46 protein-coding genes and 1 pseudogene (1 of these 47 running past the window's edge) are annotated in these 57,671 nt (G+C 59.5%); 25 read left to right on the top strand and 22 right to left on the bottom strand.

Features of this window, described 5'->3' with window-relative positions:
• Nucleotides 1-240: the 3' portion of a hypothetical protein gene (locus tag GHO25_RS02265; RefSeq protein ID WP_153327959.1), read on the top strand. Its footprint begins 117 nt before the window's first position; only the last 240 of its 357 coding nucleotides appear in the window; its start codon lies off the left edge, out of view; the stop codon is at nucleotides 238-240.
• Between the two features lie 42 nt (nucleotides 241-282).
• Entirely contained in the window at nucleotides 283-1,032 is a 750-nt protein-coding gene (locus tag GHO25_RS02260) for an amidohydrolase family protein (protein WP_153389784.1), read from the top strand.
• Here GHO25_RS02260 and GHO25_RS02255 read toward each other — a convergent pair.
• Complete coding sequence (locus GHO25_RS02255) at nucleotides 1,017-1,865, bottom strand: DMT family transporter (protein WP_153389866.1); 849 nt, start codon at nucleotides 1,863-1,865, stop codon at nucleotides 1,017-1,019. The two genes, GHO25_RS02260 and GHO25_RS02255, sit on opposite strands and share 16 nt — an antisense overlap.
• A gap of 126 nt (nucleotides 1,866-1,991) precedes the next feature.
• On the opposite strand from GHO25_RS02255, the gene GHO25_RS02250 reads away from it, so the two are divergent.
• The 10 genes from GHO25_RS02250 to GHO25_RS02205 all read left to right on the top strand — a co-directional run bounded on the left by GHO25_RS02250 (nucleotide 1,992) and on the right by GHO25_RS02205 (nucleotide 15,537).
• A complete protein-coding gene (locus tag GHO25_RS02250) occupies nucleotides 1,992-2,894 on the top strand; it encodes a LysR family transcriptional regulator (protein WP_153389783.1) in 903 nt (300 codons plus the stop codon).
• 301 nt (nucleotides 2,895-3,195) lie between these two features.
• Nucleotides 3,196-4,155: a MoxR family ATPase gene (locus tag GHO25_RS02245; RefSeq protein WP_016780594.1), complete on the top strand. Its 960-nt coding sequence runs from the start codon at nucleotides 3,196-3,198 to the stop codon at nucleotides 4,153-4,155.
• 2 nt (nucleotides 4,156-4,157) lie between these two features.
• Nucleotides 4,158-5,102 (top strand): DUF58 domain-containing protein, encoded by a 945-nt coding sequence (locus GHO25_RS02240; protein ID WP_153389782.1) that lies wholly within the window; start codon nucleotides 4,158-4,160, stop codon nucleotides 5,100-5,102.
• Nucleotides 5,099-5,593: a DUF4381 domain-containing protein gene (locus GHO25_RS02235; RefSeq protein WP_048370275.1), complete on the top strand. Its 495-nt coding sequence runs from the start codon at nucleotides 5,099-5,101 to the stop codon at nucleotides 5,591-5,593. The genes GHO25_RS02240 and GHO25_RS02235 overlap by 4 nt, the downstream gene beginning before the upstream one ends.
• Complete coding sequence (locus GHO25_RS02230) at nucleotides 5,586-6,662, top strand: VWA domain-containing protein (protein ID WP_153389781.1); 1,077 nt, start codon at nucleotides 5,586-5,588, stop codon at nucleotides 6,660-6,662. The genes GHO25_RS02235 and GHO25_RS02230 overlap by 8 nt, the downstream gene beginning before the upstream one ends.
• Nucleotides 6,659-8,398, top strand: coding sequence for a tetratricopeptide repeat protein (locus GHO25_RS02225; RefSeq protein ID WP_153389780.1), 1,740 nt, complete (start codon nucleotides 6,659-6,661; stop codon nucleotides 8,396-8,398). Before GHO25_RS02230 ends, GHO25_RS02225 begins: the two co-directional genes overlap by 4 nt.
• Nucleotides 8,395-10,029, top strand: coding sequence for a BatD family protein (locus GHO25_RS02220; protein WP_153327971.1), 1,635 nt, complete (start codon nucleotides 8,395-8,397; stop codon nucleotides 10,027-10,029). The genes GHO25_RS02225 and GHO25_RS02220 overlap by 4 nt, the downstream gene beginning before the upstream one ends.
• Before the next feature lie 38 nt (nucleotides 10,030-10,067).
• Nucleotides 10,068-11,312, top strand: a complete 1,245-nt coding sequence (locus GHO25_RS02215; RefSeq protein WP_153389779.1) for an exonuclease SbcCD subunit D C-terminal domain-containing protein — start codon at nucleotides 10,068-10,070, stop codon at nucleotides 11,310-11,312.
• Nucleotides 11,309-14,950 carry an AAA family ATPase gene (locus GHO25_RS02210; RefSeq protein WP_153389778.1) on the top strand — a complete coding sequence of 1,214 codons (3,642 nt, stop codon included), beginning with the start codon at nucleotides 11,309-11,311 and terminating at the stop codon, nucleotides 14,948-14,950. Before GHO25_RS02215 ends, GHO25_RS02210 begins: the two co-directional genes overlap by 4 nt.
• A complete protein-coding gene (locus tag GHO25_RS02205) occupies nucleotides 14,947-15,537 on the top strand; it encodes a glutathione S-transferase (protein WP_153389777.1) in 591 nt (196 codons plus the stop codon). Before GHO25_RS02210 ends, GHO25_RS02205 begins: the two co-directional genes overlap by 4 nt.
• 232 nt (nucleotides 15,538-15,769) lie before the next feature.
• On the opposite strand, the gene GHO25_RS02200 is transcribed toward GHO25_RS02205, so the two are convergent.
• Nucleotides 15,770-16,309: a cytochrome b gene (locus GHO25_RS02200; RefSeq protein WP_153389776.1), complete on the bottom strand. Its 540-nt coding sequence runs from the start codon at nucleotides 16,307-16,309 to the stop codon at nucleotides 15,770-15,772.
• Entirely contained in the window at nucleotides 16,306-17,388 is a 1,083-nt protein-coding gene (locus tag GHO25_RS02195) for a catalase family peroxidase (RefSeq protein ID WP_153389775.1), read from the bottom strand. The genes GHO25_RS02200 and GHO25_RS02195 overlap by 4 nt, the downstream gene beginning before the upstream one ends.
• A gap of 183 nt (nucleotides 17,389-17,571) precedes the next feature.
• Between GHO25_RS02195 and GHO25_RS02190 the strand changes: the two genes are divergently transcribed.
• Nucleotides 17,572-18,078, top strand: coding sequence for a sigma-70 family RNA polymerase sigma factor (locus GHO25_RS02190; RefSeq protein WP_123748971.1), 507 nt, complete (start codon nucleotides 17,572-17,574; stop codon nucleotides 18,076-18,078).
• Nucleotides 18,075-18,824, top strand: coding sequence for an anti-sigma factor (locus GHO25_RS02185; protein ID WP_153389774.1), 750 nt, complete (start codon nucleotides 18,075-18,077; stop codon nucleotides 18,822-18,824). Before GHO25_RS02190 ends, GHO25_RS02185 begins: the two co-directional genes overlap by 4 nt.
• A 40-nt stretch (nucleotides 18,825-18,864) precedes the next feature.
• Here GHO25_RS02185 and GHO25_RS26065 read toward each other — a convergent pair whose 3' ends face one another.
• The 11 genes and pseudogenes from GHO25_RS26065 to GHO25_RS02135 all read right to left on the bottom strand — a co-directional run bounded on the left by GHO25_RS26065 (nucleotide 18,865) and on the right by GHO25_RS02135 (nucleotide 32,180).
• On the bottom strand, nucleotides 18,865-19,035 hold the full coding sequence (locus GHO25_RS26065) for a hypothetical protein (RefSeq protein ID WP_164488144.1): 171 nt from the start codon (nucleotides 19,033-19,035) through the stop codon (nucleotides 18,865-18,867).
• A 147-nt stretch (nucleotides 19,036-19,182) separates the two neighbouring features.
• Nucleotides 19,183-20,355: pseudogene (locus GHO25_RS02180) on the bottom strand (lactonase family protein).
• On the bottom strand, nucleotides 20,345-20,647 hold the full coding sequence (locus tag GHO25_RS02175) for a DUF5629 family protein (RefSeq protein ID WP_048370254.1): 303 nt from the start codon (nucleotides 20,645-20,647) through the stop codon (nucleotides 20,345-20,347). The pseudogene GHO25_RS02180 and the gene GHO25_RS02175 overlap by 11 nt, the downstream one beginning before the upstream one ends.
• Before the next feature lie 72 nt (nucleotides 20,648-20,719).
• The gene (locus GHO25_RS02170) at nucleotides 20,720-22,546 is read right to left on the bottom strand and encodes a hypothetical protein (RefSeq protein ID WP_153389773.1); all 1,827 of its coding nucleotides are present in this window, start codon (nucleotides 22,544-22,546) and stop codon (nucleotides 20,720-20,722) included.
• Between the two features lie 24 nt (nucleotides 22,547-22,570).
• Nucleotides 22,571-25,390 (bottom strand): dermonecrotic toxin domain-containing protein, encoded by a 2,820-nt coding sequence (locus GHO25_RS02165; protein WP_153389772.1) that lies wholly within the window; start codon nucleotides 25,388-25,390, stop codon nucleotides 22,571-22,573.
• 274 nt (nucleotides 25,391-25,664) lie between these two features.
• The gene (pepN, locus tag GHO25_RS02160; RefSeq protein ID WP_048370250.1) at nucleotides 25,665-28,322 is read right to left on the bottom strand and encodes an aminopeptidase N; all 2,658 of its coding nucleotides are present in this window, start codon (nucleotides 28,320-28,322) and stop codon (nucleotides 25,665-25,667) included.
• 13 nt (nucleotides 28,323-28,335) lie between these two features.
• Nucleotides 28,336-29,166 (bottom strand): DUF2797 domain-containing protein, encoded by an 831-nt coding sequence (locus GHO25_RS02155; RefSeq protein WP_048370248.1) that lies wholly within the window; start codon nucleotides 29,164-29,166, stop codon nucleotides 28,336-28,338.
• Nucleotides 29,163-29,423, bottom strand: coding sequence for a YeaC family protein (locus GHO25_RS02150; RefSeq protein WP_048370246.1), 261 nt, complete (start codon nucleotides 29,421-29,423; stop codon nucleotides 29,163-29,165). Before GHO25_RS02150 ends, GHO25_RS02155 begins: the two co-directional genes overlap by 4 nt.
• Nucleotides 29,424-29,452: 29 nt before the next feature.
• Nucleotides 29,453-30,322, bottom strand: a complete 870-nt coding sequence (locus GHO25_RS02145; protein ID WP_048370244.1) for a rhomboid family intramembrane serine protease — start codon at nucleotides 30,320-30,322, stop codon at nucleotides 29,453-29,455.
• Nucleotides 30,319-31,290, bottom strand: a complete 972-nt coding sequence (locus tag GHO25_RS02140) for a metallophosphoesterase (protein ID WP_153327988.1) — start codon at nucleotides 31,288-31,290, stop codon at nucleotides 30,319-30,321. The genes GHO25_RS02145 and GHO25_RS02140 overlap by 4 nt, the downstream gene beginning before the upstream one ends.
• Entirely contained in the window at nucleotides 31,290-32,180 is an 891-nt protein-coding gene (locus GHO25_RS02135; RefSeq protein WP_048370239.1) for an NAD(+) kinase, read from the bottom strand. The genes GHO25_RS02140 and GHO25_RS02135 overlap by 1 nt, the downstream gene beginning before the upstream one ends.
• A 99-nt stretch (nucleotides 32,181-32,279) precedes the next feature.
• On the opposite strand from GHO25_RS02135, the gene GHO25_RS02130 reads away from it, so the two are divergent.
• On the top strand, nucleotides 32,280-33,236 hold the full coding sequence (locus tag GHO25_RS02130; RefSeq protein WP_153389771.1) for a DUF1853 family protein: 957 nt from the start codon (nucleotides 32,280-32,282) through the stop codon (nucleotides 33,234-33,236).
• A 92-nt stretch (nucleotides 33,237-33,328) separates the two neighbouring features.
• Complete coding sequence (locus GHO25_RS02125; RefSeq protein WP_153389770.1) at nucleotides 33,329-33,874, top strand: cytochrome b; 546 nt, start codon at nucleotides 33,329-33,331, stop codon at nucleotides 33,872-33,874.
• A 74-nt stretch (nucleotides 33,875-33,948) separates the two neighbouring features.
• On the opposite strand, the gene GHO25_RS02120 is transcribed toward GHO25_RS02125, so the two are convergent.
• A complete protein-coding gene (locus tag GHO25_RS02120; protein WP_153389769.1) occupies nucleotides 33,949-34,872 on the bottom strand; it encodes a 1-aminocyclopropane-1-carboxylate deaminase/D-cysteine desulfhydrase in 924 nt (307 codons plus the stop codon).
• 194 nt (nucleotides 34,873-35,066) lie between these two features.
• Between GHO25_RS02120 and mrdA the strand changes: the two genes are divergently transcribed.
• Entirely contained in the window at nucleotides 35,067-36,962 is a 1,896-nt protein-coding gene (gene mrdA, locus GHO25_RS02115) for a penicillin-binding protein 2 (protein ID WP_048370234.1), read from the top strand.
• 110 nt (nucleotides 36,963-37,072) lie between these two features.
• Here mrdA and GHO25_RS02110 read toward each other — a convergent pair whose 3' ends face one another.
• Nucleotides 37,073-39,121 (bottom strand): c-type cytochrome, encoded by a 2,049-nt coding sequence (locus GHO25_RS02110; protein ID WP_153389768.1) that lies wholly within the window; start codon nucleotides 39,119-39,121, stop codon nucleotides 37,073-37,075.
• A 267-nt stretch (nucleotides 39,122-39,388) separates the two neighbouring features.
• Between GHO25_RS02110 and GHO25_RS02105 the strand changes: the two genes are divergently transcribed.
• Nucleotides 39,389-40,384: a GlxA family transcriptional regulator gene (locus GHO25_RS02105; protein WP_048370230.1), complete on the top strand. Its 996-nt coding sequence runs from the start codon at nucleotides 39,389-39,391 to the stop codon at nucleotides 40,382-40,384.
• 95 nt (nucleotides 40,385-40,479) lie between these two features.
• Here the strand turns inward: GHO25_RS02105 and GHO25_RS02100 are convergent, their stop codons facing one another.
• Nucleotides 40,480-41,820, bottom strand: coding sequence for an MFS transporter (locus GHO25_RS02100; RefSeq protein WP_153389767.1), 1,341 nt, complete (start codon nucleotides 41,818-41,820; stop codon nucleotides 40,480-40,482).
• A 148-nt stretch (nucleotides 41,821-41,968) separates the two neighbouring features.
• A complete protein-coding gene (locus GHO25_RS02095) occupies nucleotides 41,969-43,180 on the bottom strand; it encodes a M24 family metallopeptidase (RefSeq protein WP_153389766.1) in 1,212 nt (403 codons plus the stop codon).
• A gap of 244 nt (nucleotides 43,181-43,424) precedes the next feature.
• Here GHO25_RS02095 and GHO25_RS02090 point away from each other — a divergent pair, with 244 nt between their 5' ends.
• The 5 genes from GHO25_RS02090 to GHO25_RS02070 all read left to right on the top strand — a co-directional run bounded on the left by GHO25_RS02090 (nucleotide 43,425) and on the right by GHO25_RS02070 (nucleotide 50,123).
• Nucleotides 43,425-44,123 (top strand): response regulator transcription factor, encoded by a 699-nt coding sequence (locus GHO25_RS02090; protein ID WP_048370224.1) that lies wholly within the window; start codon nucleotides 43,425-43,427, stop codon nucleotides 44,121-44,123.
• A complete protein-coding gene (locus tag GHO25_RS02085) occupies nucleotides 44,123-45,472 on the top strand; it encodes a sensor histidine kinase (protein WP_153389765.1) in 1,350 nt (449 codons plus the stop codon). Before GHO25_RS02090 ends, GHO25_RS02085 begins: the two co-directional genes overlap by 1 nt.
• Nucleotides 45,473-45,545: 73 nt before the next feature.
• Entirely contained in the window at nucleotides 45,546-47,786 is a 2,241-nt protein-coding gene (locus GHO25_RS02080) for a TonB-dependent siderophore receptor (protein ID WP_153389764.1), read from the top strand.
• A 19-nt stretch (nucleotides 47,787-47,805) separates the two neighbouring features.
• A complete protein-coding gene (locus tag GHO25_RS02075) occupies nucleotides 47,806-48,687 on the top strand; it encodes an alpha/beta hydrolase (RefSeq protein ID WP_153389763.1) in 882 nt (293 codons plus the stop codon).
• Nucleotides 48,688-48,881: 194 nt separating this feature from the next.
• Nucleotides 48,882-50,123, top strand: a complete 1,242-nt coding sequence (locus tag GHO25_RS02070; RefSeq protein ID WP_153389762.1) for an MFS transporter — start codon at nucleotides 48,882-48,884, stop codon at nucleotides 50,121-50,123.
• Here GHO25_RS02070 and GHO25_RS02065 read toward each other — a convergent pair.
• Complete coding sequence (locus GHO25_RS02065) at nucleotides 50,120-51,310, bottom strand: sugar transporter (RefSeq protein WP_153389761.1); 1,191 nt, start codon at nucleotides 51,308-51,310, stop codon at nucleotides 50,120-50,122. The genes GHO25_RS02070 and GHO25_RS02065 overlap by 4 nt on opposite strands.
• 367 nt (nucleotides 51,311-51,677) lie before the next feature.
• Between GHO25_RS02065 and GHO25_RS02060 the strand changes: the two genes are divergently transcribed.
• Nucleotides 51,678-52,736 carry an aromatic ring-hydroxylating dioxygenase subunit alpha gene (locus tag GHO25_RS02060; protein ID WP_153389760.1) on the top strand — a complete coding sequence of 353 codons (1,059 nt, stop codon included), beginning with the start codon at nucleotides 51,678-51,680 and terminating at the stop codon, nucleotides 52,734-52,736.
• Nucleotides 52,733-53,683 carry a PDR/VanB family oxidoreductase gene (locus tag GHO25_RS02055; protein ID WP_153389759.1) on the top strand — a complete coding sequence of 317 codons (951 nt, stop codon included), beginning with the start codon at nucleotides 52,733-52,735 and terminating at the stop codon, nucleotides 53,681-53,683. The genes GHO25_RS02060 and GHO25_RS02055 overlap by 4 nt, the downstream gene beginning before the upstream one ends.
• Here the strand turns inward: GHO25_RS02055 and GHO25_RS02050 are convergent.
• The 3 genes from GHO25_RS02050 to GHO25_RS02040 form a co-directional block, all read right to left on the bottom strand.
• The gene (locus GHO25_RS02050) at nucleotides 53,680-54,393 is read right to left on the bottom strand and encodes a GntR family transcriptional regulator (RefSeq protein WP_048370210.1); all 714 of its coding nucleotides are present in this window, start codon (nucleotides 54,391-54,393) and stop codon (nucleotides 53,680-53,682) included. The two genes, GHO25_RS02055 and GHO25_RS02050, sit on opposite strands and share 4 nt — an antisense overlap.
• Nucleotides 54,394-54,541: 148 nt before the next feature.
• On the bottom strand, nucleotides 54,542-55,768 hold the full coding sequence (locus tag GHO25_RS02045) for an OprD family porin (protein ID WP_048370209.1): 1,227 nt from the start codon (nucleotides 55,766-55,768) through the stop codon (nucleotides 54,542-54,544).
• A gap of 124 nt (nucleotides 55,769-55,892) precedes the next feature.
• Nucleotides 55,893-57,224 carry an MFS transporter gene (locus tag GHO25_RS02040; protein ID WP_153389758.1) on the bottom strand — a complete coding sequence of 444 codons (1,332 nt, stop codon included), beginning with the start codon at nucleotides 57,222-57,224 and terminating at the stop codon, nucleotides 55,893-55,895.
• Nucleotides 57,225-57,671 lie beyond the last annotated feature (447 nt).

Raw genomic sequence — 57,671 nt, 5'->3', positions numbered from 1 at the left:
GACGAGGACGAGCTGGAAATCACCCTGGATGATGAGCCCTCCAGCCTCGACGGCGTAAAGGTCACACTCAGCCCGACTCGCCTGCTGATCGAAGTGGCGCCCGACGATGCCGACGTGCTGAACGGCAGCGACCATCTGGAGATCCTCCATAGCACCGATGCCGATGAACTGGCCGAGATCGAGCAAACCCTGAAAAACATTCTCGACGGCACCGGTACCTACATCAGCGAATTAAACTGACCCGCTACAGCCCGAACCCGCACACCGACAGGTATGACCGCCATGCGCCAACTCTTCGATGCCCACTGCCACATCATCGACAAGGCTTATCCGCTGATTCCCAATAACGGCTACTTGCCAGACTTTTTCAGCGTTGATGATTACCTCGCGCGTACCCGCGAGCTGGGCGTCGTCGGGGGCGCGGTGGTTTCAGGCTCGTTTCAGGGTTTTGATCAAACCTACCTGATTGCCGCACTCAAGCGGCTGGGTGAAGGCTTTGTCGGCGTCACCCAACTGCCCGCCAACGTCACTGACGCCGAGCTTGAAGCGTTGAACCAGCACGGCGTTCGTGCCCTGCGCTTCAACCTCAAGCGCGGCGGCTCAGAGCAACTCGACCAGCTCGAATCATTGGCCAAGCGCGTCTACGACTGCGTGGGCTGGCATTCAGAGCTGTACATCGACTCTCGGGAACTGGCGCCGTTGTACGAACGTTTGCTGCGATTGCCAGCGCTGAGCATCGACCATCTGGGGCTGAGCCACGAAGGTTTGCCGGCTTTGCTGCGCCTTGCCGAGCACGGGGTGCGCATCAAGGCCTGCGGTTTTGGCCGGGTTGACTTCGACGTACCGCAGGTACTTAAAGACATTCACGCGGCCAACCCGAGCGCCTTGATATTCGGCACTGACTTACCGTCAACCCGCGCACCAAGAACCTTTGAAAACAATGACATAGCGATTGTAGTTAATGCTTTGGGTGAAACCGGGGCGCAAAAGGCACTGTGGCAAAATGCCCGGAATTTTTATCGTCTGGACTGAGGTTCGCGGCTCATCGCAATCACGCTCCCCAGCACAATAGCCGCCCCGGCAATCACTCCGGCTGAAACCTCACTGCCCAACACCCCCGCCGCCAGCGCCATGGCGACGGGTGGGATGAGGTACATCACGCTGACCGAACGGCTGACTTGGGTGTGATTCAGTACAAAGCCCCATAACAGGTACGCCAACGCACTGGGAAACAACCCAAGGATCAACACCGCCACATTCACCCGGACCGGGGCCTTGAGCACCTCGTCCGTCAGCCCTGGCCAATACACGCAGAGCAGCAGCGTGCCGCCCCAGACCATGTAACACACAATGGTTAACGGGCTGTAGCGAGTAGAAATGTGTTTTTGCAGCACGAAATAGATGCTCCAGGACAACGCCGCCAGTAACAGCACCAGGCCCTGCGGGTGGAACTCACCCACGCCTTTATCGCCCCAGATCACCACCACGACCCCGAGCAAACCAACCGCGACCCACAACCAGCGCCACCCGCTGACGCGCTCCTTGAGGCACACCGCGGCGATAAATGTGCTGAACAACGGCGCGGTTTGCGCCAGCACACTGGATGCGCCGGGGCTGACCCAACGCTGGCCCATGTTCAACGCCATGTGGTGCAACGCCACGGCGAACAACCCCAACAGCATCAACCAGGGCACATCCCGCATCCGAGGCACGCCAATGCCGATAAACAGCGCAATCAACGCCATAAACAGCGATGCAATTAAAAATCGCAGCAAAGCCAGGTGCCCCGGCGAGTAGCTTTCCAGCCCGATATGGATCCCGATCGGTGAATAGGCCCAACACAACACGACAGCCGCCATGGCCATGGCCAGTTTGAAAGGTAACGACACGTTAGTGATCCTGAACCCATTGAAGTGGTGTTCAGTGTTTATCGCGCTCACGTGGGGCCACAAGTGAGATATAAAGAGCCCAGAATTCATCAGGAGTGAACAATGGAGCTCAGCCAGTTGCGCATGGTCAAGGCCGTGGCAGAGTGCGGCAGCATTGCGCTGGCCGCCGAACAGTTGCATTGCGTACCGTCGAACATCACCACTCGCATTAAGCAGCTGGAAAGCGAACTGGGCACCGCACTGTTCACCCGCGCCGGTCGCGGCTTGCGCATCAGCGCAGCCGGGCAGGTGTTTTTGGGCTATAGCGAGCAGATTCTGGCGCTGGTCGATCAGGCCAAACGCGCGGTTGCGCCCCAGGCCGTGCCCACCGGCAAGCTGCGCATTGGCGCAATTGAGTCCTGTGCAACCGGCAGACTGCCGCCCTTGCTCGCCGACTACCATCAGCGTTACCCGCAGGTCACCTTGGAGTTGGTCACCGGCAAATCAAAACAATTGCTCGATGATGTTAAACATCACCGACTTGACGGGGCCATGGTTGCTGGCTCAATCACTCAAACAAAACTATCTAAAACAATGCTTTACAACGAACACCTAGTGTTGATTGCGAGCCCTAAACTGGCGCCGCTTGCGCAACTGGCTGACGTGCACCGGCATACCGTGTTTATGTGGCCGCCCGGCTGCCCTTACCGTGCGGCGCTGGAAAACTGGGTGGCGGAACACGGGCTGGAAGTCAGCAAAATCGACTACGCCAATTGGGGCAGCATCATTGGTTGTGTCAGTGCTGGTGCAGGCTTGGCGCTAATACCCGAAGGCATGCTTCAGCAGTTTGGCGCCTGCGCACACCTTGTCACTTACCGCTTCCCCGAACTTGCACCCATGCCCAACCTGTTTTTCTGGCACAGCGAAACCGGCTCGCATGCCGCACGCGACGCTTTTGCCGCACTGCTGGCAGAGCATTTTCCCGTAGCAGTTGCCGAGCCTGCGAGGCTACGTCCGATTGCGTAGCGATCGTAAATACTGAGCACTGCGCCTATCTGACACACCGCGCTAGCTGACCTAGCGACACCTTAGTCGCCGGACGCAGCCTCGCAGGCTCGTCAGCGACTACAACAGCCAAATTGCGACTACTGACACACGGTAGACGCCACCCAAATGAACACTATTCTCAACAACCTGTCTGATTTGGTTTTTTTGCACAAAAAGCCCGCCTGCGATTAGTCCGAAACCCTCGCAATGGATTAAAGTAACGCCCCCGGCAACGGCGTAATTTATACGGCGTTGCAGTCCTTTTCAGGAACAGTCATCGATGGAACATCGTGAAGCGCTACTGGCGCTGCGAACCTTTCTTTCAACGCAGATTCTCGGTCAAGAAAAACTCATTGACCGCTTGTTGATCGCGCTGCTGGCTGACGGCCATATGCTGGTCGAAGGCGCGCCCGGCCTCGCCAAGACCAAAGCCATCAAAGAGCTGGCGGAAGGTATCGAAGCGCAGTTCCATCGCATTCAGTTCACCCCCGACCTGTTGCCTGCCGACATCACCGGCACTGAAATCTATCGCCCCGAAACCGGCAGCTTTGTCTTCCAGCAAGGCCCGATCTTCCACAATCTGGTGCTGGCCGACGAAATCAACCGGGCACCGGCCAAAGTGCAATCAGCCCTGCTTGAGGCGATGGCCGAGCGCCAGGTCAGCGTCGGGCGCAGCACCTACGAGCTGTCACCGCTGTTTCTGGTCATGGCCACGCAAAACCCCATCGAGCAGGAAGGCACCTACCCGCTGCCAGAAGCCCAGCTCGACCGTTTTCTAATGCACGTGAAAATTGGCTTCCCCGACGCGGCCGTAGAGCGCCGTATCCTGCAACAGGCCCGTGGCGAAGCCCTCAACGGTGAAACCAAGCCTGAACGCCGGGTCAGCCAACAGGCCATTTTTGCCGCCCGCAAGGAAATCCTCGGGCTGTACATGGCCGATGCGGTAGAGGAATACCTGGTGCAATTGGTCATGGCGACCCGTACGCCCGGCAAGTTCGACCCGGAAATGGCCGAGTGGATTGCCTACGGCGCCAGCCCCCGTGGCTCGATTGCCCTTGACCGCTGCGCCCGTGCACACGCCTGGCTTGCAGGTCGCGACTTCGTCAGCCCGGAAGACATCCAGGCCGTGCTGTTCGACGTGCTGCGCCACCGTATTATTTTGTCATTCGAAGCCGAGGCGGCTGGCATCGACCAGGACCGCGTGGTGCAACGCATCCTTGACGTTGTTGCCGTTGCCTGACGATGACCGCCCTCCTGCCCGCCGAGCCCGGCATTCGTGTGACCCTCACCGAACTGATCGAGATGCGCCATCGCGTGCGCGAGGTGCAGTTGTTCTCCACCCCCGGCCACCGCAGCCCGCTGGTGGGCTTGCACCACTCCAAGTTGCGCGGGCGCGGGGTCGACTTCGATCAGGTACGGATCTATCAGGCCGGGGACGATGTCCGCACCATTGACTGGCGCGTCACCGCACGCACCCAGGAACCGCACACCAAGATGTTCCATGAGGAACGCGAACGGCCGATCTTCATCCTCGCCGAGCAAAGCCGTCGGCTGTTCTTCGGCTCGGGCCAGATGTTCAAGTCGGTGCTTGCCGCTCAAGCCGCGAGCCTGATTGGCTGGGCCGCGCTAGGCCATAACGACCGGGTGGGCGGCCTGGTGTTTGGCGACCACGAGCATTACGAAATCAAGCCACGGCGCAGCAAGCAAAGCCTGCTGCAATTGCTCAACCGCTTGGTGCGTGTCAATCAATCGCTGCACACAGAAGTCCAGTCAGACCGTGATGCACTGGGCATGGCCTTGATCCGCGCCCGCGAGGTGCTGCGCCCCGGCAGTCTGGTGGTGGTGATTTGTGATGAGCGGGCACTGACCGACGCCGCCGAACAGCAATTGAGCCTGTTATCACGCCATTGCGACTTGATCCTGCTGCCGTTGTCCGACCCACTGGATCACGCCCTGCCCGCCGCCGGGCTGCTGCGCTTTGCCGAGCGCGGAGCCCAACTGGAACTGGACACGCTCAACTATGATTTGCGTCAGGCTTATCGCGCTCAGGCTGAAGCCCGTATCGCCCGCTGGGAGCTGCTCGCGCAAAAGCTGCGGGTATTGTTGATGCCCCTCAGCACACAAAGCGAAATGATCGAACAACTGCGTGAGTTCCTGAACGCCAAACGCCCCGGCAAATCGTCATGAACGAGCTCGAACACTTGCAACCGCTCATCACCCCGCCCGCGATTGGCTTGTGGCCACCAGCGCCGGGCTGGTGGTTGCTGCTGCTCCTGATTCCGGCTCTGGGCTGGGGTTTGTGGTGGTTGCGCCGTTATCTGCCTGCCAAGCGTCAATTGACCAACACCGAACAGCCCCTTGACCCGGTACGCGTAGCGGCCCTGGAAGAGCTGGCGCGGTTCAACAAACCTTACGATGGTGCGCCTGCCGGTGCCTGGCTGCAGCAACTCAACGGCCTGCTCAAACGCCTGTGCCGCAGCCACTACCCGTATAGCCAGAGCCATACCCTCAATGGTCGCAAGTGGCTGGCGTTTCTCGACAACCGCTGCCCGGCCGCCGGTTTGACCCGCTGGATGGTGCTGGTAGAAGGCGCCTACAAGCCCGAGTGCAAACTCGATGACAAGGCCATCGCCGGGCTCAATCAAGCGGTTGAAACCTGGATTCGCAAACATGTTTGAGTTCGCCTGGCCCTGGCTATTCGCCTTACTGCCACTGCCCTGGGTGATGCGCCTGGTGCTGCCGGCTGCCGACAGCGGTGAACCTGCACTTAAAGTCAGTTTTTTGGGCGATCTCGAAGAACTGGCCCGGCGCAAGGCGCGGCCCACCCTGCCTTCGCTGCGTCAGCAAATTCCGTATGTGTTGCTGTGGTTGTTGCTGCTGACCGCCGCAGCCCGCCCGCAATGGCTGGGCGAACCACTACCGATTGCCGCCAGCGGGCGCGATTTGTTGGTGGCCGTGGACGTCTCGGGCTCCATGGACTACCCGGACATGCACTGGCACAACGAGGACATCACCCGCCTCGATTCGGTGAAAAAGCTGCTGGGCGACTTTCTTGAACACCGTGAAGGCGACCGTGTCGGCCTGATCCTTTTCGGCAGCCAGGCGTATCTACAAGCGCCATTGACCTTTGATCGGCACACCGTGCGCACCTGGCTCGACGAAGCGCGCATCGGCATTGCCGGTAAAAACACGGCCATCGGCGACGCTATAGGTCTGGCCGTCAAGCGCCTGCGCCAACGTCCGGCGCAGAGCCGCGTGCTGATCCTGGTCACCGACGGCGCCAACAACGGCGGCCAGATCGATCCCTTGACCGCGGCCCGCCTGGCGGCTGAAGAAGGCGTCAGAATCTACCCGATCGGGGTCGGGTCCGACCCGCAAGAAAACACCGCCAAGGGTCTGTTCAGCATTAACCCGGGCGTGGACCTGGACGAGCCGGCCATGGAAGAAATCGCCCGCATTACCGGCGGCCGCTACTTCCGTGCCCGCGACGGCAACGAACTGTCCGTCATCAAAGACACCCTCGACCAACTTGAACCTGTCGCCCAGCAGCCCACTCAGGCACGCCCGGCGCAGGCGCTTTACAGCTGGCCTTTGGCTGGCGCACTGTTGCTCAGCGTGCTGCTGGTGATCCGCGAGCTATGGCCCAACCATCCGCTGCAACGTTTACTGAGCAAGGAACACTTTCTGCCTCAAAATCCTGACTGGCGCTCGCGGCTCAAACGCCTGCGCTTGCGGAGGCGCCGATGAGCGCGCTCTGGCCCCATTGGTTTCGCCCCGAATGGCTGCTGGCACTGCCGCTGCTGTGCTGGCTGCTATGGAAACTCTGGCACCGGCAAAAACGCGCCGGGCGCTGGCAGATGATCCTGCCCGAAGCCTTTCATCGCGTCTTGCTCAGCGGCGGTAATGGCCGCGACAGCAAACTGCCGTGGGTCGCCCTCGGCCTGGCCTGGTTGCTGGCGCTGTTTGCCTTGCTCGGACCAAGCTGCGAGCGCGTTGAACAGTCCGCGCAAAAACCGGCCGACCCGCTGGTGGTGATGCTTGAGCTGACCCCGCAAATGCTTGCGACCGACAGCCAGCCCAACCGCCTCGAACAGGCACGGCGCAAACTCTACGACCTGCTGCAAAGTCGCAACGATGCACAAACGGCAATTATCGTCTACGCCGGTAGCGCCCATACGCTGGTGCCGCTGTCCGATGACATGGCCACCAGCCGCAACCTGCTCGAAGCGGTCAAGCCATCGATCATGCCGCAACCGGGTAATCGCGCCGACCTCGCCGTCAACAAAGCCCTCAAGCTGCTGGATCAAGGCGCGCTGGGCGAAGGTCGTCTGCTGCTGGTGACCTCATCGCTTAGCGAACAAGAGCGCGCAGGTATCCGCAAGGAACTGGACGGCCACACGCCGCCGCTGTTGGTACTTGGTGTCGGCACCCGCGAAGGCTCGCCGGTGGTCGAAGAAAACGGCGAGTTTCTGAAAGACGCCCAGGGCGCCATCCTCCTGCCGCGCCTCGACAGCCCGAGCCTGCGCGCCTTTGCAGAAGACGTAGGGGGAAGTTACCGACAAGCAAAGCTGGATGACAACGACCTGCGCGGCCTGGGTTTGCTCGATGGCCCGCAACATTTACGCGACGACGGCCAGACGCTGCGCCTGGACACCTGGTCTGACCAAGGCTACTGGCTATTGCTGCCACTGCTACTGCTGGCCGCGTGTGCGGGTCGTCGTGGCTGGCTGTTCTGCCTGCCGCTGCTCTTCATGCTGCCTCAACCCAGCTATGCCTTCAGCCTGACCGATCTGTGGTTGCGCCCCGACCAACAAGGCCAGCGCCTGCTGGAGCAGAAAAAACCGTTACAAGCCGTCGAACACTTCAAAGACCCTTTGTGGCAAGGTCTGGCGCTGTATCAGGCGGGCGACTACAGCGCGGCGGCTCAGCGCTTTGGCGAGGTCAACAGTGCCAGCGCGCACTACAATCGCGGTAACGCATTGGCCATGAGTGGTGAACTCGAAGCGGCAGTTGACGCCTATGAGCAAGCTCTGGAGCTACAACCCGACCTGCAAGTCGCCGCGCAGAACAAAGCGCTGGTCGAGCAAGTGCTTGAGCAAAAACGCGAACAAGACACACCACCGCCAGACAAAGTGCCAGAAAAACCCGCCGAACCCGACGAAACCGATCCGTCCGTCAGCAGCAGTAATGCCACGACCACCGGCGAGAACGGCCAACATGATCAAAGCAGCGCGGCCACCGACCCGGCCGCCCATGCCAACCCGGACGACGCCGTCGAACCGCCACCGGCCGCCAACGAGCCCGGCAACGAACCGGAAGAACAGACCACAACCCGTCCACCCGCCCCGACCACGGATGTGCTGGATGACGAACACCACCAGGCGCTGGAGCAATGGCTCAGACAGATTCCAGACAACCCCAGTGAATTGCTACGACGAAAATTTTGGTACGAACAGCAGCAACATCAGGACTCGCCGCAATGAATCGCTTCTGCGTTTTACTCTTTTTGCTCTGTTGCTGGACAGTACCCGCCCATGCGCTGGGGCTGGTCGCCAGTGTTGACCGCGATCAGCTCAACTCCGGTGAAACCGTCGAGCTGACCCTGGAGACCAATGACGCCACGTTGTTCGGCAAACCCGATCTGGCGCCGCTGGACACCCTGTTTGAAGTGCGCGGCACGCGTCAGGTCAACCAACTGACCACGCTCAACGATGACAACAAAGCCACCACCCGCTGGATCATCACCCTGCAACCCAAACAAACCGGCACCGTGACCATTCCGTCCTTGCAAGTGGGCGATTACCACAGCCTGCCGATCAACCTCACGGTGACCCAGAGCAGCGCCAGTGACACCGAGCTGGCCCCTGTATTCATTGAGGCCAGCCTCGACCAGCCAAGCGTGTACGTACAAGCCCAGGCGATTTTGACCCTGCGCGTTTATCACTCGGTGGCGCTGTACGACGACAGCAACTTGACCCCGCTGCACCTGCAAGACGCCATCGTTGAGCAGTTGGGCGAGTCACGCACTTACGAGAAGCTGATCAATGGCGTGCGCCACGGCGTGATCGAGGTGCGCTACGGCATCTACCCGCAACACAGCGGCGAGCTGCAAATCCCTGCGTTGACCTTCAGCGCGACCCAGGTGGACAACCAGCCCGGCAACACCTCGACGCCCAGCGCGCCCAAACCCGGGAAAATGGTCCACGTGACCTCCACCGAGATCCCCTTGCAGGTCAAACCCAAGCCAGAAGACTACCCGGCCACTGCCGCCTGGTTACCGGCCCGCAGCCTGAGCCTGAGCGAAAGCTGGAACCCAGAGCCAGATCACTCCAAAGTGGGTGACTCGCTGACCCGCACCCTGACCCTCAAGGCCGAAGGCCTGTCCAGCGCCCAATTGCCGCCGCTGCCCGCCACCGACGTGAATGGCTTGCGGCGTTACCCCGACTTGCCGCAACTGAGCAATCAGGTCACTGACAACGGTCTGATCGGCAGCCGCGAAGAGCGTGAAGCCTTGGTGCCGACGCGAGTAGGCCAGGTGGAACTGCCCGCCGTTGAACTGGTGTGGTGGAACACCCACGAAGACCGTCTCGAACGCAGCTACCTGCCCGCCCGCACCTTGCAGGTGGCGGCCAACACCAGCCTGGCCGCCGACACACTGGCCGGTACTGGCCCGGTCGTCGACAGCGATGACTCAACGCTGTGGCTGTGGCAACTGAGCACCTTGCTGCTGGCCTGTACCACATTGATTGGCTTCGGCCTGTGGTGGCGCGCACGCTGGCAACCGGCCATTCTGCGAGCTGCGCAAACCGGTCCGAGCCCACGCACACTGCTCGACGACATCAAGCGCGCCAGCCTGGCAAACGACCCGCAGGCCACGCGTCAGGCGCTAGACGCCTGGGCGCGGCAACAACCAGAAACCCTGGCCGAAATGGCCGCACGTTTTGTACTGCTGTCCGATGCTCTGGATGGCCTTAACGGCGCGCTCTACAGCGAAACCGGCCAATACTGGCAAGGTGAAGAGCTGTGGAAAGCGATTCGCAGCATCCCGGCCGCCGAACGCGAGCAGGACACCGCCAGCGAATCCAGCAGCCTGCCGCCGCTCTACCCCAAATAATCGCGGGTACGCTTTACCCTTTTTAAACGGATTTTGTTATGCGCCTGTTTCACACTTCCGACTGGCACCTGGGGCAAAACCTCCATGGCCAGGAACGCGACTTCGAACACGCTTGCTTTCTGAGCTGGCTACTCACCCAACTGGCCACTGAACAACCCGATGTGTTGCTGATTGCCGGGGACATTTTTGACACCGTCAACCCGCCGGTCAAAGCTCAGGAACGCCTGTACGACTTCATCGTCAGCGCCCACGAGCAACAACCCAAGCTGACCATCGTGATGATCGCCGGTAACCACGATTCCGGCTCGCGCATCGAATTGCCCGCGCCATTGATGCGCCGTTTGCGTACCCATGCACTGGGCCGTGTGCTGTGGCTTGATGACGGCCAACTGGATGCCGAACGCCTGTTAATTGCGCTGCCTGACGCCTCTGGCGAAATCGCCGCATGGTGCCTGGCCCTGCCCTTCTTGCGCCCGGCCGAAGTCACCGGCGCGCACTTGGGGGATGATTACCTGCGCGGTATTGGCCAGGTCCACGAATGGCTGATTGAAGCCGCCAACGCCAAGCGCAAGCCCGGGCAAGCGCTGATTGCCATCAGCCACGCGCACATGGCCGGCGGTTCAGTGTCCGAAGACTCGGAGCGCAGCCTGATCATCGGCAATGCCGAAGCCCTGCCCGCCAGCCTGTTTGGCCCCAGCATCAGCTATGTGGCGCTGGGCCATCTGCACAAACCGCAACGGGTGAACAACGAAGAGCGTATTCGCTATTGCGGTTCACCGATCCCGCTGTCGTTCTCCGAGATCGGCTACCAGCACCAGATTCTCGACGTCAAACTCGATGGCGAAACCCTGGTCAGCGTCGAAACCCGCTTGATCCCGCGCGCCGTCAATCTGCAACGGGTCGGCCCGGCGCCACTGCTTGACGTTCTCGCCCAACTGGCCGAGTTGCCGGACATTGACCTGCTGGCCGACACCCAGCGCCAACCGTGGCTTGAAGTGCGGGTCAAGCTGGACGAGCCGCAGCCCGACTTGCGTCAGCAAATCGAAACCGCCCTGCTGGGCAAAGCCGTGCGTCTGGTACGCATCTCTGCTGAATACGCCGGTAATGGCAGCCGCGCCGGGGACAACGACGCCGCGCACTTGATCGAGCTGGACCAATTGACCCCGCAAGAGCTGTTCAGTCGCGCCTGGCAGGACAACTACGGCAGTGAAGCCGACGAGCAAACCCTCAAAGACTTTGCCGTGCTGCTGCAAGAAGTCCAGATGGAAGGTGAACAGCCATGAAAATCCTCGCGATTCGCCTGAAAAACCTGGCTTCACTGGCCGGCCCTTTTGAGCTGGACTTCACCGCCGAGCCACTGGCCAGTGCCGGGCTGTTTGCAATCACCGGCCCCACCGGCGCCGGTAAAAGCACCTTGCTCGACGCCTTGTGCCTGGCCTTGTTCGGTGCAGTGCCGCGGCTGAACAACACCGGCCGGGATGCCAAAGTCCCGGATGCCGACGGCGAGATCGCCACCGGTGACCCGCGCACCCTGCTGCGTCGCGGCACCGGCGAAGGCTATGCCGAAGTCGATTTCGTCGGCATTGATGGCCGCCGCTATCGTGCTCGCTGGGAAGCCAATCGCGCCCGCGAAAAGGCCAATGGCAAGCTGCAAGCCAGCCGCCAGAGCCTGCGCGATCTGGACAGCGATCAACTGCTGGCCAGCCAGAAAAGCGATTACAAAGTGCAGCTGGAGTCACGTCTGGGCCTGAACTTTGAACAGTTCACCCGTGCCGTAATGCTGGCGCAAAGCGAGTTCAGTGCGTTTCTCAAGGCCGATGACAACGAGCGCAGTGAACTGCTGGAAAAACTCACCGACACGGCGCTGTACACCCGTCTGGGCAAGCGTGCCTTCGACAAAGCCAAAGAAGCCCGCGATGCGCACAAGCAGCTGCTAGATCAAGCCGTCGGCGTAACCCCGCTGGAGCCCGAAGCCCGTGCGGAGCTGGACCAGCGTCATAGCGAGGCGCAAAAGCTGCTGAAAACCCGGCAAAGTCAGCTCAAGCAACTTGAACAGCAACACACGTGGCTCAAAACCCTGCGCGAGCTGCAAGAACAGCAACAGAGTGCCGCCGAACAGCTCCATCAGGCCCAAGCCGAGTGGGACGGCCAGGCCGAGCAACGACAAACCCTCGATTTACTGGAACAGCTGGCGCCCCAGCGTCATCAATTCACCCGCTTGGCCGAACTGGACGCGCAACTCAGCCCACTGGCCGAGCAGATCGCCGGGCACTTGCAACAGCAGACTGAGCTGGGTCAACGCCAGACTCAACTGCAACAAGCACTCCAGACTGCCCAACAGGCGGCCAATCAGGCCCAGGCCGAGCTACGGGATGCCGCACCGCATCTGCAAAAAGCCCATCTGGAACACGCCAATCTCACGCGTCTGACCCAGGCCCTGGACGCGCAACAGGCGCTTAAAAAGCAGGCTGAAGACGCTTGCGCCGAAGGGCAAAAGGCCTTGCACGGCTTGCTAGAGCGCCAGCAGCAAGGTACAGAACGCTTGGCGCAGATCGCTGCGCAGTTGGAACACAGCGCCGAACTGGCCCCCTTGGCCAATGCCTGGGACGGTTACCGTCGCGGCCTGCAGCAATTGGTGCGCCTGAGCACCACGCTGAACAAAGGCCGTGAGGAATTACCCGCGCTAGAACAACGCGCCAGCCAGGCAGCTCAGCAGCTCACTGAACTGCACAGCAGCCTGGAAATCTTGTTCCAGGAAGCCGCTGCCGAACCCCACGCCGTCAATGAGCAGATCCAGACCCTGGGCAGTCTGCTGGCAGACAACCGTCAGCAACAGCGCGCCTTTGAAGACTTACAGCGCCTGTGCAGCAGCCAGTTGGCCCTTGAGGCACGTTTACAGGCGGTGCAGGTCAAACTGCAAAACCTGCAAACCGAACGCGAAACGCTCATCGGCCAAGGCACCCAGACCAAAAAAGAATTTGAAGCTGCCGAGCAAGCCTTGCGCGTGACTCAGCAGTTGCTTGAACGCCAGCGCCTGGCCCGCAGCGCCAGCGTCGAAGAGCTGCGCGCACATCTTCAGGACGATCATCCCTGCCCGGTCTGCGGCAGCCATGAACACCCGTATCACCAGCCTGAAGCGCTGTTGCAGAGCCTGTCGCGCTTTGACGAGGAAGAAGAGACCAATGCGCGCAAGACGGTCGATACCCTCAAAGAAACGCTCAACCAGTTGCGTGAGCAACTCGCCGGGGTCAACGCGCAACAGCGCGAACTGATACAGCAGCATCAGCAACTTGGCGAAGAAATTCAGGCGCTGGCGCCCGGCCTGGAAGCCCATCCGCTGTATGCGCAATGGCAAGGGCAAGACCCGGCCAAGCGCGAAGCCTGGCTGACTCAACGCTTGAGCCAGTTGCAGCACAGCATCAGCCAAGACGAACAACGTCAAAACGCTCTGCTCGCCCTGCAAAAAGAAGCTGCTGCATTGCAGCAACAGCTGCAACGCAGCACAGAAGCCAGCCAGCAAGCCACGCAGCAACTCAGCGAGCAGCAACAACACCTCAAGGCCGACACGTTGCGCTATGAGGAAGAACTTGCCGAGTTTGCCAATCTGCTGCCGGAGACCACACTGGCGGCATTGCGTGAAAACGCCTCAGCCTGCTTTATGCAGCTTGATCAGCAGGTCACCCATCGCCTTGAACAACTGGATCAACAGCGCGATGAACAGACTGAGCAGACTGAACGCGCCGGCCGCATCGAGCGTGAGCAGTATCAGCAAGCCACCCACACTAAAGAGCTGGATGCCCTGCAACGCAGCGTAACTGAGTTGCTCGAACAACAGCAGGCAGGCCAGCAAAGCCTCAAGCAACTGCTGGGCGATCACCCGAGCGCCGAACAGTGGCAACAGCACCTTGAACAGGCGCTTGAGCAGGCTCGCAACGCCCAGACCCAGGCCAGCGAAGCGCTGCAAACCACCGCCCACCAATTGGTGCAACTGGCGGCCCAGCTCAAGGCTCAACAAGAGCACCTGCACGCCCTGCAAACTGAACATAGCAGCGTGAGCGAGCAGGTCGAGCAATGGCGCGGGCAGCACTTAGCGCTCGATACGGCCCGGTTGCAACAATTGTTGAGCTTCGACGACACGCACATTCGCGACCTGCGCCAGCAGTTGCAAGCCAGCGAAAAAGCCGTCGAGCAAGCCCGCGTCCTGCTCCAGGAACGTGAGCAACGCCTCAACCAGCATCAGGCGCAGGCCAATGGCAACCTTGATGCCCAAGCGCTTGAGGTTGCCCTCAATGAACTGAACGCGCTGATCGCCGCCAGCGAACAACACGTGGCAGAACTGCGGGCGCAACAGGCAGAAGACCAACGTCGCCAAGAGGCCAACCAGGCCTTGGCGCAACGTATCGCCCAAGCCTATGAAGAATGGCAGCGCTGGGCGCGGCTGAGTGAACTGATCGGTTCGGGTACCGGCGACAAATTCCGCAAGATCGCCCAGGCCTACAATCTCGACCTGCTGGTACACCACGCCAACGCCCAACTGCGCCAACTGGTTAAACGTTACCGCCTCAAGCGCGGCGGCAGCATGCTCGGTTTGCTGGTGATGGACACCGAAATGGGCGACGAATTGCGTTCGGTGCACTCGCTGTCAGGCGGTGAAACCTTCCTGGTGTCGTTGGCACTGGCGTTGGGGTTGGCGTCGATGGCGTCCAGCACGCTGAAAATCGAGTCGTTGTTTATCGACGAAGGGTTTGGCAGCCTGGACCCTGAGTCATTGCAATTGGCCATGGATGCCCTCGACGGCCTGCAAGCCCAGGGGCGCAAAGTTGGGGTGATATCCCACGTACAGGAAATGCATGAACGCATTCCGGTGCAAATACAGGTGCGGCGCCAAGGCAATGGCCTGAGCACCGTGGAGGTCAAATGACCGGCAACGTGCTGTATTCCTTCCGTCGCTGCCCGTATGCCATGCGGGCGCGCATGGCCCTGCGTTACAGCGGCGTGCCGTTATCGATTGTAGAAGTCAGCCTCAAGGCCAAGCCGGCTGAAATGCTCGCGCTGTCGCCCAAAGGCACCGTACCGGTATTGGTCTGTGCCGATGGCCGGGTGATTGAGCAAAGCCTGGAGATCATGCACTGGGCCTTGGCCCAGCATGATCCGGACAACTGGCTTGGCCCGGACAGTGCCGCGCTGATTGAAGAAAACGACCAGGTCTTCAAGGTCGACCTTGACCGTTACAAATACGCCATCCGCTACCCGGAACAGCCCATGGAACAGTATCGGGCCCAAGGAGCGGCATTTTTGCAGCGGCTGGAAGTGTTACTTGAACAGACGCCGTATTTGGCTGGCGACACCTTGAGCCTGGCGGACATTGCCCTGGCGCCGTTTGTGCGCCAGTTCGCCCACGTCGACCGTGACTGGTTCGAACAAGCGCCCTACCCCCGCCTGAATGCCTGGCTGGAACGATTTTTAGCGTCGGAACTATTTATCTCCGTCATGACTAAAACCGCCTGAGCGGATTTTCGCCAACTGTAGTCGCTGACGAGGCACGAGGCTGCGATGCGGGCCGCAGGACCGCCGCCTTGGGGTCGCTGCGCAACCCATCGCAGCCTCATCCTTCGGCAGCTCCTACAGGATTTTCGCCAACTTGTAGTCGCTGACGAGGCACGAGGCTGCGATGCGGGCCGTAGGACCGCCGCTTTGGGGCAATTCGCAGCCTCATGCTTGGGCAGCGACTACAGGGTCTTCAATCCTTGCCCCGCACCATGCTTTCCAACACCCCGTCACGGCGCACCCAGCCGTGCAGCAACGCTGCCGCCAGATGCGCCAACACGGTAAAGAACAACAAATACGCCAGGTACGTGTGGGCTTTGCGCAAGAACGCAAAGGTGCTTGGGTTGGCTGCCAGGATGGATGGCAGTTGCAAGGAACTGCTCAACATCACCGGATCACCCGCCGCCGAGATCATTGCCCAACCTATGAGCGGCAGGCTGAACATCAGCGCGTACAGCAACACGTGCGACAGTTTTGCAGCCAAAACCTGGACCGTCGGCAAATCAGCAGGCAACGCCGGTTGATGGGTGGTAAAGCGCACAAACAGCCGCACAATCACCAGCAGTAAAATGGCTATCCCCAGGGGTTTGTGCAGGTTGAGCAACCATTCATGCCGCTCGGAGACAGAGGCCGCCAGCCCGGCCCCAATAAACAGCATGGCAATGATCATCAACGCCATCAGCCAATGCAGCAGGCGCGCCAGAGGTGCGAAATGCTTGTTAGAGGTGCTCATGGACGTTTCTCCTGGGACAATTGATCAACTTCACTGGTACGCCGCAGATAAGAACTGGCATAGGCGGCCGAACGTGCAGCCAGCAAGGGGTCACCCGAGCCTTCAATGCCATTGGGCAAAATCAACGGGTCGTAGTTGATGTCACGGCACTCACCATCGTTTTGTGGCTGCGCACTTTGCAGCACCAAGGTTCCCGCATTGATCACCTTGCGGCTGGCTGGCCAGGTTTTACTCGCATCGTTGATCGGGTCGCCTGCGTCGGCCAAGGTCAGGTTGAACTGCCATCTCAAAGGCCCTGCAGACAATCGCTGCACCAGGTCTTTTTCCAGGTAGTCCGCATCATTGGGAGCAGTTGCCCCGGCGGCATCATGACCTTCCGGCACCACACCCCAGCGCACGGCCTGACGCTGCCCGGCGGCATTCACCAGATAGAACGCGTTAATCCCGTTGTAGCTTTCAGTCGCAAAGCTGGCCGAGGGTTTGGCGGTTTTCACCCATTGCAAAAAAGCTGCGGTTTCCGGGTGTGCGGCAAAAAACGCCGGCATGGCGTCGGGCTTCGGCTTGCCGGTAGCCGGGTCTGGCGTTCCCGCTTGCAACATCGCATAGAACGCTTCAGGCGTGCCCACCGGGAAGACCGGCATGCTGTTCATTCCGGTCCGCCATTGCTGACCATTGGCCTGGGTAAAGCGCAATGCCAGGCTGCGGATCGGCACACTGCTGTCCGGCGCATAGGGGTTGCCGCTCGGCAAGGCAAAGCGGCCCACGACCGGAGTACGACCGGTTTCAAAGACTTGTGCGCGGGACAAAGGCTGAGCATTGCCGTTGCTCTCGAAATACCCGATCACGCACATGCCTTTGGCATGATTACGCCGATACCCCGGATGCACGCCATTGTTGCGCTCCAAAGCATTGACCAGGGTTTTAGGCCGCAACCGTCCGGCATCCAGTGTGCCGTTGACGTAAAAGAAGGTTGTGGCGATGACCGCTACCACTGCGCCAATACCCGCCAGACGCAGCAACACACTGGTGGGGCTCAATGCAGCTTTCACGGGCCGTACGGGCGGTAATTGATCTACCATAAAGTATTCCTTGGCCACGGGCCATCAGGTGGATGGCCTATGAGACGCAGGCCGATCAGGCTTATTCCCGGCGCCAGGCAATTATTTTCAGTTTATTTATTTTCAAGCCAAGGGAATAAAGGCTAAGCCTGGTCGTCTTCATGACGCTGATCCGATTAACAGACCCACCCGGCGCCAGTCACCATGCACCCATTTGACGAGCAATTGCGCGAACTCATGCCGAGCCTCAGGCGCTTTGCCCTGTCGTTGACGCGCCACGCCAGCAATGCCGACGACCTGGTGCAAAATTGCCTTGAGCGCGCCCTTGGCAGTGTCGCCAGTAAACGCCCGGACGGCGATTTACGGGCCTGGCTGTTTACCATTCTGTATCGCCAGTTTGTCGATAACCATCGGCGTACCCGGCGTTATGCGCGGATGCTGGAGTTTTTTACTGGCCGCGACGACGCGCAACCCTCTACCGAACGCACCGTAATAGCCCAAACCACGCTGCAAGCATTCGACCAGTTGAGCACCGAGCAACGGGCGCTGCTGTTATGGATTTCTGTCGAGGGATTGAGTTACCAGCAAGTGGCCGACATCCTTGAAGTGCCGATCGGCACAGTGATGTCGCGTCTGTCACGCGCACGCCAGGCCCTGCGCGCACTCAGTGAAGGCGAAATTACCCGCCCTGCTTTGCGGAGACTTAAATGATCACCACCCCGCCCAGTGAGCACGACCTGCATGCTTATGTCGATCACGCGCTCAGTGAGTCTGACCGACAGCACGTCGAACGCTATCTAGACGCCAACCCCGAGGTCGCGGCCAAGGTTCATGCCTGGCAACGCGATGCGCAAAACCTGCGCACGGCGTTGCAGCAAACCCTGCTTCAACCGGATAACCCGGCACTCGACCCCGCGGCCATTCGCCAGCGACAACGCCGCCAGGCCACGCGTCATTGGGCTACGGCGGCCGTCTTGTTGATTGCAGTCAGCATGGGGGGAGTCGGCGGTTGGCAGGCCCGGCAAATGACCCAGAACCCGGCCATCCTGCCGATGACCGACGCACTGGCAGCACATCGCATGTTTGCCGAACAGGGATTTCTGCCTGCCGACTATAAGGTCGAGCAAAGCAGCGACATGCAAGCCTGGATGGACCGTTATTTCAGCCACGCCGAACGCTTGCCGGACTTGAGCCGCGCAGGCTTCAAACCGGTCAGTTGCCGCTTGCTCACCACCGATCAAGGCGGCGCGGCGATGGTGCTGTATGAAAACCCGCAGGGCCAGCAAATCAGCTTTTACATCCGCCCGCCAGGCCCGCAAAACAGTTTGCTGCCCCGGGGCAGCCGACGCGATGGTGACTTGCAGGCCGACTACTGGTCAGGCCCCGGCTATAACTACGCTATGGTCGGCCCCGCAGAAGGGCCGACTGCGACGCTGCTAAATACACTGAGTTTTTGACAGTGAACCTGGCTGCGATCAGCGTTTAAATGGGGGGAGATTATTGCGCCTTGTGGTCAAGGGCCGCATAGAAGTTGGCGCTTTGCTGCAGGTATTTCTGGGTATAGGCCGTGGACTTTTTGTCGCTGGCCACGGTGTTGGCGCTGGCTGGCAGGGCCACGGTGGCAGAGATGGCGGAAGCAGCGATGACGGAGAAAAGATTGAAGTTCATTGCGGTAACCCTCGACGATTCAGTTAGCTTGCTTGCCTGTTCAGGCCGTGGAGCCAACTTAACGCCAAGGGTCTTCACACTGAAATTCATTGCGCCACTAACCAGTATCAGCGCGATTGATAGAAGGCGTAGCCTTCAACTCAAGCCTTAAGGGCAGTGAATGAATTTCACATCGGAGGGCGCATCCATCGCCAGCTTTTGCAAGGTTTTACCCAGCTTGCCGGTCACGGGATCACGCTCAACTACCACGATTTCGTTGCTCATCTGGTTCGCAATCAGCACAAATTTACCATTGGGGCTCAAGGTAAATTCACGCGGATGATCACCGTCAACCGAACGCCGCTGGATCTCGCTCAACTCACCATTCGCCGGATTGATAGCGAACACCAAAAGCTCGTTGGCCTTGCCGCGGTTGCTCACGTACAGGTACTTGCCATCGGCCGAGGCGTGCACTGCGCCTGCTGCGCGGTTCTGCGCGGGCATGCCATGGGCCAAATCCAGTGCCTGACGCTGTTTGAGCTGACCGTTGTCATAGTCAAAGACAAACACTTGCGCGCTCATTTAAGTAGTCAGGTACGCATGTTTGCCGTCCCTGGAGAACAACAAGTGACGCGGCCCGCTGCCAGCAGGCAACTCAATGGCCGCAGGCGTGGCTGCAACCAGCGGGTGTTCCGGATTGGCCACAGGGTCGTAGCGGTAAACAAACACTTTGTCTGCGCCCAAATCACTGGCGTAGACAAATTTGCCGTCAGGTGATGACACCACCGAATGCACATGGGCCGACATCTGCCGTTCAGGGTTAACCCGGCTTGGCTGATGGCTGCTCATTTGCGTAACAGGCTGCAATTGGCCGTCGGCATTCACCGGCACCACGGCCAGGCTACCACCCGGGTCTTCATGCACCCCGTAGTTGGCGATAAACAGGTATTTTTCATCGGCACTCAAACCGGAGTGCGTCGGCTCTTCGCCCAAGGTTTTGACCTGATTGACCAGGCTCAGCGCGAGGGTTTTGGGATCAATCGCAATACTGCTGACACGCCCGACGACATCAGCCTGACCTTGCCCATTCTCATTCACCACAAACAGGCGGCTCTGATCTTTGGACAGGGTCAACCACGACGGGTTGGAGGCCTTGAAGACTTGCAACGGCTCAGGGGTAATGCGCCCGCTCTCACTGTCAAACTGCAAGCGGTAAATACCTTGGCTTTTGCCTTGGGTATAAGAACCCACCAGCAACTCTGCATCAGCGGTGCAGGCGGCGTGAGCCGACATCGCCCCCACGCTGGAGGCCATCAACAAGGGCAACCATTTAAGCTTCATCATGCGTCTCATCTTCATCGTCATCGTCGTTGCTGGCACACACGGCGCTAATGCAAACGAGGCGGTGTTCACTGGCGTCGCCGGTCAGCGTCCAGCTTTGCAAGTTGTCGTCAAACACTGCCGCTTCAACCTGCTCCGGGGTCAAGCTCCAGCGCTTCCTGGCCCGACCATCCATGGCTTCAATGAGCAGCCCTTGGTCGTCAAGGGAAAACTCAAAAGCATGCAGCCCGTCAATTTCCAGCATATCGCTGGTTTCAAGGGCTGCGCGCAAGGTCTGGTTTGCATCACTCATTAATCATTCACCTGTGGGAAAGGCGTAATGATAGGCCATTAAGGCCTTCAACCCTATGCTTGCCAGAAGCGTTTAGCCTTCCAGGGGCCAAAAACGATCATTGAGCATTTTTTCGCTGATTTTGCCGTAATGCACCGTAGCCGTTTTCCCTTTGGCAGCCAGGCTGGCCTGGCTGTCATAACGCTGATTCTTGAGCTTGAAATGCGCCGCCGACGGCGATTTAGCAGGTGTGGTGAGGTCGGGGTAATGCAGATGCGCGTACCACAGCACCTGGTTGTTTTTAGTACGCACCTCGTACTCTTGAACCACATCCCGACGCTCCCCCTTCAAAACCACACGTTGACCAATGCGCACCAGGCTGACCTCGCCTTTGCTCAACAGAAACTCCACCACCGGCGTGGTCGGCGGCACCGACTTAAGTACCCAGATGCCTTGCTCGCGCAACTTGGTTGCCCCCTCGCGCAAGCGCTTGAGCAATGAACGCGGAGTGCCCGGTTTGGGTTTGTCCACGACCGGTTCATTGGCAAAGGTGCGTTCAATTTCAGCGATCAGCACGTCCAGCTTTTGCGCCTCTCTCTCCAGGGTTTCTTCCATCTCCAGCGGGTATCTGGAGCGGCCCGAGTACAGTTTCACCAGCCTGATTTTTTCATCGAGTTTGCCCAGCAACGTATTGCACTGACTGCGAATAGCTCCCAATAGGCGGCCATCCTGTCGAGGCAACGGCTTTTGGATCTCGTCCCACGTGCTCTCGGGTGATCGGGTGAACACAAGCTTGGGATTATCGGGTTCAGGACTTTGCGTACGGCGGTCGACAGTAGACGTGGAAGTCATGACATCGACGACTTCCGGCTCCTGCTCAGATGCCCGAGCACGGGCGACGCCGATCAGAATGCCTTGATTGCGCGTGCGTATCATTCGCCGCGTAGAGCGCTGCGCGCTGGAGGTCCCGGGTTGCTGAGGCAGCCATTCATCACGCTCCTTGATTTCTTGGGCCAGATCCTGATCCACCGTCACATTGAGCCTTTCGAGCACTTCGTTCAGCCGATGGTAATCAGCCATATTCAACTGCTCGCCCACCTCCAGTTGCAAGAGCGCCAGGGCGTCATGAGCCTTGGCATACTGCTCACGCACGCTCTCCAGAATTTCGATGCGCTCGCCATACGTGAACAGGGTTCTGTCGGCCAGTTGCGAATGCGCCGCAACCGTATAGCCCAAGGGTCCGGTAATGGCGCTCAATCGTTCCCAGACCTCACCAAACAGGTCTTTGGGCATCAGGTCACACAACGTTCTTAACACCAGGTTTTGAAAGTCCATTTCCGTGCCCTCGCGGTCCATGCCGGTGGCGTCCGTGAAGAACTGTCCGATCACCTGTTCACGGGCCATTTTCTCGCCCACACGGGGCACATCCTTGAGCGCTTGATGATAGCGTTTGAGGGTCTGAAACTCTTCGACTTGTTGGATCTGGACTTTCAGCAAGTCACGTTTGAACCCGACATACTGCGCTGTTCCGGCGGCGTCCAGCGTAAGCGCCTCATGGGTATTGAAAACTGGATGCAACTGCCTCAACAGCCCGCCCTGAACATTATGGGCAAAGAGCATATTGGTCGACACCATGCACAGTGATCGGTAAAAACTACCAAGGATGTGGTGGTCCTGTGGGTCCGGCTTTAAAGCGTGACGGGCCTGTATATTCTCTAGCCCCATCACAAGATCGGCCTTGGCGTGGTCCAACACGGTGCGCAAATACTTGATCCGCAGGTTCTTTTCCATATGAGTAAACTGTTGGCTTCTCTCACCCTCCGTGGCTTCCAGGGCTCTGCCCAGCTCTTCAATGATTTTGTCATTGGTGGTTTTTTCCCCCTCCACAAAGACTTCAAGCCTTCGCGTTAGCTCACTCACCTGACGATTGCGTTGCGCCAGTCGCTAATCCAACGCCTTGCGACGGCCGGGTCCGCCACCGCGCAAGCGCATGCCGGTGTCAAAATCCCACGTGCCTGCCCCGTCACTGCGCAACCAAGGACCTGTATCCAGTGGGTTGCCCGGGTTAACGGTAACAACGCCCTCGTCCTCCAGGGACACCTGGTAACTGAAGCCCCGCACCACCGCACACCAGCCATTTTTCGTGACATACAGGCCTTTGCGTTGACCGTGTGCAATAGGCTTGGCCGTACCGATGTCCGGCCCCCGGTTGCGGTCCAGCCAAAACAGTTGTGCGGGTGTGAAGTCAACTCTCGGATTGTTGAACCACGTAAAATCCAGGGCACTGAGATTATTACCCACCGGGACATCCAAAAAATACACCTGCCCAGTCTTGACCTCGACAGGGGCCTGGGGCTTATCGATCAGAGGGGCTTCATCGACGGAGGCCAGCCACGGTTCAGGCTTTTCATTCGCCAGACTGACTACCGGCGAGCGTGGCACCCCATGCAGCAGCACCAGAGCAATATTGAACAGCAGGTCGATAATCGCAGGTGCCCGGGCACGTTCATCATCGCTTTGCAGCACTTGAACATCCTGACGAACTGCCGTGATGGTCAAATACACCCACCCCAGCAACGCCAGCGGACCTTTGACCCACGGCGACCCCAGCACACTGTTCAGCAACAACCAGCCTCCCGTTTTAAGGCTCGCCCAACGGCTTTCAGTATTCGAGACGGTTTGCCGTTCAGCCAGCATCGCCAGCGCCCGAGCGGTACCCAGAAACAGGTCATGCTTGAAGTGACTGTTCAGCGGCTGAGTAAAGAACTGTGCCTGTGCGGGTCGACGGGCAAGGCTCAAGGCACTGTCGGCATAGCTGGATCGTGCCGCATCCGGCAACCAGTCCAGCACGCTGTCGCGCAAAGAACCTGCATGCGTGAACGCATCCAGCATTTCTTGCACCGAGGCATACTCAATCAGCGCCTCCTTGAACAGTGGTCGGTACAGCACGCACCGCCCGTTTAACGGGTTGCCAGTACCGATCACATAGAAGTTGCTCACAAAATCAGGCACCGCGCGAGGGTGTTTCACCAGGCCCAACGGGCAGATGTTCACTGTCTGCCCTTCTAACACGCGGGTCTCGGCATGGGGCCGCATCAAGGCTGCTACACACCGGTAGCCCCAGTCGGTCAATCCCCCCTGCCCCTGCAGCTTCATTTCCAGCGCAAGCAAAGGCAAAGACACCCGCAACTGCTCAACATACAAGCCTTCGCGACGCAGGGCTTCGGGCGCATCGTCCAGCAGCAGCCGACGGATCAAGCCTGGATAGACCTCACCGATATTCATTCGCCAAATGAGCTGCTTGATGTAGGCAGGGGTGAGCCACCAGTCTTGAATCAGTTGGTTGTGTTTATGTCGCAGTGTCATGTGACCACCCGGCCAGGCCACCAGGTTTTGTAGGGCCAGCTCGGTCAACGTAAACGTGACAGTGTGCACCTGCCCGGCGGTGCCAAACGGCCCGGAAGGCACTGCAAAGTCGAGCATAAGGTCATCCGGGTCATACCCCGGTGCCAGCGGCTGGTCCTGACGCATCTTGTGCTGCAACTGTTGCCTGGCCCAGGTGTGAAGGTCGGCAATGCCTTCGTTGAAAACCCGGCCTCGGGCCTTGCGGGTGATGTCCGCAAGGTCGGTGAGGTGCGAACGGTAAGCAAATCGATCTTGCACAGGCGCGGTGCGTAACCACGCCGGTAAGGCGTTGTACACGCGAGCCAGCGGCTCGGATGCCGGCAGCTCATCGTCTTCGACGATGGCTGCGGGGTCGGTAATGTCCCTTAAGTGCTGTTCAAGTTGAACCAGCGTACGCACGCCGGAGGTTGCCCGGTCCACCAGCGAGGTTATGCGTTCGAGCTGGTTGTTGAGCACGATCATCGCTTGCACCTGCAAGCAGTGACCTGCGGGTTCGTAACGTTTGCAGGTCAGGGTCTTGGCCGGGTAACGGTGCGGGAGTGTCCGACCCAGCACGCGCTCATACGCTCCGAGCGTAGCAAAGGACTCGATGTGCCCGCCTGGTCGGCACTGCAAAAGCTGCTCCTGCCCGTTAACGCCATGCACAATCAACAGATCAGGCAGCAGCAGATTGACCGTCGGACCATCCCCGCCCAGCACCATCTGGGCGAAGTAGACCTTAGGCTGCTCCCGATACCGCAGTTGCTGAAGGCGATCACTTAACAAAGGGGTTCTGACGATGCCCCTTACCACCTGAATCTGCTCATCACTCAGACCGGCCGAGTTATTGGCGGCCGCCAGCAAGGTGTCACTCAACCATTGCCCCAGCCATAAGGTGCGGCTCTGATAGCCGGGCACAGGCTCGTTCCAGAAATCCAGCATCGCCTGCTGAAATGACCAGATCCAGTGCTGCAGCACATGGCGCATAGCCCGTTCAACAGTGGTTATATCAAGGAATGAAGGGGTATCGGCACTGAGCACTTCACCTTCGGCCAGTTGCACCAGATAGCATTGTTTTGACTCGTAGTAGCTGTAATTCAGAGGCGTGCCGACCGCAATGTGCTCGAGCATGGCGTCCAGCAACGGTACGCAGCGCAGTGCAGGCAAAGGCTTCTCATTGGCGTCGACGGACCAGACGATTTGCATCTGCTGTACGTGAACTTTTACGCGCCAGCCTAAAAAGGGGTACTTAAGAGCCTTTTCCAGCGCATTAGCAATGACCGCGCGCAGTGTTGGGCGGCCATCGAATTGATGGATAAGGCTCTGTTTTAGCAGTTCAGTGCGGCCGAGGGATAACGGGGGCGCGAGCGGAACAGTCATGGCGGTGTACCTGCACATAGAAGGAGTTGGTCGGCGCCATTGCGTCAACCTTGCGCAGGTATCTAAAAATAAATAGCAATCACAACTGCGGTATTCCGTTACCGACAGCGCTAACGTGGCTTACAGCAATGGGGCGGGTCAGTGACGCTTGACGCAGTAAAACGTTGCTGGCTGCCTCTCAACTCGGCTCCATTGTTCAGCGACTACCGGTGTTCAATGCACACAAAAAAGGCGCTGACCGAGTAGCCGGTCAGCGCCTTGTCAGCCGCCGAATTTACGCCAGGCTTTTGCTGACCACTTCAAACACGTCGCTGGACAGCTCGCCTGAGCTACGAATGCGCTCAAGCTCTGCCTTCATCAGCGCCTGACGGGCGCTGTCGTATTTGCGCCAGCGGGTCAGCGGGGCCAACTGCCGCGAGGCGATTTGTGGGTTAAGGGCATTGAGCTGGATAACCAGATCCGCCAGGAAGCGATAGCCTGAGCCATCGGCGGCGTGGAAGTTGATCAGGTTCTGCCCGGCAAAAGCACCGATCAAGGCCCGGACCTTGTTCGGGTTTTTGATGGTGAACGCAGGGTGCTCCATCAGTTGCTGAACGCGCTGCAAACCACCCGGCAGCGGGCTGGCCGCCTGCACGCTGAACCACTGGTCCATGACCAGCGGATTGTCCTTGAAGTGCTCGGCAAAACTGGCCAAGGCCAGGGCTTTTTCAGCTTCAAACGGCGAGTTGACCAGTATCGCCAGCGCGTTCAGGCGCTCGGTCATGTTGTCGCTGTTTTCGAACTGTTCCAGTGTGGCTTTCACAACTTCAGGTTTGCCACTGAGGCTCAGGTACGACAGCGCAATATTTTGCAGGCTGCGGCGGGCGAAATGCTGATCTTCGGCCACATAGGGCGTGACTTTAGACACCTCACGGTTGGCCTGATAACGCGCCCACAACTCGTCGAACAGGCTGTCGGCCAATTGCTTGCGCGCAAACTCACGGGCCGTGTGAATGGCATCAACATCAGCCACTTCGCTGATTTCGGTCAGGTAGGCTTCACCCGGCAACGACAGCATCTCGGCCACCATCGCCTGATCCAGCTGCGGATTGGTCAGCACGCTGCGCAGGGCTTCAACCAAGCGCGGGTCCATGACCAGGGTTTCGCCACGTTGATACTGGCCAATTAGCGTCTGCAAGACTTGCACCGACAGTTGCTGGCCCGCGTCCCAACGGTTGAAACCGTCGGTGTCGTGTTGCATCAGGAACACCAGTTGGTCACTGCTGTAGGCAAACTGCAATTTCACCGGCGCCGAGAAACCGCGCAGCAAGGACGGCAGCGGTTTTTCATTGATACCGACAAAGGTGAACGTCTGCTCTGCTTCGGTCACTGACAGAACACGGCTGGTGCCGACCGCCGCCGATTCGCCGGCCAGTTGTAGTGGCAACTCACCGCCCTGGGCATTCAACAGGCCCAGCTCGACCGGGATCACGAACGGCAGTTTCTCAGCTTTGTCCGGGGTCTGCGGGCAGCTTTGAGCAAAGGTCAGGCTGTAGGTTTTTTGTGCGGCGTCGTAGTGCTCGCTGACAGCCAGGCGCGGGGTACCGGCCTGGCTGTACCAGCGCTTGAATTGGCTCAGGTCTGCGCCATTGGCGTCTTCCATGGCCTTGATGAAGTCATCACAGGTCACTGCCTGACCGTCGTGGCGCTCAAAGTACAGGTCGCTGCCCTTGCGAAAGCCCTCGGCGCCGAGCAAGGTTTGCAGCATGCGCACCACTTCCGAGCCCTTTTCATAAACGGTCAGGGTGTAGAAGTTGGAGATTTCGATAAAGCTCTCAGGGCGCACGGCGTGAGCCATCGGGCCTGCATCTTCGGCGAACTGATGCGTGCGCAGGAAGGCAACGTCCTGAATGCGCTTGACCACCCGCGAGTTCATGTCGGCCGAGAACTCGGAATCACGGAACACCGTGAAGCCTTCCTTGAGCGACAACTGGAACCAGTCACGGCAGGTCACGCGGTTACCCGACCAGTTGTGGAAGTATTCGTGGGCAACAATCGCTTCAACCCGCTGGTGAGCAGCGTCGGTCGCCGTCTCTGCACGGGCCAGCACGGCGCTGGAGTTGAAGATATTGAGACCTTTGTTCTCCATGGCGCCCATATTGAAGTCGTTCACCGCAACGATCATGAAGATGTCCAGATCGTATTCACGGCCGTAGGCTTCTTCGTCCCAGCGCATGGATTTTTTCAGGCTGTTCATCGCGTGCTGGCATTTGTCGATGTTCTCTGGCTCGACGTAAATGCGCAGCGCCACGGTGCGATTAGTCATGGTGGTGAACGTGTCTTCAACGCACCACAGGTCGCCCGCGACCAAGGCAAACAGGTAGGCCGGCTTTTTGAACGGGTCTTCCCAGGTCGCCCAGTGGCGGCCGTCTTCATCGGGACCGCTGGCCAGCGGGTTGCCGTTGGACAGCAGGATCGGGTAGCGATGCTGCTCGGCCACCACGGTGGTGGTGAACGTGCTCATCACGTCCGGGCGGTCAAGGTAATAGGTGATCTTGCGAAAGCCTTCGGCCTCGCACTGGGTGCAGAACATCGTGCCGGACTTGTACAAACCTTCCAGCGCGGTATTGGATTCGGGGTGGATCTTGACGCTGGTGTCGACCACAAACTGCTCGGTGGTCGGGTGCAGGGTCAGGTGGCTGTCGGTCAGCTCGTAGTCCGCTGCGGTCAGCTCGACATCGTCAAGCTTGACCGACAGCAGCTCCAGTTGCTGGCCGTCCAGCGCCAGGGCCGGGAAGCCCTCGCCACGGGCGGGATTGCGGCGCATCACCAGTTGCGCATGGACCAACGTGTGGTCCTCGAACAACTCGAAGGTCAGGTGCGTCTCGTCAATCAGGTACTCGGGCGCCTGGTAATCCTTCAGGTAGATCATTTGCGGTTGTTCGGTGCGCATGCTGCAATCCTTTTTACTGATGCACGGCCAACTGGTAGGCCGTGTATTTGCGAATATTGATAACGCCGGTGTCGAAGATCAGGTATTGACCCTTGATCCCCATCAACGTGCCTTCAACGACAGGGTCTTTGTCCAGATTAAAGCTCACGATCTTGCTCGGGTACTGCTCGACCGGGTAGCGAATCTCGATGGGCTCGACGCTATGCAAAGGTTGTACCGCCTGCAGCCCGAAACGTTCTTGCAAGATCTGCAGGCCTTCTGCGCAACTGCCAAACAGCTCATCACGCACCGCCGCCAGATCCACCGGCTGTGCATCGCCCTTTAGCAGTGCGCGCCAGTTGGTGCGGTCGGCCACTTGGGTGCGCAGCAGGTCCTCGACAAACCCCGACTGCTGGCGAGTCGCCACACGCACGATCGGCAACGCCTGGCTCGCGCCCTGATCCAGCCAGCGGGTCGGCAGTTGCGTGGCACGGGTAATGCCGACTTTCACACCTGACGAATTGGCCAGGTACACCACATGGTCAGTCATGCAGAACTTCTCGCCCCACGACGGCTCACGGCACGTGCCTGCGTCGTAATGGCAGCGCTCCGGGCTCATGATGCACACATCGCACTGCGCCAGTTTAGTCATGCACGGGTAGCAATAGCCCTGGCTGAAGCTTTTTTTGGTTTTGCGTCCACAGTGGGTGCAGTTGATCTCCCCCAGAAACTCCAGACGCAGTTTAGTCCCGATCAACGGATTGACTGGCACCTCGGTATCGCCCAAACGAAACGCATATTGAACGGTCGGCTCTTGCAGGCTTGCCGACATTTTGCTGATTGCACCGCGACCAATCTCAATCAATGGATAGCATCCGATTTGAACAGGATGTTTGGCACGGGCGCCGACTTGGAGCTGCATTCTTGCGGGCCCATGTAGCCGGTACGCTCTTCTTCGGGCAGGTTTTGCACTTCCCAGGCGATCATCGCCTGCAACGACAGCTCGCGCTGTTCGGCGGTCAGCTTGTTGCCATCGGCCCACTTGCCGATTTCGACCGCCAGTTTCAGGCTCTGATAGATATCAGGGGTGATGTTTTTAATCATTTCATTGAAAGAGGACATGCTTTTCTACTCTCGAAATACGGATGAAATTAAACCTGTTTGCGGCTGGCCCAAAGCCCGCCCAGCAAACCGGTGAGGCAACCAATCAGCAACCCGCCGACGTGGGCTGCATTGGCGATTTCGCCAAAGCCGATCATCGACACCAGCCCGGACAGGCACAACGCCAGCCACACCAGCATCATCACCAGCACGCCTTTGGGCAGGTGGTAAACCGGGTTGGGCGCCATCACCTGATAAATCCACACATGCCCCAACAAGCCGTAGAGCACACCCGACAGCCCGCCGAACAGGCTGGGCCCGCCAAACAGGTATTGGGCGAAGTTGGACACCAGGCTGAACAGCAAGCTCAAGCCCACCAGATTAATGCTGCCCTGGCGTATTTCAACCCGGCGCCCGAGTTCCCAGAACCACATGCCGTTCATGGCAATGTGCAGGACGCCAAAGTGAATGAACATCGGGGTGATCAAGCGCCACCATTGCCCGGAAGCAAGGCTTTCAGACAAGGGGGTGAATTCTACGTACTGGCCATGAATGTTAAAGCCGACAAAGGTCAATGCACTCAAGGTGGACAGGTTGTCACCCAACTGCGTGATCACCGCCACGATGATGCAGATCAGCAGGATCACAGCAGTGGCCGGGCTGGCCTTCAATTGCTGGGCAAAGCCGGGACGGCCCATCGCCGCCGGGCGTTCGGCAATCGGGATCTGGTTATCAGGGTCGCCCAAGGGGAATTGCTCATACAGCCTGCGCACATCGTCAGCAATCTCGGAGGGCGCCCACAACACTTGCTCGCCCGCCTCTTCGCTGACTCTATGGGGCACTTGCATGCGTTTGAGCAATGCAACAAAGCCTGCAAGGTCGACCGAAATCGGTAAGCGTAAAACCTCCACCACACTCATTGCACAGCCTCCGGGCGCTCTACATCCACCCATACAAACTTGGCGGGATCGAGCCGGGTTTCTTGATCAAGCCTGTAGGCCACTAATTTTCCGTAGAGCACCGCGCTGTAGTCCAGGCAGGCCAGGTTTGGCCGTATGGGCGCGGGTTCACCGCTGCGCCAATAGTGGCCGACAAACAGCATCGGCTCATCGACGGGATAGCGCAGCAAGGTGCCTTTTTCTGTCGAGGACAACGGCTTTTGCGCCACGCGATCAGGCAATGCGTCGGGTTGAAAGACAATATCGCCGTAGGTTTTGGGGTCGTCTTCCCAGAACTTGGTGCGGAAGAACGCCCGCGTCAGGCCATCGCCGCCGGTCAAGGTCAGGCCATCTGGCAAGCGCATGTCGGTGCCGCGCAGCAGCCGGTTGAAAGCCAGATGAGCAAAACTGTCAGCGTACGCGGCCGCCTGCACAAACGGCTGATCAATACAGCCGTCAGGGTATTGGGCGCGCAGCGGGGTTATTACATCTGCATCCCAACAGGCGTGCACTACCCGGAAGCGCCCGGCGTCGACAAACAGCGGCATGTCATAGAACCACTGCACAAAGTCGTGCCACTCGCCGGGGTACTGGGCGAACTGCTCAAGGGTTTCGTGGATCAGCCGGGTGTGCCGCGCATTGTGTTCGCGCACATACTCTTTGCCACTCCCCGGAGGGGCCGGTGTGCACCAGCCCAGCGCGTTGAATTCATGGTTGCCCATCAGGCACAGCGCCTGACCGGTCCGGACCATGTCGTAAACGATATGCAACGACTCGCGAATTCGCGGGCCGCGATCAATGATGTCACCGAGAAACACCGCCATCCGTTGCGGGTGTCGCCAGATACCGGCGAGTTTGCGATAGCCCAGACGTTCCAGCAGGTGCTCAAGGGTATGAGCACAGCCATGCACGTCACCGATCAAATCGTAACTGCGCGCAGGATCGAGCATCAGTCGCTCCTACCGCCCAGTCGGCTGCCCCAGCCAAGCTTGGTCCGACACACTTCATAGTAGTTGTGGTCCAACGGGTGGATCAGACGCAGCTTTTGCGCCTTTTTGCTGACGGTAATGGTGTCGCCCGGCGCGCAGGTGAAATGGTTCTGACCATCGCACGAGACTTGCGGGTAGATCTGCATGTCCTTGGCCACGACGATTTTTAGCTCGCTGTTGCCATCGACCACAATCGGCCGGCTGCTCAGGGTGTGCGGGTACATCGGCACGATCACGATGGCATCCAGCTTGGGATGCATGATCGGGCCGCCTGCCGACATGGCATAAGCGGTAGAGCCGGTGGGCGTGGCGACGATCAGGCCGTCAGCCTTCTGGCTACAGACGAACTGGCCGTCGATATGCATTTCGAATTCGATCATCCGCGTCGACTTGCCGGGGTGCAGCACCACGTCATTCAAGGCATCGCCCTGGCCGATGGCTTCACCGTGACGGCGGACTTCGGCTTGCAACAGAAAGCGGTTTTCGACTTTAAAGTGGCCATCGAGCACTTCGGCGACTTTGACTTCCAGCTCATCCGGGCGGATATCGGTCAAAAAGCCCAGGCTGCCACGGTTAATGCCCAGCACCGGGACATTGTGGCGGGCCAGTGCGCGGGCCGCGCCGAGCAAACTGCCATCACCGCCCACCACAATCACCATGTCACAGACTTCGCCGAGCATCTTGCGCGAGGAGGTCTGCAAACCGTGCCCAGGCAATACCTCGGCAATGGTGTCTTCGAGGATCACGTGCATGTGCCGCTCAAGCAGGAATTTTTTCAGTCGGCGAACCGTATCGAGCACCTGAGAACTGCCCAAACGACCAATAATGCCGATATTACGAAATTGCTCCATGAGGCTCCTGCAAGGTTGTAGGCGTGCGAAAACAGCGATTATGGTCGAAACACGACAATAGACAAAACCCTTTCAGGCTACGGGAGCTATGCTCGCACAATGATCCTCTTTCCCGACTTGCTCAACCTGCCCCGCCAATTACGTCACCCTGAGGTGCGTGATTTGGCGTGGGTGATCCTCGCCCCGCCCATGCTCAGCCAAACCCCGTGGCCACAGCGACACCCGCTGGCTGGCAGCGACTGGGTGCAGGCACCGGACCAACTGGAGCACTGGTTGCGAGCGCTGGACCAGCACAGCGAGCCGTTGCAGCAGTGGCTGGCGTTGGCCACCACGCGCCGACTGGGGCGCTATTACGAGCGGCTCTGGCAGTTTGCCGTCGAGCATGCGCCGGGGGTTGAGCTGATCGCGGCCAACCTGCCGATCCGCTTGGGCGGCCACACCTTGGGTGAACTGGACCTGTTGCTGCGCGACCGTGACGGGGTTCACCATCTTGAACTGGCGATCAAGCTGTACCTTGGCCCGCAGCAGGCCGATGGCCGCGACCCCGGCAACTGGCTGGGCCCCGGCAGCAATGACCGCCTGGACCGCAAGCTCAAGCACTTCAGCCAGCACCAACTACCTATGTCCAACCGCCCTGAAAGCCGGGAGATCCTGGCCAGGCTGGATATTCAGACGTTCACTGCCAGCCTGTGGCTGGGCGGTTACCTGCTGTACCCGTGGCCGGGGCATGCGCTTTCGCCCGCAGGCGCACACCCGCAGCATTTACGGGGGCGCTGGCTGCATCAACGTGACTGGCCCGCCTTTATCCACCAGAGTGCTGAAGGTTGCTGGCAACCCCTGCCCCGCCACGCCTGGCTGGCCCCGGCGCACGCAACGCCTGAAGGGTTGTGGAGCAAACAACAGCTCGACGTGTGGCTGGCCGAACTGCATCCGCAGGCGCCGGCACAACTTATGGTGCGCCTGGTTGAGAACGGCAGCGGTAACTGGGAAGAAGCCGAGCGTCTGTTTTTAGTGGCTGACCTGTGGCCCAACGTGCCCGGCAACCCTGAAAACTGACCCACCTCAGCTTTTTCCCTGGCAGGCGTATTACAGTGTGAGCACTCCGTCGAACAAGAACGGAGGCCAAACCTGAACCGTGAGGAAACCCCATGTCCTGGAAAAGCACCGCTGAGCGCTACAGTCGTGTCTCCATCGCCCTGCACTGGCTGATGGTGCTGCTGTTTGTACTGATTTACGCCTCGATTGAATTTCGCGGAATCTTCCCGAAAGACAGCGACGGTCGCAACCTGATGAAAGACGCTCACTTTATGCTCGGCCTGACGGTTTTTGCGCTGGTCTGGCTGCGGCTGTTGGCGCGAACCCTGGGCGTCGCGCCGAAAATCATCCCCACGCCCCCGGCCTGGCAAAGCGCGCTGGCCACGTTGATGCACTGGGCGCTGTACCTGTTCATGATCGCCATGCCGGTGTTGGGTTATTTGATCCTCAGCCATAACGACAAGCCGGTGTTCTTCTATGGCCTCGACATCCCGCCCCTGACCGCGAAAAACGTAGACCTCGCCAAGCAAATCAAAGGCTGGCACGAACTGGGCGCAACTATCGGCTACTGGCTGATCGGCCTGCACGCCCTCGCCGGGCTCGGCCATCACTACCTGATTAAGGACAACACCCTGCTGCGCATGCTGCCTGGACGCTAATTTCACGCCTTAGGGGTGAGCTGTCTTAAAGATCAAAAGATCGCGAGGCAAGCTCGCTCCTACGGGGGTGGTGTTTACGAAGCGAAGGCAAACCCCCGGCGGCCTTGCAAGCCGCCGGTGTGCACGAACACCAGACGTTGCCCCCGGCCGATGCGCCCCTGCTCAACCGCCGCTTTGAGCGCCATCAAGGCTTTGCCGGTGTAAAGAGGCTCCAGCGGCAAGCCACTGGCCGCTTCACTGGCCTGGATAAACGCCAGCAAATCTTCATCTACCTTGGCAAAGCCGCCACGACTGGCGTCGATCAGTTCAAAATCGCGCCCGACATGCCCCGCTGCCTGCAAAATTGCTTCGATTTGCGGGGCGACACCATGATCGTCCGGCACCGCCAACGCGCCGTACACCTTGTGCTGCCCCGCCTCACCCAACACCAGGCCGGCCAGGGTGGTGCCCGTACCGGCCGCCAGCCACCAGGCGTCGTAGTCGTCCCAACCTGGCGCCGCCAGTTGCTCACGCACTTGATGCACCAGGGTCATGCAGCCCCGCGCACCCGGCAGCCCACCGCCGCCTTCCGGAACCGGCTGCAATCCAGGGTATTGCGCCTGCCAGGGCGCCCAAAAGCCCGGTGCATGCCGCGCCCGATAACCGGCAAAGCCCAGCCAATGCAGGTGCATGCCATAGCGTTCAAGGTCCAGTGTGGTCGGGGTCTGTTGCGGGTGGCCGCGCAACAGACCGACCGTCGCAAAATCAAAGCGCTTGCCCGCCGCGGCTAACGCATGCAAATGGTTCGAATGGGCCCCGCCCAGGCTGATCAAACCTTGTGCGCCCACGGCGTGCGCGGCTGTCAGGTGCTCGGTGAGCTTGAACCACTTGTTGCCACTGATCAGTGGGTCGATCTGGTCCAGGCGCAAGACCGCCACCTCGACACCGGCCTGTTGCATCCAATCCAGGTGTAAGCTCTGCAACAGCGCGCGCGGGCGCCAGTCAATCAAAGGCAACATCGCCATCGTTCCCCTAAAAGGAAGCGAGTTTACAGCAGCCCGCAGCCACAGCAGACTGTCGGCTTTGGCTGAACAACCGACCAATAAACCGACTTGAATCCCAGCTTCTTGGTAAGGTGTGCGCCGACTTTTGTTGCCCGTTATCGTCCTGCGGGCTGCTGCACTTTTGTTTACTGACATGAGACACCCGGAACATGCCCGAGCCGATCCCTCTTAAAGATCACGACACCGAGAAACGGCTGGTCAATAAAAGACTGATTGCGTGCGCCCTGCTGGTCCTGGCGATCAGTTGCACGCTGATCGGCCGCCTGTATTTTCTGCAAGTCACCGAGTTCGACTACAACTCCACCGTGTCTGAAAACAACCGGGTTCACGTGCTGCCCATCCCGCCGGAACGCGGCCTGATCTATGACCGCAACGGCGTGCTGCTGGCGGATAACCAGCCCAGCTTCAACATGACCATCACCCGTGAACGCGCTGGCGACACCGCCAAGGTGCTGGACAACGTGATGAGCATCCTGCACTTGCCGGAAGAAGACCGCGCGGTATTCACCAAAGCCATGAAGCAGGCCCGGCATCCGTTTGACCCCTCGACCCTGCTCTACGAGCTGACCGAAGAGCAAATCGCCCTGCTGGCGGTCAACCAGTACCGTTTGCCGGGTATTGATGTCGAAGCCCAGTTCGTACGCCATTACCCGCAGGGCGATCACTTTGCCCATTCGGTGGGCTATGTCGGGCGCATCAACGAGAAAGAAGCCAAGCAACTGGACCCCACCGAGTATCGCGGTACCCAGTCGATTGGCAAAACCGGCATCGAGCGCTTTTACGAGCACGAACTGCACGGCCAGGTGGGTTTTGAAGAAGTCGAGACCAATGCCCAGGGCCGGGTGATGCGCGTGCTGCGCCACCACGACGCAGTGGCGGGCAAGAACATTGTCCTGAGCCTGGATATCCACCTGCAAGAAGCCGCCGAAGAAGCCTTGGGCGACCGTCGCGGTTCCATCATCGCCATCGACCCGAAAACCGGTGAAGTGCTGGCGATGGTCAGCAAGCCCAGCTTCGACCCCAATCTGTTTGTGACCGGCATCAGCTCCAAGGACTACTCGGCCCTGCGTGACTCGGTCGACAAACCCCTGTTCAACCGGGCCTTGCGTGGCCTGTATGCACCGGGCTCGACCATCAAGCCTGAAGTGGCGATTGCCGGCCTGGACAGCGGCGTGATTTCAGCCTCGACGCGGGTCTTCGACCCCGGCTACTTCCAGTTGCCCAATGTTGACCACAAATACCGCAACTGGAACCACAGCGGCGACGGCTGGGTCGACTTGAATGCGGCGATCATGCGCTCCAACGACACCTACTTCTATGATCTGGCGTCCAAGCTGGGCATTGACCGCATGCACGACTACATGTCGATGTTCGGCCTTGGCCAAAAAGTCTCGATGGACATGTTTGAAGAGTCGTCAGGCTTGATGCCGTCCCGCGAATGGAAGCGCAGCACCCGCCGCCAGGCCTGGTTCCCCGGTGAAACAGTGATTCTGGGTATTGGCCAGGGCTACATGCAGGTCACGCCGCTGCAACTGGCGCAAGCCACCGCATTGATTGCCAACAAAGGCGTGTGGAACCGTCCGCACTTGGCCAAGACCATCGACAGCACCCCGCCGGTCGATGAAAACCCGATGCCGAACATCGTGCTGCACGACCCCAAGGAGTGGGAACAGGTTAACCACGCGATGCAATTGGTGATGCATGACCCGCGCGGCATCGCTCGGGCGGCGGCACAGGGCGTGCAATACCGGATCGCTGGTAAAAGTGGTACGGCGCAGGTGGTGGCGATCAAGCAAGGTGAGCGGTACGACCGTTTGAAAACTGCCGAGCGCAACCGTGACAACGCCTTGTTCGTCGGCTTTGCCCCGGCAGAAGACCCGCAAATCGTGATTTCGGTGATGATTGAAAACGGCGAAGCCGGTGGCCGTGTTGCTGGCCCGGTGGTGCGTAAAGTGATGGACGCCTGGTTGCTGGACAACCACGGCGTGCTCAAGCCGCAATACGCCAGCCCCCAGGAAAAACCCCACACCACCCCGCACGTTTGATATCACGCGGTCTTTGACGACTGGCGAATGCCCTGTAGGAGCGAGCTTGCCTCGCGATCTTTTGATCTTTTAAAAGATCGCGAGACAAGCTCGCTCCTACACGGGTTTACTCAGTAGCGCGCATCCACCGGTTTACCGCCCTTGGGCCAGTCCTTGGCCTTGTCGACGAAGTCTGGCCGGGGTTTGTGCGAGAAGTACTCGGCCACGTCCACGGCGTCCTGATCTGACAAGCCGCCCTGCCCCAACGGAAAGTTCGCGTGAAAACCGATCGGCATGTTGCGCTTGACGAACGCCGCCGCCGTGTAGGTACGCGCCATGCCCGCGCCGATATTGAACGACTCATCGCCCCACAACGGCGGGTACACATAGCTGCCATCGGCGTGCTTCAGACCTTGGCCATCATCACCGTGGCACACCGCGCATTGCTGCACATACACCACTTTGCCGTTGTCGACATTGGGCTTGATGCCAGGGTCGATCTTGCCGACGCCACGGCCTGCCACTTTATCGCCGGGGGCGGTGTTCATTTTCATCCAGTCGAAATACGCCACCATGGCCTGCATGTCAGGGGACGCGACGGGCAGCGGCTTGCCGTCCATCGAACGGCGGAAACAGCCGTTGATCCGTTCCTCCAGGGTGATTTCCTTGCCCGCGCGCGGCGCATAACCCGGAAAGAACGCGGACACGCCCACAAACGGCGAACCATCCGCCACAGTGCCCGCATTCAAGTGGCAACTGGTGCAATTGAGCGCATTGCCGACGTTATCCGGGAGCAAAGCCTTGGTTTGCAAGTGCAGACGCATGCCGCGCACCACTTGATCGGCGTTGGATGCGCTTAACAGATTCGCCAAGCGCGGGGTTTCAAAGGCGCTGGAATCAGTGGTCTGCGGATCGAGTTGCTTGCGCATCCTGGCCACTTGCGCAGGCTTGATGGCCGCGGCGTCATTGCCCCAACTGCTGCGCACAAAGCTCAGGATTTCAGCGATTTCGGCATCGCTCAGCCTTGCAAAGCCAGGCATGGTGTAGACCCGTGGATGAGCCACCGTTTGCGCGGTTTGCCAGCCGGTCAGGGTGATATGCAACAACGAGGTCGGGTTAGGCGAAAGGATGCTCGGGTTGCCATTCAAGGGCGGGAAGATGCCTTTGACCCCGCCGCCATCCGGGCGGTGGCAGTCGGCGCAAAACTGCGTATAACCCAGCCCGCCACGGGTGCTGAACAAGGTCTCAGGGGCAAGGGCCGGGGCGTTGGCCACTGCGGGCATCGGCAACTCGTCCTTGCCTGCTGGCAATGATTTCAAATAGCTGGCAATGGCCGTCAGGTCGGCATCGGTAAAATGCTGGGTGCTGTGGTGAATCACATCGACCATGTTGCCCGAGACCGTGGCGAAGCGGTTTTGCCCGGTCTTGAGCAATTGCACAGTGTCTTGCACCGTCCACAGGTTACGCAGGCTCAACGCTTGCCACTCTTCGACCGTCTCGCCAGCCAGGTAGTGCTTGCCACTGCTGCCAGCATCGCTCATGGCTTTTTCCTGGAAAGCCAGCCCGCGCGGCGTATGGCATGAGCCGCAGTGCCCAAGCCCTTGCACCAGATAGGCGCCACGGTTAATCACGTCAGTCCTGGCCGGATCGGGCACAAACGGCTGGGTGTCGAGGAACATCATGTTCCACAACGCCAGGCCCCAGCGCTGATTGAACGGGAAGCTCATTTCAGATTCCAGGTTGGCGTTTTTGACCGGGGTTACGCCCTGCATCAGGTAGGCATACAAGTCCTGCATATCGCCTTCGCTCATCTTCGCGTAAGACGGGTACGGCATGGCCGGGTACAGGTGTTGCCCGCTCGGGGTCACGCCTTTGCGCATCACCTCATCAAACTGCTCAAAGCTGTAGTTGCCGATACCGGTGTCGCGGTCAGGGGTGATGTTGGTCGAGTAAATGGTCCCCATCGGAGTTTTCAGCGCCAGACCACCAGACATGGGCGCCGCGCCTTTGGCAGTGTGGCAAGCGATGCAGTCACCCAGTTGGGCAACATACTGGCCGCGCTCGGTCTGCGTGGGTTGGGGGGCGGAGCCAACTGCCGGGGTCGGCTCATTGGCGCAGGCTGCAAAGGTACTCATCAGCGTCAGACCGGCGATGGCCAGACGCGGGAAGGTTAAAACCATGGCGTTATTCCTTTAAGGCGCCGACCTGGGGTGGCCCCCTCGGTGCGAGCCATTATTTTTATGAACTCCTCATAGATGTTTGTACCTGATAACAAAATGACATCGCTTGACCCGGATCACACCACACGCCGCAACGCACGCTCATCTGCTGGCATAACAAATGCTTGGCTACGCTCCAGCACATTGCAGGTTGTTTAATTGGGACTGCAACGAACTGCGAAAACCCCGACGCTAGACGCGTCCTGGAGCGTAAGAAGGAACCTTGGAATGCCAGCACCTGTTACAGGCTCGTCGATTAATGTGCCCACGGCGAAAACCGTGGGTTTTTTAGTGATACCGAACTTCACCACTATCGGTTTTGCCTCGGCGATTGAGACCCTGCGCATGGCCAATATGGCGGCGCGGCGCGAGTTGTTCCGCTCGGTGATCATCGCCCCCAACCTGGACCCGGTGACCGCCAGCAACGGCATGCGCATCCTGCCCGACTACGCCATTGGCGACGCACCAAAACTGGACATATTGCTGGTGGTGGGCTCAAACCCGATCGTATCTCACCTCAGCAGTCGGCCTTTGCTTAACTGGTTGCGCAAGCTGGCCCACGAAAAAGTCACCTTGGGGGGCATTTGTACCGGCAGTTACTGGCTGGCCCGTGCGGGCTTGCTCAAGGGCTATCGCTGCACCATCCACTGGGAAGACATTGAAACCCTCAAAGATCACTTCCCCGGAATCATCATTTCCAACCAGTTGTTCGAAATGGACCGCGATCGCTTCACCTGTTCCGGCGGCGTCGCGTCCATGGACATGACTTTGCAATTGATCGCCCGTGAACCGGGTGGCCGGGAGATCGCCGCCCACGCTGCCGAACTGCTGTTGTGCGATCGGGCCCGAGGCGCGCAAGAGCAACAACGCGTGCCTTTACGGCAAAAGCTGGGGACTTCGCAGCCCAAGCTCAGCCAGGTGGTGGCGATTATGGAGGCCAACCTGGAAGAACCGGTCAGCCTTGAAGACCTGGCCCGGTTCAATGACGTATCGGTGCGCCAGCTGGAGCGCCTGTTCAACAAACACCTGCAACGCACGCCAAGCCAGTACTACCTGGAACTGCGTCTGGCTCGCGCCCGTACCTTGTTGCTGCGCAGCGAGTCGCAAGTGCGCGACATAGCCCTCGCCTGCGGCTTTGTCTCGGCGGCGCATTTCTCCAAATGCTACAGCCGCCTGTTCGGCGTCTCGCCGGTTGGCGAGCGTAAGCAAGTAGCGTTGCACTGATCCCGCAGACGTAGAAGCGAGCTTGTCTCGCGATCTTTTGAATGTTTAAAAGATCGCGAAGCAAGCTCGCTCCAACAGAAACCCGCGCGTTTTTGTTAATCCTGCAATGCCTTGTACGCGGTCTCGCGGCTGGCGAGCATCGCGATCAAGGCCACGGCGGCTGCCGCCAACAAGTACCAGGCCGGGGCCATTTTGTTACCCGTCAGCTGGATCAGCCAGGTCGCAATAAACGGCGCGGTACCGCCAAACACGGCATTGGCGATGTTAAAGCTGAAGGCAAAACCGCTGAAACGCACCCGCGTCGGGAAAATCTCGGCCAGGAAACACGGCAAGGTACCGTCGTTCATCGCCAGAATCGCCCCGAAAGCGATCTGAATCATCAAAATCACCACCAGCGACGGGTTACCGAGCATTCCGAACAACGGAAAGGTCAGCAGCAAAAACAGCACTGACGCCGCCACCAACATGGTCTTGCGGCCGTAGCGGTCGGACAGTTTGCCCATCAGAAAGATCAAGCCGATATAGGTCGCCAAAGACACGGTAGAAGCGATAAATGAATCGCTTTCATTCATGCCCATTTCTGTCGACAGATACGTCGGCATGTAACTGAGCAGCAGGTAAAACGCCACGGCATTCAAGCACGTCACGCCGATCCCGATGACCACTGCACGGCGATGCACCGTGAGCAATTCGCGAATCGGCGCGTGGGTCGCGCATTCCTTGGCCTCAAGGCGTTTTTCCATCTCCAGGAACTTGGGGGAATCCTGCAAGCTGACGCGGATATAACGCCCGACCAGACCAAACGGCGCGGCCAGCAAGAACGGCAAGCGCCAGCCCCAGTCGTGGAGGTTTTCAACGGTCATGAGCGCATGCAGCCCCGCGACAAATACCGCACCGAACAACAGCCCGGCGGCGGTGCTCGCCGGGACAATGCTGGTGTAAAATCCGCGTTTGCCCTGAGGGGCGTACTCAGCCAAAAACGCCGAAGCCCCCGCGTACTCACCGGAGGCCGAAAAGCCCTGCACCAGCCGGATCAACAACAGCAGCGCCGGAGCCCACAAGCCGATGTGGTTGTAACCCGGCAACAAGCCAATGCAAAAGGTCGAGACAGTCATGATCAGAATCGACCAGGCCAAGGCGCTGCGACGCCCGTATTTGTCGCCAAAATGTCCCCAAACCAGCCCGCCGATGGGACGCACGATAAACGACAGCGCAAACACCGCGAAGGTTGCCAGCAGGCCGGTTGCCGCATCGGTCTGCGGGAAAAACGTCAAGGCGATGATGGTCGCCAGATAGCCATACGCAGCGTAATCAAACCACTCGACAAAATTGCCCAGAAAACTGGCGGTGGCCGCGCGGCGCAAGGCCTTGCGTTCACTGCTGAGTTCGAGCTGTTGTTCGGCGGTCAGGGAAAGCGTGGACGAGACGGTGGACATGACAAATACCCTCATTGTGTTCTTGTTGGCAGGGGTAATGGGTCAGAAACGCTGCGCGTCTAAGGCGCGCATGCGTTGAGCAGGGCTTTGTAGTCGCTGCCGCAGGCTGCGATGGGTTGCACAGCCTGCGGCAGCGGATACAAGTGTTTTATTTCTTGATGATGTTGTGCTGCGGGCCATACGGGAAATGGGTGATGTTTTCACCGCCCTGTTCGTTCACGATCAAAATGTCGTGTTCGCGATACCCGCCGGCACCGGGGCGGCCTTCGGGAATCATGATCATCGGCTCGATCGACACCACCATCCCTGGCTCAAGCACCGTATCGATGTCTTCACGCAGCTCCAGCCCGGCTTCACGCCCGTAGTAATGGCTCAAAGTGCCAAACGAATGGCCGTAACCAAAGGTGCGATATTGCAGCAAATCGTGTTCCAGAAAGATCTCATTCAACTGCCGGGCAATGTCCGAGCAGCGCATGCCCGGCTTGATCAGCTTTAACCCGGCCTCGTGCACCTTGACGTTCACTTCCCACAGGCGCAGGTGTGCGTCAGAGCAATGATCCAGGAACAACGTACGCTCCAGCGCGGTGTAGTAACCGGCAATCATCGGGAAGCAGTTCAGGCTCAAAATGTCGCCTTTGTTGACCCGGCGGGTTGTTACCGGGTTGTGCGCGCCATCGGTGTTGATGCCGGACTGAAACCAGGTCCAGCTGTCCATCAACTCAGAGTCCGGGAAGGTGCGGGCAATTTCCCGGACCATGGCCTGGGTGGCATGCAGCGCCACTTCGTATTCCGGCACCTGATCGGCCAAGGCCTCGACAACCGCCGCGCCGCCGATATCGGCGATACGCGCGCCATGGCGAATAATTGCGTGTTCTTCGGCCGATTTGATCATGCGCAAGCGCATGCAGGGGGCGGCGATGTCGACAAACTCCGCTTGCGGGTAACGGCTGGCGAGCTTGTCGCGATTGAGCAAATTCATGTGATCGAATTCGATCCCGATGCGCCCGGCCTTGGGCAACGCTTGCTGGATGGCGACAAAGTAGTTGTCGCGCTGCCAGTCGGTGTAAACGATGTTGTCGGTGCCCACGGTCCGGCGCCAGGGCTGGCCGCCATCGATGTTGGCGCTGATGGTTACTACGCGGTCCTGCGTGACCACCAGTGCGTAGTTACGGCCAAACGAGCAGTACAGGAAGTCACTGTAATAGTTGAGGTTGTGGTACGAGGTAAACACCGCTGCATCGATATTGTTCTGCGCCATGTAGGCACGCAGCTTGGCCTGGCGATGGGCGTACTCCTGGGCCGAGAACGTTGGGGTGACTTTTTCGCCGTTCTTGATCTGGATGGTTTTAGGCATTTGCATGTCAGGTACCCTTGTCGGTGATCGCACTTGAAAGCCGCCTGCGGGGCCGGCCGTTGAGGATCATTCGAACAGAAGCAAGACCGCCCTTTTTGTGCGAATCCGACCTGTAGTTGATCAGATCCGCTGTGCATCCACCGGGCTAGACAGATGACAACTGTCATCCTGTCCGTCATAGCAATTGCACAGCATCGGTATTAGTGGGATATTCGCGAATGTGAAATATTCTCATTGATACCTTTCTCCTATGCCTAGCCCCACCCACTTGCTGTTGGTCGAAGACGATTTCCGGCTTCGCCACGACCTCGAACGTCATCTGTTGCAGCGCGGCTTTACCGTCACCAGTTGCCCGGATGGCATTCAGGGCCTCAACGCACTGCAACAACGCCCTTTTGATCTGGTACTGCTGGACATCATGTTGCCAGGCATCGACGGCTTGTCACTGCTCGAAGCCCTGCGCAGCCAGCAAAATGTGCCGGTGATGCTGATGTCGGCCCTGGGCAATGAACAGGACCGCATCACCGGCTTTACCCGTGGTGCCGATGATTACCTGCCCAAACCCTTCAGCCTGGCCGAACTGGACGCGCGCACCGATGCGCTGCTGCGGCGCATGGCCATGTTCAAGCCAGTTGCGGTTGAGCGTCAGCACGGCTCAATAATCTTTGATGAGAGCGCCCAGGATGTGCTGCACAACGGCCAACTGGCCGGGTTTACCGGCTCGGAGTTCAGGCTGCTGCTCACTTTGCATGAACACGGCGGCGAACCCTTGAGCAAGGCGTTTCTGTATCAACAGGTGTTGCACCGTATCTACACACGGCTGGACCGTGGCCTCGACGTGCACGTGTGCAATGTCCGGCGCAAGCTGGCGGCGATCGGCGCGCAACATATTCAGATCCAGTCGATACGCGGCCAGGGCTATATTCTGGTCGACACGGAAAAACACTGATGCGCCGTCACCCCTTGCTGTGGAAGCTGGCGCTGTTACAAGTCAGTTTTTGTTTGCTGCTGACCTGGATCATCTGGATCTGGGGCCTGTCGACTGAACGCCAGACCTACTTTCTAACGCCTGAAGAGCGCGATTACCTGGCCGAGTATGCCCAGCAAGCCGAAGACATTTGGCAGCAACAGGACCGTGACGCACTGCAGCGCTTTACCCGGCAAGTTGCCGCCAAAGAGAACACCTGGGTCACGGTGCTGGGGCCGCACCTGGAAAGCTTGAGCAACACCCCGCTGACGCCCGAGATTTATCGCCAACTGACCTTTATGCGCCAACTGCATTGGCCCATGAGCCGACGCCTGCAAGACGAACTGCCCTATGTCAGCATTCCGTTCCCCACGCATCCCGAGCAAGGTCAGTTGGTTATCCAGTTGCCCGAGCGCCTGTTGCCCAGCGGCCTCACGCCGTGGACGCATGTGCTCAGTCACGGCGTGATGCCAACCTTGCTCGCCGCACTGCTCGGCCTGCTGCTGTATCGAAACCTGGTGGTGCCGCTCAATCGCTTGCGTGATCGCGCCGATGCCTTGCGCGCAGATGACCTGGACAGCGAAGTGCCTTTGCCGTTGATCAAGCGCCGCGATGAGTTGGGCGAGCTGGCTCAAGCCTTCGAACACATGGCCAGCCGCTTGCGCCAAAGCCTGAATCAGCAGCGCTTGTTGTTGCGTACCCTGAGTCACGAATTGCGCACACCGCTGGCACGTCTGCGCATCGCCCATGACAGCCAGTTACCGGCGCAGCAGTTGCGCCAGCGACTGGACCGCGAAATCGACGACATGCAGCGCTTGCTCGAAGACACCCTCAACCTGGCCTGGATGGACACCGAGCGCACGCAACTGCCCAGTGAGCCAGTGCTGGTGCTGTCGGTGTGGGAAGCCTTGTGCGAAGACGCCTGCTTTGAAAGTGGCTGGTCAGCCGAGCGTTTGCCTTGCCTGTTGGGCACCGAGTGTTATGTGCAAGTGCACCTCGACAGCCTGGCCCAGGCCCTGGAAAACCTGCTGCGCAACGCCATTCGCTATTCGCCGCCAGATGGCAACGTCACCCTCAGCGGCTGGCGCGAAGGCGATGCCTGGCATTTGTGCCTGCAAGATCAGGGGCCCGGCGTGGCAGAAGAAGACCTGCCCAACCTGTTTGTGCCGTATCAGCGCCTCAAAGGTTCGATCGGCGAAGGATTTGGCCTGGGCCTGGCCATTGCCCAGCGCGCCATCGAGCTACAACAAGGCCGCCTTTGGGCGACTAACGGCGAGACCGGTTTGTGCATGCACCTGTTGCTGCCGGCCCAGAAGTGTTTAGAAAGTTAATGCGCTTTACTCTCAATTAGCAGTCATTATCATTCGTGATCTTCTTGTATCTGGTTGTCTCGGAGATCACCCGATGTCGTTACATGCGCTGCGCCCTTTCGCCCCTTTTGTGTTGTCCAGTTGCTGGCTGCTGACCAGTTCCGTTCAGGCTGCGACTCAGGACACCACGCCTGCGGCGCTGGAACTCGAAAACACCAACGTCGTCGCCACTGCGCTGGAAGAAACCAAGCAGATGCCCGGTGTGTCGATCATTACCGCAGAAGACATCAAAAAGCGCCCTCCGGCCAATGACCTGTCCCAGATCATTCGCACCATGCCGGGGGTCAACCTGACGGGCAACTCCACCAGCGGCCAGCGCGGCAACAACCGCCAGATCGACATCCGTGGCATGGGCCCGGAAAACACCTTGATTCTGGTGGATGGTAAGCCGGTCAACAGCCGTAACTCCGTGCGTTATGGCTGGCGCGGTGAGCGGGACAGCCGCGGCGACACCAACTGGGTGCCGGCCGATCAGGTCGCACGCATAGAGGTATTGCGTGGTCCCGCCGCTGCCTTGTACGGCAACGGTGCTGCTGGCGGTGTGGTCAATATCATCACCAAACAGCCGGGGGCTGAAACCCACGGTGAGGCCACGGTCTACAGCAACTTCCCGACCCACAAGGATGAAGGCGCCACCGAGCGCATGAGTTTCGGCCTGAACGGCCCGCTCACTGAGAACCTGAGCTACCGGGTGTACGGCAACATCGCCAAGACCGATCCGGATGACTGGGACATCAACCAGGGCCACGAGTCGCTGCGCACCGGCAACCAGGTCGGCACCCTGCCCGCTGGCCGTGAAGGCGTGCGCAACAAAGACGTGAACGGCTTGCTGAGCTGGCACCTGACCCCGCAGCAGACTCTGGAGTTCGAAGCGGGCTTCAGCCGCCAGGGCAACATCTATACCGGCGACACGCAAAACACCAACAGCAACGCTTACGTAAAAAGCCTGCTGGGCCATGAAACCAACCGAACTTACCGCGAGACTTATGCGCTGACCCATCGCGGTGAATGGGATTTCGGCAGCAGCATGGCCTACCTGCAATACGAAAAAACCCGCAACACGCGGATCAACGAAGGCTTGGCCGGTGGCACCGAAGGCATCTTCAGTAACAGTGGCTTCTACACCGCCGTGCTCAAGGACCTGACCGCCCATGGCGAGCTTAACTTGCCATTGCACGCAGGGCTGGATCAGACCTTGACCCTGGGCACCGAGTGGACCCAGCAAAAACTCGATGACCCCAGCGCCAACACCCAACTGACCACCGAAGGAGGCGCGGTTCCGGGCTTGACCAGCACCAACCGCAGCACCAGCTCCTCGGCGCAGATTTTCTCGCTGTTTGCGGCTGACAATATCGAGCTGCTGCCCGGCACCATGCTGACCCCGGGCTTGCGCCTGGATCACCACAGCATCGTGGGCAACAACTGGAGCCCATCGCTCAACCTGTCACACGAATTGACCAACACCGTAACCCTTAAAGCCGGTATCGCCCGAGCCTACAAGGCACCCAACCTGTACCAGTTGAACCCGGACTATCTGCTGTATAGCCGCGGCCAGGGTTGCTACGGGCAAACGACCAGTTGCTACCTGCAAGGCAACGCCGACCTCAAGGCTGAAACCAGCGTCAACAAAGAGTTGGGCATTGAGTACAACAACGAAGGCGTTGTCGCAGGTTTGACCTACTTCCGCAACGACTACAAAAACAAGATCGAATCCGGCCTGTCACCCATCGGCCAGGCCGTGGGCGGTACCGGCGACTATGCCAATGCAGGGATCTATCAGTGGGAAAACGTGCCCAAGGCTCTGGTTGAAGGCCTTGAAGGCACCCTGACGCTACCGCTGTCAGCGCAAGTGACCTGGACCAACAACTTCACCTACATGCTGCAATCGAAAAACAAGCAAACAGGTGATTACCTGTCGGTGACCCCGCGCTACACCCTGAACTCGATGCTGGACTGGCAGGCCACCCAAGACCTGTCGCTGCAAGCCAGCGTGGCCTGGTACGGTAAACAGACGCCGAAAAAATTCGATTACCACGGCGAACGCGTCACGGGGACGTCCAACAACCAGCTGGCACCTTACGCCATCGCCGGGATCAGCGGCACCTACGCCATCACCCGTTACCTGAGCATCACCGCAGGCGTCGAGAACCTGTTTGACAAGCGCTTGTACCGCGAAGGCAACGCCCAAGGTGTGGCCAATATCGAAGGCGCCGGTGCCGCGACTTACAACGAACCGGGCCGTACGCTGTTCACCAGCCTGACCGCGTCGTTCTGAGCCATAACGAGATCGCCTGATGAGAACGATGATCCTCCCTCTGGCGCTGCTGCTTGCACTGGCCCTGCCCGTGCAAGCAGCTCAGACCCGACCTGCGCCTGACCAGCCCATGGACACCAGCCTGCTGCAGCGCAAAGACCTCAAATACAGTTTCAGCTCGCTACTGCTGGACTCTGCTGACGGCCAGCGCCACTACCAACTGTGGATTGGCCGCCCCGCCAGCGCACCGCCCAAAGACGGCTATCCGGTGGTCTGGATGCTCGATGGTAATGCCGCAATGGGCGCGCTGGATCCTCAGTTGCTCAATACGTTGGCGGACGGAAAAGCGCCGTTGCTGGTGGCCATCGGTTACCAGACGCCGCTGCGTATTGAGCGCAACGCCCGCACCTATGACTACACCCCGAGCAGACCGAGCGCCGCCCGGCAAACCGACCCGCTGACCGAGCAACCCAGCGGCGGCGCTGACGTCTTCCTCGACCTGCTGCGCGAGCGCATGCGCCCGGCGATTGCCGCTCAGGCGCCGATCAATCTGCACCAGCAAACCTTGTGGGGCCACTCGTATGGCGGCCTGTTGGTGCTGCACGCCCTGCTCAACCGGCCGGGCGAGTTTGCCCACTACGCCGCGGCCAGCCCGTCACTGTGGTGGACCGACGTGAATATAGATGCGGGCTTCAAGCAACGCCTCAAAGGCCATCAACCGCACCTGCTGTTGATGCGCGGCACTGCCGAACCCGGCAACCCGCGCGGGCCGAGCGTCGGGCAACCGGATCAGCGCATGCAAACGCTCAAAAGCCAATTGAACGGCCTGCCAGGACTCACCGTTGACTACCACACCTTCGATGGCATGAGTCACGGCGAAACCCTGCCCGCCTCGCTGCGTTACGTGCTGCAAGCTCTGTAACCCCTCGAAACTGTAGGAGCGAGCTTGCCTCGCGATCTTTTGATCTTTTAAAAGATCGCGAGACAAGCTCGCTCCTACAAAAAGGGTTGCGCGTGCATTTATTCCAATACGGAATCCAGTCTATAAAAAACATGAATTTTATTTATGGCATGCCTTTCTTTATCTTCACCTGACCTCCATTACCGGGCACCACCATGACCAGCCAAGCACACTCGAACCCGCTGGATGAACCTCCTGTCGAGGTCAACTGGCAGCGCAACCTGGCTGTCAGTGTGTTCGGCGCATTCACCACGATTATTGCCATGACCCTGTTGCTGCCCTTTCTGCCGTTGTATGTCGAGCAGCTTGGGGTCAGCGATCCGGCGGCTATCGTGCAGTGGTCTGGCATCGCCTTTGGCGCAACGTTTTTGACGGCAGCCCTGACGGCACCGTTGTGGGGCCGCCTGGGAGATCGCTACGGGCGCAAGTTGATGCTGATTCGCGCAAGCCTGGGCATGGCCATCGCCATGTCATTGATTGGTCTGGCCGAAAACATCTACCAACTGGTCGGCTTGCGGCTGTTGGCCGGCTTGCTCGGAGGCTACGCGTCGGGGGCAACCATCCTAGTGGCCACGCAAACGCCCAAAGCGCGCTCGGGTTGGGCGCTGGGCATGCTGGCGTCGGGGATCATGGCCGGCAACCTCACCGGGCCGCTGATTGGCGGGCTGCTCCCGCCGTTGGTGGGCATCCGCAACACCTTCTTCCTGGCCGGCGGCCTGATCTTTATCACCTTCCTCGCCACGTTATTCCTGATGAAAGAAGTGCCCCGCCGCAAGCCTGCCGCCGGTACGCCCAAAGCGACAGCGGCCAGCGCCTGGAGCGCAATCCCGGACAAACGCCCGGTCATGACCATGTTTGTCGTGGCGGGCCTGATGATGTTCGCGATCATGTCCATTGAACCCATCATCACCGTGTACTTGATCCAGTTGCATACCCAGGATGTCACCCTGATGGCGGGCGTGGTCATGTCCGCCACCGCGCTGGCCAGCGTTTTGTCGGCATCGCGGGTGGGTAAATTGGCCGATCGCATTGGCCACTGGAAAGTCGTCACGGGGTGCATGAGCGTGGCCGCCCTGCTGCTGATTCCTCAAGCGTTCGTGACCAATGAGTGGCAACTGGTGGGGCTGCGTTTTCTGATGGGGTTGGCGCTGGGCGGGTTACTGCCGGGGATCGCCGCGATCATTCGCCACGCTGTGCCCGACAAAGTCGCCGGGCACATGCTCGGCTACTCAACGTCCTGCCAGTACATCGGCCAGGTGCTCGGGCCATTGACCGGCGGCTTTGTCGGCGGGCATTTCGGCATGCCCGCCGTGTTCATCATTACCTGCGTGTTGATGGCTGGCTGTGCCGCGGTGATGCTGGCCCTGCGGCCCCGCCACTCAGTTCAAGGGTATTAAGGGGCATTCGCGGCTTCTGAACGGGCAACCCAGTACATGGTCCATGTATAGGCGGCCAGGGCCAAACCGGCCAGCGTGCCGCCGATCAAACCGATGTACGAGAAACCCAAGTGGCTGCCGACCCAACTGCCCAGCAGCGCACCGCCGCCGATACCGATGTTGTAGATGCCCGAGAACATCGCCATGGCGACGTCAGTGGCATCCGGCGCCAGGGTCAGCACTTTCGATTGCAGGGCCAGACCAAAGCCCATTATCGACATGCCCCAGATAATGCTCAGGACACTCAACGACTCGACCCAACCACTGGCCGGCAACAGCAGGAGCAGACACAGCGCCAGCAAGCCGATGGCGATCAGCAGGAACAGGTGCGGGTTGTATTTGTGGAACAGGCTGAAGCACAGCGAGCCAATGATCCCGGCGCCGCCGAACAGCAACAGAGTAGTGGTCACGATGGTGCCGCTCATGCCAGCCACGCTCTGCACGAACGGCTCGATGTAGCTGTAGGCCGTGAATTGCGCGGTGATCACCACCGCAGTCAGCACGTAAACCGCCACCAGCGCAGGCCGCCTGAACAATACCGGCAAGCTTCTCAGCGAACCCGAGTTCTGGCTCGGCAGCAGCGGCAAGGTCTTGAACAGCCACAGCACCAGCAAGGACGCCAACCCGGCGATCACCAGGAACGTGGTGCGCCAGCCCATCGCCTCACCCAGCAAACGACCCAGCGGCACACCCAGGACCATGGCCAATGAAGTGCCAGTAGCCAGCAAACCCAATGCCTGCACCTGCTTGCCCTCCGGGGCCATGCGCACGGCCAGGGATGCAGTGATCGACCAAAACAGCGCGTGGGACAAGGCCACGCCAATCCGGCTGAGCAGCAAAATGCCGAAATGGGTAGCGACGCTGGACAGCAAGTGGCTGGCGATAAAGATGCCGAACAACGACAGCAGCAGCTTTCGGCGCTCGACGTTGCGCGTCAGCAGCATGATCGGCAGCGAGGTCAGGGAGACCACCCACGCGTAGATCGTCAGCATCAACCCGACGCTGGCGGTGGTCATGTCGAAGCTGGCGCCAATGGCACTCAGCAAGCCGACGGGGACAAATTCAGTGGTATTGAACACAAAGGCGGCCAGCGCCAATGCGATGACAGGTTGCCAATTTGCCTGAGGTGTTGCGCCATGGCTGCTCATTTATGGGGTGTTCTACTCGCATTCGGGAAGCTGACAGGTTCTTTTTGCTGCACTGGCGGTCACGCGCTGCACACACAACACGCCCCGGTGCCAGAAGCATAGCCAGAACCACACGGGGCGGCATTCTATAGCGTTCTTGACGGTATGACGGTGAACATCGAGTGACGCCTGCGAGACATTTAGCCGCATGGCTGAGCCACAGCACGAATCAACTCTACAATGGATCCACTAAATATAAACCCCATCCAATTTAGTGTTCGTTAATCGCCTAAAACGGCTGCTAATCACTGATTACAAATTGACTCACCCAAGACCAATCCCGCCTAATGGATCCATAAAAGCAATAACACCTGATCTGGAGATTGGTATGTATCCAAAAAATACGTGGTACGTCGCCTGCACCCCCGACGAAATCGCCGACAAACCGCTGGGCCGGCAGATTTGCGGTGAAAAGATGGTTTTTTATCGCGGCCTGGAAAACAAAGTCGCGGCCGTTGAAGACTTTTGCCCGCATCGCGGTGCCCCGCTCTCGCTGGGGTATGTCGACAACGGCAACCTGGTGTGCGGCTACCACGGCCTGGTGATGGGTTGCGACGGCAAGACCGTCGAGATGCCCGGCCAGCGCGTTCGCGGCTTCCCCTGCAACAAGACCTTTGCCGTGGTCGAGCGCTACGGGTTTATCTGGGTATGGCCGGGCGAACAGGACAAAGCCGACCCCGATCTTATCCACCACCTGGAGTGGGCCGTCAGCGATGAATGGGCCTACGGCGGCGGGCTGTTTCATATCGGTTGCGACTACCGCCTGATGATCGACAACCTGATGGACCTGACGCACGAAACCTACGTGCACGCGTCCAGCATCGGCCAGAAGGAAATTGACGAAGCCCCGCCGGTCACCACCGTCGAAGGCAACGAAGTGGTCACCGCCCGGCACATGGAAAACATCATGGCCCCGCCGTTCTGGCGCATGGCGTTGCGCGGTAACAACCTGGCCGATGATGTGCCGGTGGACCGCTGGCAGATCTGCCGCTTCTCCCCCCCCAGCCATGTGCTGATCGAAGTGGGCGTGGCCCATGCGGGCAAAGGTGGTTATCACGCCCCAGCGCAGGCTAAGGCATCAAGCATCGTGGTGGACTTTATTACCCCCGAAACCGACACCTCAATCTGGTACTTCTGGGGCATGGCGCGCAACTTCAACCCGCAGGATCAAGCGCTCACGGCGACAATCCGCGAGGGCCAGGGCAAGATTTTCAGCGAAGACCTGGAAATGCTCGAGCGCCAGCAACAAAACCTGCTGGATCACCCGCATCGCGCCTTGCTCAAGCTCAATATCGACTCGGGCGGTGTGCAGTCGCGTCGCGTCCTGGAACGCATCATCGCCAGCGAACGTGAGCCCGCCGAAAGCGTGATGAGGATCCAGCCATGATCGAAGTGCAGGTTGTTTCGCGCAAAACCGAAGCCCATGGGATTTGCAGTTATGAACTGGCCCGTCTCGATGAAAGCCCCCTGCCCGCTTTCAGCGCCGGGTCGCACATTGACGTGCACTTGCCCGACGGGTTGATTCGTCAGTACTCACTGTGCAACCACCCGGATGAACGCCATCGCTACCTGATTGGCGTGCTCAAGGACCCGGCTTCACGCGGCGGCTCTCAACACCTGCACGAGCAAATCAATACTGGCGACCGCTTGCAGATCAGCGAGCCGCGCAACTTGTTCCCGCTCGTCCACGAAGCCCGGCGCAGCCTGTTGTTTGCAGGCGGTATCGGCATCACCCCGATTCTGTGCATGGCCGAGCGTCTGGCCCACAGCAATGCTGACTTCGAGCTGCACTACTGCGCCCGCTCAAGCGACCGCGCAGCTTTTGTGGAGCGGATTCGCCAGTCAGCGTTCGCGGACCGCTTATTCGTGCATTTTGATGAGCAACCCGAGACGTTCATGAACGCCGCCCAAGTGCTGGCCAATCCGCAACCTGATGTGCATCTCTACGTGTGTGGACCCGCTGGTTTTATGCAACACGTACTGGACAGTGCACGCGTCCAAGGGTGGGCAGAAGACCGCTTGCACCGCGAATACTTCGCCGCCGCAGCCATCGACAGCAGCCACGATGGCAGCTTTAGCGTCAAAGTCGCGAGCAGCGGCCAGATCATCGAGATCCCGGCCGACAAAACCGTGGTGGCGGTGCTGGAAAGCCATGGCATCGACATCCCCATGTCGTGCGAACAAGGCGTGTGCGGCACCTGCCTGACCAATGTGCTGGAGGGCATACCCGACCACCGCGACATGTTCCTGACCGAAGAGGAGCAAGCGTGCAACAACCAGTTCACGCCGTGCTGCTCACGCTCGAAATCGCCGCTGCTGGTGCTGGATATCTAGTCGGCGCGCAAAATCACCCGCATCCGCTCACTGGCCACTGCCGAGCTGAAAATCTCGGCATAGCGCAACGTGGCATTGGCGTGCTCGCGCATCATGGCTTCAGCGCGAGCACCCTGGCCATTGACCAGCGCATCGAACACCGAATGGTGCTGCATGTGCGCGTAATTGAAGCGTCGATACTCGCGGGCCATGTCTTTGCGATCAACCGCCAGCGCCGTGACCGAGGCAAACGGTAAATGATCATTGCGCGCCAGCGCATCGGCAATCGCCGGGTTGTGACTGCCCTCAATAATCACCTGATGAAAGCGCATGTTGAGGTCGTGATAGGCCTCAAGGTCATCTTCGGTCACAAAGCCTTTATCGAACAGCTCGTCGCCTTGCAGCAGGCACAGCTCAAGGGCTGCCCGGCCTTCTGGCGAAAGCCCGCGCTCAGCGGTCAGACGCGCCGCCAACCCTTCAAGAACCCCGCGCACCTCGACAGCACCAGCGATGTCATTGGCACTGACCGAACGCACCTGAAACCCGCGACCGCCAAAACGCACCAACAAGCCTTCCTGCTCCAGCGTGCGAAACGCCATGCGCACCGGCATGCGTGAGACACCGAACAGTTCAGCGGTAGGGATTTCCATCAGACGTTCGCCTGCGGCCAGCTCGCCCGAGGCAATCATTTTGCGCAGTGCGATCAGCACCAGTTGGCCGGGCTTGCTCATCCAGGCGACTTCCAGAAAACAGGGGGCCGACATAGTAGCCCAGATCGACCTCAAAACCCTGTAGGAGCGAGCTTGCCTCGCGATCTTTTCAACATCAACAGATCGCGAGACAAGCTCGCTCCTACAGGGCGGGTTGAGTGCCGGGGTATTACATCGACAACGGATAGCTGATGATTACGCGGGTTTGGTCAAAGTCGCTGTTGAAGGTGCGTCGGTTGGTGGAGTTGTTGACCCGCAGGCTGAGGTTTTTGAAGCTGCCGCTTTGAACGGTGTATCCGATCTCGGTATCGCGCTCCCATTCCTTGCCGTTGGTGCCTTGCTTGGTGGTGGCATTGTCGCCGTGACCATATCGCACCATTGCCAATAAGCCCGGCACGCCCATGGCGGCAAAGTTGTAGTCGTAACGCGCTTGCCACGAACGCTCGTCCGCGTTGCTGAAGTTGCCGTTGAACATGTCGTTGCCCAGGGTTCGCCCGCTGCTGCCGTAAACCGACATCCAGCTGGTATCCCCACTCACTTTCTGCAAACCGAGGTACAGCGTGTGCCCGCCCGTCGCGGCGGAAAACAGGCCGTACGCCGTGCGGCTGCTGACGTTGCCGATGCGCGCGCTGCCGTCATCCTTGTCGATGAAGTAGCCCAGGTTGGCGCCCAATACCCAGTCGCCCACCGGCTGCTTATGCAGCAGGTTGAAGTAGCTCTGCTGGTAGATGTCTTTGAGTTGCGAATGCCAGACACCCACCTGGGTACGCTGCTCGTTGAAGCGATAATCTGCCCCCGCATAGTTAAAACGGTCAGATGTCACGCCCGGTGCGGCCCACGTCGACAGCTCTTGCATGTCCGAGGAGTTACGCAGGCTGACCTTGCGGTATTGGCCGGCCTGTACCGCCAGCCCTTCGATTTCCTTGGACACCAGCATGGCCCCGCGGAAGGTTTGCGGGAGCAGACGACCGTCGTCATAGCGCAGTACCGGCACGTCCGGCATCAGTTCACCGACTTTGATTTCAGTGGCCGAGAAGCGCATTTTTGCCGCCACCCCGGCACGGCTGAAATTGTCTGCGGCGCGCCCATTGCTGCGCACCGGCAGCAGCTCCGAACCACTGGCCTCGCGGCTGCTGTCGAGCTTGACGCCGAGCATGGCAATGCCATCCACCCCGAATCCGACAACGCCTGGGGTAAAGCCCGAACTGAACTTGAGGATAAAGCCTTGCGCCCACTCATCGACCTTGCTTTTGGTCGCGCCAGGGTCGCGAAAGTCGCGGTTGAAGTAGTAGTTGCGCAGCAGCAGATCCGTGCTGGAATCTTCAAAAAAGCCTTGATCCTGTGCCATGACAGGGGCGCACAAGGTCAACGACAGCAAGCCAATGGTGTTCTTCATTATTATTGTTCTCCGTTTTTTGGACGCAGCCGCTCCCCGCAGCTGAAAAAGCCCGCCCAGCTCTGGTTGAGGTGTACGTGTGGAATGTGCCCGGCCAGGGCCGGGCATTAATCAGCGCCCGAAATCAGGCTGCCGAAAGCACCGGCTGCGCGGTAGGAGCTCCCGGTTTGAGCAGCAACAAACAGCCTGCTGCGATCACGAATACGATGGCGAACACCCCGTACAAGTGCAGCGGTTGCCAGCCGCCATCGAGCAGAAAACCGGCCACGATGGGCGACAGGATCGCGCCGATCCGGCCAATCCCGATGCCCCAGCCCACGCCCGTGGTGCGCACCGAGGCGTCATAGACGATCGGCGACAGCGCATACAGCCCGGCCACGCAACCGTTGGAGAACATCCCGATCAACAGGCCCAGACCCAGCGCCGCCATGACCGAAGAGGCCGAGCCGACAAACAGCACCAGCAAGCCCGCCGTCACCAGCATGAACAGCGACAACACCCGTGTCAGCGGCCAGCGCGAGGCCAAACCACCGACCAGCGCGGCGCCAAAGATCCCGCCCACGCTCAACAACACCCCGCCGGTGATGCCCTGCTGCGCAGAAAGCCCGGCAGACACCAGCAACTTGGGCGTCCAGCTCATCACGAAGTAGAAGCCGAACATCACCAGGAAGAACAGCGTCCAGATCAACAACGTGGTGCGGCGCAGCGCTGGCGTCAGCAGCTTGGTAAAGCCCTTGCCCTCGCCTGCCACGCTCGCCACCACGGGCGGCATTTGGCTCAAGGTCGGTAGCCCCATGCGCCGGGCCAGACGATTGATACGTTGCAAGGCGGTTGCCGGGCGACGGGCCAGCAGAAAGTCCAGCGACTCCGGCAACCACAGCAGCACCAGCGGGATAACCGCAAAGGTCACGATGCCACCAAACAGAAACACCGAACGCCATCCCCAATGCGACAACAACCACACGGCGATCAGACCGCCGAGCGTGGCGCCCAAGGCATAGCCGGTGGACTGCAAACTCACCGCCAGGCCGCGCCAGCGCTTGCTCGCGTACTCACTGGCAATCACGTTGCTGCTGGCCAGAATGCCGCCGATACCCAGCCCGGTCAGGCCTCGCAGCAGCGCCAACTGAGTGGGCGACTGGCTCATCGACGAGAGCAGCATGCCAACGCCTGAAACCACCAGGCACAGCAAGATCAATGGACGGCGACCGATGCGGTCCGCCCAAGGGGCGATAAACAGAGAACCGGCAGCCATGCCGAACAAACCGGCGCTGAGCAGCATGCCGATTTGCGCCCCGCTCAACGCCCACTCAGCTGATACCGAGGCGGCGGTGAAGGCCATCACCAGCACATCGAAACCGTCGATCATGTTGAGCACAATGCATATTCCGATGGCGAGCCATTGGAAAGAACTCATCGGGCCAGTGTCGACAGTGGTTTTCAGATCGATAGCCATGCGCGTGCCTCCTGCCCGGACATCACCGAAGCAAAAGAGCCGCACAACACGGCGTGACTCACAGACATAAAGCATGCAGAACCCAGGCGGTTCTTTGCCCTTGAGAAGGCTTTCATGACGAGACCCTTTTTGTAGTTTTTATGGGTAACGGTCAGGGGCGAGACCCCGGACATCACCTGGCCGATAGTCAACCCGTTAATGGATCCATAGACAAGATGAGGGCCGGGGCGGTACAGGGAAAAACGTCTCTATTTAACTTTTCAAATAACCAATGTTGTCTTATTTATCAAATAGTTAAGCACTCTAATCATGACTGATATTACTGTGCGATTATCGATCACCATCTGTTCAGAGGGTGCTGTACACAACCCCCGTAGCAGTTGACGAGCTTTGCGAGGCTACGTCCGGCTGTAGTCGCTGACGAGGCACGAAGGCTGCGAAAGATCA

The organism is Pseudomonas sp. FSL R10-1350 (assembly GCF_009600525.1).
Lineage (GTDB): Bacteria > Pseudomonadota > Gammaproteobacteria > Pseudomonadales > Pseudomonadaceae > Aquipseudomonas > Aquipseudomonas helleri.
Note: the sequence above shows the minus strand (reverse complement) of the source record. Positions and strands in the feature narration are given on the sequence as shown.

Bases quoted from the DNA above. Each gene is read 5' to 3' on its own strand.
- GHO25_RS02260 (WP_153389784.1), top strand. From the start codon at position 283: ATGCGCCAACTCTTCGATGCCCACTGCCACATCATCGACAAGGCTTAT.
- GHO25_RS02255 (WP_153389866.1), bottom strand. From the start codon at position 1,865: ATGGCCATGGCGGCTGTCGTGTTGTGTTGGGCCTATTCACCGATCGGG.
- GHO25_RS02250 (WP_153389783.1), top strand. From the start codon at position 1,992: ATGGAGCTCAGCCAGTTGCGCATGGTCAAGGCCGTGGCAGAGTGCGGC.
- GHO25_RS02245 (WP_016780594.1), top strand. From the start codon at position 3,196: ATGGAACATCGTGAAGCGCTACTGGCGCTGCGAACCTTTCTTTCAACG.
- GHO25_RS02240 (WP_153389782.1), top strand. From the start codon at position 4,158: ATGACCGCCCTCCTGCCCGCCGAGCCCGGCATTCGTGTGACCCTCACC.
- GHO25_RS02235 (WP_048370275.1), top strand. From the start codon at position 5,099: ATGAACGAGCTCGAACACTTGCAACCGCTCATCACCCCGCCCGCGATT.
- GHO25_RS02230 (WP_153389781.1), top strand. From the start codon at position 5,586: ATGTTTGAGTTCGCCTGGCCCTGGCTATTCGCCTTACTGCCACTGCCC.
- GHO25_RS02225 (WP_153389780.1), top strand. From the start codon at position 6,659: ATGAGCGCGCTCTGGCCCCATTGGTTTCGCCCCGAATGGCTGCTGGCA.
- GHO25_RS02220 (WP_153327971.1), top strand. From the start codon at position 8,395: ATGAATCGCTTCTGCGTTTTACTCTTTTTGCTCTGTTGCTGGACAGTA.
- GHO25_RS02215 (WP_153389779.1), top strand. From the start codon at position 10,068: ATGCGCCTGTTTCACACTTCCGACTGGCACCTGGGGCAAAACCTCCAT.
- GHO25_RS02210 (WP_153389778.1), top strand. From the start codon at position 11,309: ATGAAAATCCTCGCGATTCGCCTGAAAAACCTGGCTTCACTGGCCGGC.
- GHO25_RS02205 (WP_153389777.1), top strand. From the start codon at position 14,947: ATGACCGGCAACGTGCTGTATTCCTTCCGTCGCTGCCCGTATGCCATG.
- GHO25_RS02200 (WP_153389776.1), bottom strand. From the start codon at position 16,309: ATGAGCACCTCTAACAAGCATTTCGCACCTCTGGCGCGCCTGCTGCAT.
- GHO25_RS02195 (WP_153389775.1), bottom strand. From the start codon at position 17,388: ATGGTAGATCAATTACCGCCCGTACGGCCCGTGAAAGCTGCATTGAGC.
- GHO25_RS02190 (WP_123748971.1), top strand. From the start codon at position 17,572: ATGCACCCATTTGACGAGCAATTGCGCGAACTCATGCCGAGCCTCAGG.
- GHO25_RS02185 (WP_153389774.1), top strand. From the start codon at position 18,075: ATGATCACCACCCCGCCCAGTGAGCACGACCTGCATGCTTATGTCGAT.
- GHO25_RS26065 (WP_164488144.1), bottom strand. From the start codon at position 19,035: ATGAACTTCAATCTTTTCTCCGTCATCGCTGCTTCCGCCATCTCTGCC.
- GHO25_RS02175 (WP_048370254.1), bottom strand. From the start codon at position 20,647: ATGAGTGATGCAAACCAGACCTTGCGCGCAGCCCTTGAAACCAGCGAT.
- GHO25_RS02165 (WP_153389772.1), bottom strand. From the start codon at position 25,390: ATGACTGTTCCGCTCGCGCCCCCGTTATCCCTCGGCCGCACTGAACTG.
- pepN (WP_048370250.1), bottom strand. From the start codon at position 28,322: ATGCGCACCGAACAACCGCAAATGATCTACCTGAAGGATTACCAGGCG.
- GHO25_RS02150 (WP_048370246.1), bottom strand. From the start codon at position 29,423: ATGTCCTCTTTCAATGAAATGATTAAAAACATCACCCCTGATATCTAT.
- GHO25_RS02145 (WP_048370244.1), bottom strand. From the start codon at position 30,322: ATGAGTGTGGTGGAGGTTTTACGCTTACCGATTTCGGTCGACCTTGCA.
- GHO25_RS02140 (WP_153327988.1), bottom strand. From the start codon at position 31,290: ATGCTCGATCCTGCGCGCAGTTACGATTTGATCGGTGACGTGCATGGC.
- GHO25_RS02135 (WP_048370239.1), bottom strand. From the start codon at position 32,180: ATGGAGCAATTTCGTAATATCGGCATTATTGGTCGTTTGGGCAGTTCT.
- GHO25_RS02130 (WP_153389771.1), top strand. From the start codon at position 32,280: ATGATCCTCTTTCCCGACTTGCTCAACCTGCCCCGCCAATTACGTCAC.
- GHO25_RS02125 (WP_153389770.1), top strand. From the start codon at position 33,329: ATGTCCTGGAAAAGCACCGCTGAGCGCTACAGTCGTGTCTCCATCGCC.
- GHO25_RS02120 (WP_153389769.1), bottom strand. From the start codon at position 34,872: ATGTTGCCTTTGATTGACTGGCGCCCGCGCGCGCTGTTGCAGAGCTTA.
- mrdA (WP_048370234.1), top strand. From the start codon at position 35,067: ATGCCCGAGCCGATCCCTCTTAAAGATCACGACACCGAGAAACGGCTG.
- GHO25_RS02110 (WP_153389768.1), bottom strand. From the start codon at position 39,121: ATGGTTTTAACCTTCCCGCGTCTGGCCATCGCCGGTCTGACGCTGATG.
- GHO25_RS02105 (WP_048370230.1), top strand. From the start codon at position 39,389: ATGCCAGCACCTGTTACAGGCTCGTCGATTAATGTGCCCACGGCGAAA.
- GHO25_RS02100 (WP_153389767.1), bottom strand. From the start codon at position 41,820: ATGTCCACCGTCTCGTCCACGCTTTCCCTGACCGCCGAACAACAGCTC.
- GHO25_RS02095 (WP_153389766.1), bottom strand. From the start codon at position 43,180: ATGCAAATGCCTAAAACCATCCAGATCAAGAACGGCGAAAAAGTCACC.
- GHO25_RS02090 (WP_048370224.1), top strand. From the start codon at position 43,425: ATGCCTAGCCCCACCCACTTGCTGTTGGTCGAAGACGATTTCCGGCTT.
- GHO25_RS02085 (WP_153389765.1), top strand. From the start codon at position 44,123: ATGCGCCGTCACCCCTTGCTGTGGAAGCTGGCGCTGTTACAAGTCAGT.
- GHO25_RS02080 (WP_153389764.1), top strand. From the start codon at position 45,546: ATGTCGTTACATGCGCTGCGCCCTTTCGCCCCTTTTGTGTTGTCCAGT.
- GHO25_RS02075 (WP_153389763.1), top strand. From the start codon at position 47,806: ATGAGAACGATGATCCTCCCTCTGGCGCTGCTGCTTGCACTGGCCCTG.
- GHO25_RS02070 (WP_153389762.1), top strand. From the start codon at position 48,882: ATGACCAGCCAAGCACACTCGAACCCGCTGGATGAACCTCCTGTCGAG.
- GHO25_RS02065 (WP_153389761.1), bottom strand. From the start codon at position 51,310: ATGAGCAGCCATGGCGCAACACCTCAGGCAAATTGGCAACCTGTCATC.
- GHO25_RS02060 (WP_153389760.1), top strand. From the start codon at position 51,678: ATGTATCCAAAAAATACGTGGTACGTCGCCTGCACCCCCGACGAAATC.
- GHO25_RS02055 (WP_153389759.1), top strand. From the start codon at position 52,733: ATGATCGAAGTGCAGGTTGTTTCGCGCAAAACCGAAGCCCATGGGATT.
- GHO25_RS02050 (WP_048370210.1), bottom strand. From the start codon at position 54,393: ATGAGCAAGCCCGGCCAACTGGTGCTGATCGCACTGCGCAAAATGATT.
- GHO25_RS02045 (WP_048370209.1), bottom strand. From the start codon at position 55,768: ATGAAGAACACCATTGGCTTGCTGTCGTTGACCTTGTGCGCCCCTGTC.
- GHO25_RS02040 (WP_153389758.1), bottom strand. From the start codon at position 57,224: ATGGCTATCGATCTGAAAACCACTGTCGACACTGGCCCGATGAGTTCT.